Below are 57,671 nucleotides of genomic sequence, written 5' to 3'. Positions count from 1 at the left end.
TGCCGTCGTCGTGCTTGTAGCCCGCGTAGGCGACGATCTGGCCGTTGCGCAGCCGCGCGGCGGGCTTGCCGGGCGCGTCGGGGGCGAAGATCGTGATCGTCGGCTTGATCCGGCCGCCGTTGTGGACGACGCGCTGGTGCTCGAAGCACTCGTCGCGGATGCCCTCGGGCGTCGTGACGTCGCGGCAGTCGCGGACGGTCAGCGAGCGCCAGTACAGCTTGCCGACGCAGCGGGTGTGGTTGTACCAGGCGAGCTTGGCGCCGACGGTCAGCTCGTCCGTCGTGTGCGTGTAGGTGCCGGTGGCCCGGATCTCGGCCGCGACCTCGGCGACCCGCGTGCGGAACGCGTCGTCGTCCATGTCGGTGTAGGCCTTGTACTGCTCGAAGAAGTCACGCACCTCGCGCGGGTCCGGACCGTCGGTGCCGCGCGTCTTGACGACGGGCTCGACGGGGGCCTCGCTGGCGAGGTTGGCCACCCAAGGGCAGCCGTTTGCGGCGGTGTCCATTTGCTCTCCGAGTGGCTTCGTGAAGTTCCGGCGGGCGGCGTGAAGTTCCACACCGCCCCCCGTTACTCGACCATTCCGGATCGGACTTGAGCCCGCGCCCTACGGCCTGGACGTCGCCAGCGTGAACGTCAGCGTCTTGGCGTACGTTCCGGTGCGGAGCGCGTCGCCGGCCTTCACGAGCTGCTTGAAGGTGATGTCCACCCGCTCGTTCGACACCGGCCCCGTCCACTCCGCCTTCGAGATCGCCACGCGCAGCGGCTCCGGGAGCGAGAACGCGCCGTTGGTCAGGTGGCCGGGCTCGGACACCGACAGCGTCGCGTCAGCCGCGCTCGAGACCACCGTCGCGTCCGTGGTGGCCGTGTACTCGCGCTCGACGCCGGGCACGAACGGGTCGAAGGACGCGGGCGCGCCGAGTGCGAGCGAGAGCGTCGCCGGGACCGTTCCGCTCGCGCTGCCGGGCGCCTTGACCTCGGTCCCGCCCGCGGGCTCGGTCTGCGTGTCGTCGGCCCACGCCTTGTCGACGTACCAGGTGCCGCCGACGTTGGAGACCTGGACCGCGGCGTCGTGGTTGCCGGACTTGGTGCGGAAGATCCGCGCGCCGTAGGGCACCTGCGGCTCCTCCCCACCGACCAGCGCCTCGGTCAGCACGCGCCCGTCGCCGGACTTGCCGTCGTCGATCCCGGCGAGCGCGAGCACCGTCGGTGCGATGTCGACGTTGCCGACCGGCACGCCGACCACGTGGCCGGCCTTGACGTCCGGTCCCCATGCCAGCAGCGTGTTGTGCGTCTCCCACGGGCTGAATGAGCCGTGCTCGGACGCGACGCCCGTGACCGGACCTGTCGTGCCGCCGCCCGCGAACGCCGCGCGGCCGGGCACGCCGTAGTTGTTCGGCTTCGAGGACCACGGGAAGGTGACGATGATGTCCGCGCCGCGCACCGGGTTGGACTGGTGGATCAGCTCGAGGCTGAACGTGCCGGCGACCCAGCCGTAGGGCTTGACGGTGCGAATGTCGTGATCCCCGGGCGAGACGGTGTAGACGCCGCCCACGGGCTTCTCCGCGGCCGTGTAGACGGTCGAGGCCCACGGCTGGGACTGCAGGAAGCGCACGATCGCCGCGATCCGGTCCGGGTTGCGGCCCTTGACGTGGATGAGCGCCGGGCCCGTGTTGGAGACGATCGTGTCGTCGGTGCCGGGCGTGCGCAGGCCGGCCTGCTCGAGCGCGGAGGTGACGTTGACGTTGTAGTCGCGCAGCGAGAAGCCGTGGTCGGAGGCGACGAGCACGTTCGTGCGCCGCCCGAGCGCCTGCGCCTTCTCGAGCACGAGCCCGAGCTCCTTGTCGGAGTTGCGGATGCCCGACAGCGCCTGCGGGGAGCCGACGCCGAACGAGTGCTGGCTGCCGTCCGGCTCCGTGATCCAGTTCAGGACGACGTCCGGCGCGCTCGGCGTGAGGATCCCGTCGCGCAGGACGGTCTCCGCGTAGGTCACGAGCTTGTTGTTGGGCGTGCCGCCGTCCCGCGGCGGGGTGCCGAACCGGGCGAGGATGTCCGTGCCGAGTGCCGTCGGGAACGCGAACGGCGTGTTCGCGTCACCCGTGTTGACCATCTGCCCGACGCCGTGCGGGGCCTTCGGGTTCAGCAGCAGCGTCGCGCCCGACGTGCCGGAGCCGAGCGAGAGCAACGTCTTGCCCGCCGCCTGCACGCGCTCCGCGAGCGTCTCCGTGAGGACGATCTTCCCGCCGGTGACCTCGTCGAGCTTGAGCAACTGCGCGGCGTCGCCAGTGCTGAACGAGCCGAGCGGGTTGACCTCGGGCACGAACATCGCGTTGCCGAGGATGCCGCTGTGCTCTGGGTGCGCGCCGGAGCCGATCCCGGTCGCGTTGCCGCGCGTGACCGTCGGGACGATCGAGTGGTTGTTGGTGAACAGCGTCCCCTCCCGACTCAGCCGGTAGAGGTTCGGCGTGTCCGTGGGGTTGATCGAGTCCGGCCGCAGGCCGTCGACCACGAACACGATCGTCAGTGGCTTGGGCGCGGGCGTCTGTGCCCCCGCCGTCGCCACCGGCGCCGCCAAAGCGGCAGCCGTCAGCGCGAGCGCCACCCGGCGCCCGTCGAATCCGCCCAGCATCGGTAAGACCCTCCAGTCTCGGAACCTGTGGGCCGGAAACTACGGGCGGTAGGAGCCGCCCCTGGGAACGAACGGTGAACTCGGCGACGCGTGCTCAGCGGAACACGGGCGGGATGCCGAACGCGATCTCGACGGTGCGCTCGCTCACGGCCTCGTTGCCCAGCTGGTCGGTCGCGATCGTGCGCAGCGTGTAGACGCCGGGCGCCAGGTAGCGCGTCTCGACCGTCCAGTCGCGCGCCTTGTCGCACGACGCCGAGCACGGCTGCGGATCCGGGTCGGTGGAGCCGTCCACGATCGTGCCCCACTCGGCCTCGAGCTCGAAGTCGATCGAGCGCACGCCCGAGCCCGCGTCGTTCGCGTGCGCCGTGAACGTGCGCCAGCCGTCCTCGTCCTCGCCTTCGCCCGTGGCGCCCGGCAGGTGGCCGTCGTCGGGGCTGAGGCTCGGGCCGCTGCGGTCGATGCGCAGGTTCCACGTGCGGGAGAACTCGTTGCCGACGGCGTCCGTGGCCGTGTAGCGGATCGGCACGACGCCCTCGGGCAGGCCGTTCGTGTCCGAGAACACGTAGCCCGCCTGCGGGCAGCGGTTGCGACGGTCACCCGTGCAGCCCGCGTCGTACGTGTACGCGCCGCTCCAGCCCGGGGTGCCCGGCGAGTCCAGCACGAGCTTGCGCAGGCCGAGGCCGCTGTCCGTCCCGCGGGCCTGGAACGCCCGGTAGGACGTCCAGCGCTGGTCGGAGAGGCCGCTGTCCTCCGTCACGGTCGGCGGGCCGACGTCCTCGATCCACACGGTCGCGCTGCCGAGGAAGTTGGTGAACGCGGTGTGCGTGCCGCCGTAGTAGACGGACGTGCCGAAGATCGCCGCGTTGCCGGGCGTGGCCTCCAGCCCCGTGTGGGACTTGGTCGTGTAGTGCAGGGCGCCGTAGGTGCTGAACGGCGACGTGCCGCAGGTGCCGGCGCTCTGACCGACGTCGCACCACGTGCCGTTCTCGTAGCGGCCCAGCGTGTAGCTCCAGACGCCCTGGTAGCTGCGGTCGTCGTTGGAGGGCGCCGCGTAGGTGCCGGTGGTCTGCGGCTCGTGCTTGACGGAGCCGAAGTCGGCGCGGACGATCCGCGACGTGCCGGGCGCGTTGAAGTACCAGTTCGCGTAGTCGCCGGCGTTGAACACCGTGCTGCCGCGGTTGTACGTGTAGAGGCCGTTGCCGAGGTAGGCGGCGCCGTAGAAGTAGCTGAAGCGCTTGCCCGGGTCCGTCCACATCCAGCCCGAGAGGTCCACGGGCACGGCCGCGTTCGCGTACCAGTTGGACGAGTCCTCGAGGATCGTCGGGTCCAGCATCACCGGGTAGCGGACGTCCGCCCCGCGATGGGCGACGTCGACGACGAGCTCGTTGCCCGCGACCGTCAGCGTGCTCGGGACCTTCTGGTCGTCGGCGTCCCAGGCGACCGGCGCGGTGATGTGCGCGAGCTTGGCCCCGTCGGCGGCGACGATCTCGGCGCCGGGCGCGTCGGCAGAGCGCTGCAGGCGCGCGCCCGCGGGCAGCTCGAGCCGCCAGCGGAAGCGCTCCGGGCTCTGCGGCGAGCGCAGCTGCGCACCGAGGTCGACACCCGTCGGGAGCGGCGTGACGATGTGGTCGGTGTCCGGCGCCGTGTCGGTGAAGAAGGCCTTGTCCTGGCGCGTGAGGCCGGCGCTGTCGCTCACACCGACGGGCTGGACCGCGACGTCGATGTCGTCGAGCGTGATGCCCTCGTGGGCACGGTCGCCGACCTCGAGCGCGACGATCGGCGCGAGCGGCGCGAAGCCGTCTCCCCCGGCCCGCAGGCTCAGGTCGACCGGCGCGGGCGTGCCGTCGGCGCCCAGCGTCCGCAGCGGCAGCTGGCTCTCGAGCAGCAGGTCGGCCTCGCCGGGCCGGGCGATCCGGGCCGCGCGGGCACCGAGCCACGCCTCGACGCGCTCGCCGGGCTCCAGGTCCAGCGCCCTGTAGCCGCGCTCGTCGAGCCCCGGGAAGTGGCGCTGGGCGAGCGCGACCGCCTCGCCGCGGGTGAGGTCGGTGTACGCGGTGCGCGACGCGTGGCGGCGCTCACGCGAACCGGGCCGCGCCGAGGCGTGCGTCCGCAGCGCCGGGTCCGTGTGCGGGCTCGGCGGCACCCGCGTGTCCGCGGCGGGCGCACCCTTACCGCCGCCGGGTGGCGAGGCGTGTGCGGGCGCGCCGAACAGCGTCCCCACGGTCAGGGTCATGGCCACCATCGAACGCCACGGGAATCCGCGCATCGCGGGCAATCAACTAGTTGCCGGACCCACGGGCAATCGAACATCCGCCGAACCGCACGCTCCCGAGACCCTGCGAGGTCCCGCTCAAGTGCCCTTCGGCGCGCGCATGCGCTCGGCTTGAGCGACGGTGATCAGCGCACGCGCACCGTCCGCGAAGTCGCCGCGACGAGGGTCCTGGTCGGAAGCGTCCGGACCGACAACGAGCGGTTCCTGCCGCGCACGGCGGCCTTGACGGTCGCCGTGTAGCGGCAGCGCCGGAGCTGGGCGGTGACCGTCTTCACCCGGCGCGAACCGCTGCGCAGGTCGATCCGCACGCGGCCGCTGCAGCCCGTGCCGTCGACCCGTCCGGAGACGGTCCAGCGCACCGAGCCGCGTGGGGCCTTCGCGCGCTTGACCTGCACGGAGACGGTCGCGCGGAGCTGCTTGACCGGCAGGGTGCCGAGCGGCGACGAGGGTGCGTCGGGCACGGGCAGCGGCGTGATGGTGACCGGCGCCGGCTCCTCTGGCCGTGGCGCCGGGCCGGGCGCACGCCGGATCCGCCAGGGCTCGTAGCCGTACTCGAGGCTGTCGGCGGTGAAGAGCAGGAAGTCGTCGGTGGCGACCAGGCCGTACGGGTCAGAGGACTCCGGGCCGGGCCAGAGGTCGCGCGCGAGCTTGGTGCCCGCCGGCGTGCCGTCGGTGCGCCAGAGCTCGCGGCCGGACACCTCATCGCCCGCCGTGAAGAAGACCTGGCCCGCGAACGCGGTGAACTGGTCCGGGAGCGTGTCCCAGTAGGTGCCCTTCAACGAGACGAGCTTGATCGTCCCGGCGGCGGTGCCGTCCGTGCGCCACAGCTCGCTGCCGTCGGCGACCGGGCGGGTGATGAACGCGAACCCACCGGCCTGGTCGACGTACACGTACTGGTTGCCGAACTCGAGCGGCAGCGGCTGCAGGTCACCGCCGCGCAGGTCCGCCGAGTGCCAGCGGCGCCCGAACGCGGCGGTCTCGGCGATGAACACCACGCGGTCGCCGAGGCGCTCGAGGCCGAGCGGGAAGTTCGGGCCGATCGGGGTGACGAGCTGCGCGTTCGCGCCGTCCTCGTCGAGCCGGTACAGCCCCGACTCGTTGTCCTTCGCCTGGCCGGCGGCCAGGTACCCGCCCGGCGCGGGCACGGCGTCGAAGTTCAACCACCGATGGTTGGCGACGGCGGTCTCACCGCCGGTGCGGAAGAAGCCGAACAGCGCGCCGCCGATCAGCAGCGAGCGGCCGTTGCCGGCGACGGCCGTGGCCGGGTAGTCGTACTCGACCCCGAGCGAGCGCGTGCCCGCGGCGCTGCCGTCCGTCCGCCACAGCTCGGCGTCGCAGGGGTAGCAGTTCGGGAGCTGGCCGAAGACGAACGCCGAGCCGACCGGGCCGACGCCCTCGAGCGCGCGGAACGGACCGGCGATCTCACGCGTGCCCGCCGCCGTGCCGTCGCTGCGGTAGAGCCAGTCGTCGCGGCCCTGGAAGTACGTGGTCGCGCCGTCCGAGTAGAGCGTGCGAGGCGCCAGCGGCGCGCCGGTGCGGTCGTGCTCGCGCACGACCGTCGTGCCGGCGGCGGTCCCGTCGGTCACCCACAGCCCCGGGTGCTCGTAGGTCGTGAACAGCACGCGGTCGCCGACGCGCGCCGCGTTGCTCGGGCCCGACCCCTTGGGCAACGTGTTCAGGTCCACGAGCTGGCCCGTGCCCGCCACGGTGCCGTCGGAGCGGTTGAGCTCCACGTCGCCCTGCTCGGTGAACGCGGCGTACAGCAGCCCGTGCGCCGAGCGGACGAACGGATACGTGTACTCGCCCCGGATCACCTCGCCCGGGACGCGCTGCATCCCGGCCGCGTCCGCCAGCCACAGCACGCGCTCACCGTCCGGGTCGGTGCTGTCGTAGGCCCAGAACAGCACGCGCCCCGGGGCGACGGTGGTGATCCGCATCGGCGAGCGCGCCGGGCCGGGCACGCGCGCCACCGACGTGCCGTCGTGGCGCCACAGCCCGTCCGCCCCGGCCCCGCCCGCCCAGAACAGCACGGCGCCGGTCTTGGCAAAGTTCTCGGACCCACTCGCGTGGCTCTCGTTGCCCGCGGGGGCCGGGCCACCGAGCGCGGTCACGCCCTGCTCCGGCGCCCAGCGGTGCACGCCCGCGTCGGTGCCGAAGTAGAGGACGCCGTCGAGCACGCGCATCGGCCCGATCCGGGACGAGGACTCGGCGATCTTCACCGGCGGCCCCGAGCCCGGCGGCACCGCCACGAGCGGATACCGGTGGCCCTCCTGCGTGGTGTACGTGCGGCTCGCGACCAGCGCGTACCCGTCCAGCAGCGCCAGCCCTTCGAAGTCCGCGCCGTTCGGCACGCCGACGGTCCCCTCCCGGGTGCCGTCGGTCTTCAGCAGCGAGCCACCCTGCGTGAAGTACAGCTCGTCACCGGTGGAGCCCGCCAGGCCGAGATACGTCCAGCCGCCGTCCTCGGGCACCACGTCCAGCCGCCGCACGCCGGCCGCGTCCGCGACCCACAGCCGCTGCTCGAGGTTGCCGACGACGAACGCCACGCCGCCCTTGAACGGCAGGAACACCGTCCGGCGCAGCTCGTCTCCGTCGGCCGCCGCGGCCGCGGCCCGCTTGCCCTCCGGCGGCAGCACGAGCAGCTCGCGCGTGCCGGCCGCCGTGCCGTCCGAGCGCCAGATCGAGCTGCCCATGTGCAGGTAGGCGACGCCATCCACGACCTCGTTCGCGTACAGCTTCGCGTACTCGGTCCTGTACGGGAGGTCGGTGACCACCCGCGTGCCGGCGGCCGTGCCGTCGCTGCGCCACAGCCGCGGGCCGTGGACGCCGTCGTCGGCCTCGAACAGCACCGTGCCGTCTCCGAGCGCGGCGGGCGCGGTGGGCAGCGACCCGAAGGTCCGGGAGCCGAGCTTGGCCAGCAGCTCGATGTCGTCTTGCGCGAAGGCGGGCGCGGCCGGGACAACGGCCAGCGCGACCCCGATGAGGAGCGTGGACAGGCGCACGCCGCGGATCTTCCTACAGGCTCACGACGCCTCGCGCCGGTTGCCCCACCCAGTGGGGTTCGCCTGTCTACTCGCCCGGGTTCGCGGTCTCGTCGTCGCCGCGCAGGCCGGCGACCGCGGTGAGCATCAGGACGCCGCCCACGATCGTCCCCACCGTGAGGTGCTCGTCGAAGAACACGACCGCGAGCAGGGCCGCCACGAGCGGCTCGAGCAGGATCAGGATCGTGATGTGGGTCGACGGGAGCGTACGCGCGGAGCGGTAATAGAGCGCGTAGGCCACGCACGAGACGATGATCCCCAGGTGCAGCACGCCGGCCCAGCCCGCCGCGGTGCCGGGCACGCCGGGGCCGCCGTCCGCGAGGGTGAACGGGAGGATCGCCAGGGTGCCGCCGGCGGTGGCGATCGCGGTCAGGTTCAGGGTGCTCATCCCGCGGCTGACCGGGCCGACCGAGAGCGCGTAGGCGGCGTAGGTGATCGCCGACAGCACCGACAGCAAGATGCCGAGGGCGGTGACCGTGTGCGGGCTGTCGAGCATCAGCAGCGCCAGGCCGCTCAGGGCCACGGCGAGCGCGAGCAGCGTGCGCACGTCCGGGCGGTCGCCGAAGATCACGGTCTGGCCGACCGCCGTCAGGATCGGGCCGAGACCGCACGCGATCAGCGTCGGGATCGCGATCCCCGACTCGACGACCGCGGCGAAGTAGGCCAGCTGGGAGAGGCCCGTGACGGCGCCGACGGCGAGCCCGCCGAGCACCAGCGCGCGGGACGGCTTCGCCGCCGCGCGCCCGACGACCAGCGCGATCGCGGCCAGCGGGATCACCGCCGTCAGCAAGCGCCAGAGCGACGTCTGGATCGGGCTGAGCGTGGTGTGCTCGGTGACGAACGCGGCCGCGGGGCCGATCGTGCCCCACAGCAGCGCGGCGAGGCCCATCTCGCGATAGGCCCGCCGGCTGCTGTGGCGGCCGGTGTGTGTCGCTACAGCGGTCAGTCGCGGCTGGAGGTCGTCTCGCGCGAGGCCGAGCCGCCGTTGGCGTGGCCGTTCGTCGAGTCGACGACGTCGTGCTCCTGCGTGAGCTGCTTGTCCAGCGCCTCCACGAGGTGACCCTCGAGGGACACGTTCGGCAGGATCTTGTCGAGCCAGCCGGGCAGCCACCAGGCCTTGTCACCGAGCAGCGTGACCACCGCGGGCGCGATGATCAGGCGCACGAAGAGCACGTCGATCAGGATCGCCAGGCCGAGGCCGAGCCCCATCATCTTCGCGATCACGTCGGGCTGGGTGACGAAGGCGAGGAACACGGCGGCCATGATCAGGCCGGCGAACAGGATGACCTTGCCGATCCGCGACAGGCCGTGGATCACGGACTCCCGCGGCCGGTCGCCCTCGTTGTAGGCCTCGTGCACGCGCGAGAGCAGGAAGACGTTGTAGTCCATGCTCAGGCCGAACAGGATCGCGAACAACATGACCGGGATGAAGGACACGATCGGCACCCCGGAGTCCACCCCGAGCAGGCTCGCCCCGATCCCCTTCTGGAAGACCGCGACGACCACGCCGTAGGCGGCGAGCACGCTGAGCAGGTTGAAGACGGCGCTCACGAGCGGGATCCACAGCGACCGGAAGGCCATGATCAGCAGCAGCACGGACAGGCCGATCACGACCGAGATGAACAGCGGCAGGCGCGAGGCGACCTTGGCCGAGAGGTCCTCGAAGACCGGCACGGCGCCGCCGATGAACACCTTGCCCGCGAGCGGTGTGCCCTGGGTCGCGGCCGGGATCGTCTCCTCGCGCAGGCGCGTGAGCAGCTCGCTCGTCGCCTCGTTCTGCGGCGCCGACGTCGGGATCGCGAAGATCGTCGCCATCTTGCCGTCCTCGGACGGCTGCGCCGGAGCGGCCTGCGCGACGCCGTCGGTGCCGGCGATCGCCTTCTGGACCTTGTCGAGGTCGGCGGTGAAGTTCTGCGCGCCGTCCTGCGTGTCGACGGCGATGATGAACGGGCCGGTGGAGCCCGGGCCGAACGCCTCGCTCAGCCGGTCGTAGGCGACGCGCTGGAGCTTGCCCTCGGGCTGGTTGCCGTCGTCGGGCTGGCCGAGCCGCAGCGACGTGACCGGGAACGCGAAGATCAGCAGCAGCAGGACGCCGACGGCGATCGACAGCCACGGGCGCTTGGTGACGATCTCGCCCCAGCGCTCGAAGAACGTCGAGGCCGCGACGTGCGAGGGCTTCTTCGGCTTCAGCCAGCGGCTGAAGGCGCCGATCATGATCGGCAGCACGGTGAGCGCGGAGACGACGACCGCGCCGACGGCGATCGCGGCGCCGATGCCGAGCTTGCCGATGAACGGGATGCCGATCACGAGCAGGCCCGCGATCGCGAGCATCACGATCAGGCCCGCGGCGACCACCGAGGCACCGGACGTCGCGGCCGACTTGGCGGAGGCGTCACGTGGCGAATCCCCAGCCGCCACCTGCTCTCGATACCGCCCGATGATCAGCAGCGCGTAGTCGATGCCCGCGCCGAGCCCGAGCATCGTCGCGATGATCGCGGCGAAGTCCGGCAGCCCGAGCGGCTTGGCCAGGGCGACGAGCAGGATCTGCCCGAACATCACGCCGATGAGCGCACCGACGAGCGTGGCGACCATCGCCACCCACGACCGGAACAGGACCCACAGCAGGATGATCGCGAGGCCGATGCCGATCAGCTCGCCGACGGGCGCTTCCTGCTCGGAGCCGAAGTCGATCATCACGCCGCGGCCGGACGCCTCGACGCCGTCGCGGTCACCGGTCTCGAGCGCCTCGATCAGCGCCTTGCCCTGCTCGGGCTTGACCTCGGCCTGATCGATCAGGTACCGGACGTCGACGGACGCGAGCTTGCCGTCCGGCGAGATCGTGCCGCCCTCGGCGAACGGGTCGGAGACCTCCTTCTTCTCCGGCAGCGCCTTGACCTTCTCCAGGGTCTCCTGGACGACGGCCTTCTTGTCGGGGTCGGTGATCTTGCCGTCCTCGGTGTGGAAGACGAGCGTCGCCTCCACGCCGGCCAGCGCCGGCTGGTGCGCCTGGAACAGGTCGATCGCCTTCTGGCTCTCCGTGCCCGGAGTCGAGAAGTCGTCGGCCGCCTCACCGCCCGTGCCGGCCGCGATGCCGACCACGACCAGCACGACGAGCGCGCCGACTAAGCCGCGGATCCAGTGATGCGTGAGGGTGCGCGCGATCCGCGCGAGGAGCAGTGACACAGACGCCTCCGAGAGCTACCGGGAGAGTGGGGAGACGCCACAGCCTAACCGTCAAGCGTTGCTGACGGCGGCTCGGTAGCCCTCCGGGTCGGTCGGGCCTTCGGTCGCGACGAGCAGGACGCGGTCGAGCGACACCGCCGCGCGCAGCTCCCCGTCCAGCGCGGAGAGCGCGGCGAACGGCGCCGCGCCGGACTGCCCGATCGTGAGCCCGCGCGCGGCGAGCGCGCGCATCGCGTCCACCACCTGCGCGTCGGACACCGTGACCGTGCCGATGACGCCGGCGCGCAACGTCGGCCACGCCGCCTCGGAGACCTCGGCGCAGTCCAGGCCGGCCATCGCCGTCCCGGGTGTGTCGACGACGGTGGGCACGCCGGCCGCCAGCGAGGCCGTCAGGCAGGCGGCCACGTCGGGCTCGACGGCGATGACGGCCGTGCCGGTCGCCGCGCCGTAGCGCGCCGCGGCCGCGCCCAGCGACCCCACCCCCACCGGCACGAGGAGCGTGTCGAAGCGACCTTCCAGCTCGGCGAACAGCGTCGCGTAGCCGTCGATCACCCAGCGCGCCGGCCCGGCGGACCCGACGTCGGCCAGCTCGAACGCGCCGGGCTGCTCCCCCTCGGCCGCGGCGAGCCGGACGGCGTCCTCGTAGGTGCCGTCGACGACGACCACGTCGGCGCCCTCGGAGGCGATCGCCTCCCGCCGCGCCGCGACCGACCGCGCGGGCAGGAACACGCGTGCGCGGAGGCCACGTCGCGCGGCCACGTGCGCGACCGCCCGCCCGTGGTTGCCGGCGCTCGCCGCCACCAGCCGCTCGATCCCCGGGTCCTCGCGCAGCGCCCGCTCGACCGCCCACGAGACGCCGAGCACCTTGAACGCCGGCAGCCCGAAGCGGTTGGACTCGTCCTTGACGAACACGCCGCCGCCGAGGTCGTGCACCGGCGTCGGCGCGTATCCGGGCAGCGAGCGGTGGAACGCGAGCGCGTCCGCCGACGGCGGCGGCACGTCGCCGGGCGAGTAGGCGGGGTTGAGCATCGCGGGCCACGCTACAGCGAACCCGCAGGTGCGTCGGGAGCTCCAGGCCGGACCGGCCCGCGCCGTCCGGCCTCCGGGTACACGCGCCCCTCCCCCGGATCGATCGGCGTTCCCTGATCACACACGGCTGGAACCTCGGTTCACAGAATCTGTTCAGTGGCTGACATTTCGTCGGTTCGCGATTGACCACCGGCGTCCCGATCCCTTGGCTACCGCGCGCCAATCTCAAGTTGGGGGTCTGATGTCCGCTCGTGCACGCCGTGCCCTGCTGCTCCTCGTCGCCGTGTCGTGTCTCGCGCCACCTGGGGTCGCCGTGGCCGAGTCACCGACCGGGCCCGCCCCGAACGTCGTCGGCGTCGACCTCGACGACCGCATCTCGGTCTCGGTGAACGTCGCCAGCGGCAACCTCTTCCTGAGCCAGCGCGACGACTCGCTGACGACGAGCGACGGCACCGTGTGGGACCAGAGCCGTTACTACAACTCGATGGGCCAGATCGAGCTGAACTTCGCTCCCGGCTGGTCAGGGCGTGAGACGGTGCTGCGCTTCCCGGTCGCGGGCTCCGACAACACGGTCGTCCAGGTCGACGTCGGCGGGTACCAGCGCACGTTCACCAAGTCCGGCAGCACGTTCGTGAACCAGCAGGACGACGGCTACGTGCTCGCCTACACGCCGCCGGGCGGCACAGGGACCTACCAGATCACCCAGCCGGACGGCACCGTGCGCTCGTACTGGTCCAACGGCCCCGAGATCTCCGAGGTCCGCCCCGGTGGTCACCAGGTCACCAACTCCGGGGACTACGGCCTGATCGAGACCACGTGGGAGTACTCGGACGGCCCGGGCATCCACATGTTCTACGGCTGGTACGGCCAGATCAACGGCTACAACGACCTGCACGACCGCGAGCAGCTCCTCGGCGTCGACCACGCGCACCAGAGCACGTTGATCGACGGGCACACCCACGCCGACGGTCGCGTGACGACCTACGAGTACCTCCCCTACTACCAGCCCGCCCCCGGCGCCACGGCCCCCGACGGGCCGTTCATGACGCGCGTCACGACGTCCCTCGGCGTCGACGCCCGCTTCCAGTACGACACCTCGCATCGCGTCACGCAGCTCAAGGTCATCGACCCCGTCGACGCGTCCGAGGACATCTGGGGCTTCGCCTACACCGTCCCCGACGACGAGTGCTCGACGGGCGCCACGGTCAAGACCACCGTCACGTATCCCAACGGCCACACCGAGTACACCTGCTCGAACGCGAGCTTCGACGTGACCGACGCCGACAGCGACGGCCCGATCGACCTCGGCGACGGCGACGACGGGGCCTGCACCACGCCGCTCGACTGCGGCGAAGGTGACCTCTCCCCCGAGGATGTCGCGCTGCCCGAGCCGTCCGCGCGCAACACCACCCCCTCCGGGTTCGGGATCGCCGACGACACCCGGGTGACCGACTTCAACATCTTCACGACGGACGAGTTCAAGGCCCTGGACGTCAAGTACGTGCGGCACATCGTCCCGTGGAACGTCGCGCTGAACCATCACGACGGCCCGAACGACCCGACCGGCGAGCTCGAGGACGCGGCGATCTGGGCCGCCAACGCGCTGGCGTCCAACGACCTGGCGGACGGCACCGTGGTCCCCGGACCCGAGATCCTCTTCTCGTTCGAGAAGTGCCATGAGCTCAAGCCGGCCAACGGCACCCAGTGCGCCAAGCTCGGGAACATCCCCGGGGTGACCGGGCCGGGCAGCTACGTGGACTTGATGAGCTCGTTCTTCACGCAGGTCGGCAACGCGCTGCCCGGCTCGCTGCTCGCCCCGTTGAAGCAGGTCACGCTCTTCACGGCCTGGAACGAGCCGAACCTGGAGCCGACCAGCGATCCGACCTCGGACCGCGGGCAGCCGGTGGCCTCGATCCACCACGTCACGAGCGCGGCCGACGAGACCAACAGCGGCGCGTTCCGCGCCGGCCTGTTCTGGCAGCAGCTGAACGCCATCTGCAAGAACCGCACACCCGGATGCGCGGTCCTCGCGGGCGACTTCGCCGACCTGGGCATGGGGTCGGTGGGGAACCGCGATCCGAACTGGGGCAAGAAGTACCTCGAGCAGTACCGTCTGGGCATGGGTCACAAGCCGAAGACCTGGGCCTGGCACGCGTACGAGGACACCGACCAGCGGGTCACGCCGAAGACCCAGACCGGCGTGTCCCAGCAGGACAAGGAAGCGCGGCGCTGGAAGCGGTATCGGGCGTTCGAGAAGGCGACGCGCATCCCGGGCGACGACCCCACCATCCACATCACCGAGGTCGGAGTCCGGCGTCGGGTGAACGGGAAGGCCCGGCTCGTGGGGAACGTCGATCGCGCCATGCGCTGCCTGCTCGCGGAGCTGCCCGATCTGAGTCTCCGCAACCGGCGCTTCTACTACTACTCGTTCATCGGCAACCCGAACTTCGACGCCGGCCTCGTCGCCTATCCCGACGGGCTCCCGACGCGAACCGCGTACGACCTCTTCAAGGATGCCCGCGAAGGCAACCCGATCACCTGCCCGGTGGCGCCGTAGCGCCATCCCGATGCTGACGGCGGCCCTCGCGGCCGCCGTCGTCTCTCCCGCGCGGGCGGAGGTCGTCGCGCGCGAGCAGGCGGCGACCTCCGTCGCCGCCTGGGGCTCGTACGCGGCGTGGAGCCGCTACGAGGGACGCCGGTTCCGGCTGATCGTGTGGCACGGAGGTCGAGCACGCCACGCCGACGTCGCACCCCGTGGCGCGGCATTCGACGTCGACCTCGGCGTCGACCGCCGCGGCCGCGTCGTCGCGGTCTACTCGCGTTGCGCGCGCTACGACCGTCAGCAGCTGCGCACGGGGCTGCCGATCCACGTGTTCAACGCGCGCTGCGACCTGTACGAGTACGACGTCGCAGCCCGACGCGAGCGGCGACTCGCGCGGCCGAGTCGCCGTGCGCGCTCCGAGTTCCTCCCCGCCATCGACCGAGGCCGGCTGGTGTTCGCGCGCGGGGCCCGCCGCGGTGTCCGGATCCCGGAGCTGGTGTCGGCGACCTTCTCGCCCTACCGCGAGCAGCGGCTGCCGCGCCCGGGCGGCCGGCAGACCGATGTGGCCGACGGCGGCAATCGCGGTCCGACGGCGATCGACGCGACCGACGGGCTCGCCGTCGTCGGGTGGCAGCAGGTCCCGCCGCGGACGCGGTGCGACAGCGAGATCGCCTCGCGCGTCACCTACCAGGTGCTGGCGTACGCCCTCAAGGACAGGGGACGGCGAACGCTCGATGACGATTGCGACAGCGACGGCGAGGTCTTCTACGTGAGCCCGTCGCTGTCCGCGGGCCGCGTGTTCTACGCCTTCAGCCCCGGCGCCGACCCGCTCGTGTTCGGGGTTCGGCGCTTCGACCTCGCCACGGGCGCGCACGCCGACGGTCCCCCGGCACGGCCCCTGATCGTCTCCACGCAAACCGGTGGCGACTGGACGTGGACCGTGCGCGACGTCGTCATCAACCGACGCCATACGTTCGAGGTTGCGCGCGATCCGGCCGCATGATGCGATCATTGGACGCGATGAGCTCCGCCCCCGAAGCGGCCAGTTACCGCCCGCCGAGGTTCGACGTCAACGTCGAGGACGAGGAAGGCGCCGTCGTGCTGCGGCTCAACGGCGAGTTGGACCTGGTGAGCGAGCCGGTCCTGGCCGGTGCGCTGGCCGGGGTCGACGGCCGCCCGCTGCGGATCGACCTGTCCGACCTCGCGTTCATGGACTCCACCGGCCTGCGCGCGCTGCTCACGGCCCTGCGCGAGCAGACCGACTTCAAGCTCCGCGGCCCGCTCCGGCCCGCCGTCGAGCGCCTGTTCGAGCTCACGCAGACCAACCAGATCTTTTCCTTCGAGTAGCTAGAACCCGTCCTCGACGAGCACCGGGCGCTCGGCGATCAGCAGCCGCACGCCCGCCGCGCGGAACTCCTCCGCGGTCAACGGGTCCAGCCCGTCGTCGGTGATCAGCAGGTCCAGCGCCGTCGCGGGCCGGATCGACAGCAGCGAGGCGCGCCCGAACTTCGAGGAGTCCAGCAGGCCGACCGTCGTCGCCGCGGCCGCCGCGGCCGCGTTGAGCGTGTCGGCCAACGCGCTGCGCGAGGTCGTCAGCCCGTGCTCGAGCGTCACCCCCGCGGCCGAGATGAACGCGACCGCGATGTTGAGCTCCTCCAGGAAGTCGACCGTCCAGCGCCCGGTGAGCACGCGCATGTGCTGGTTGAGCTCCCCCGGCGGCACGATCACGTGGATCGAGTCGGCGGTGAGGCCCAGCGCGATCGCGGGCGAGTTCGTGACCAGCGTCAGCTCCGTCGGCGGGCGCAGCTCGAGCACCTGCGCGAGCGCGAGCCCGGTCGAGGACGCGTCGACGAAGATCGTCGAGCCGTCCTCCACCAGCTCCCGCGCGCGCACGGCGATCGCGTCCTTCTCGTGCGCGGCCTCGCGCACGCGCGCGTTCCACGCGGTCTCGATCTGCCGCGGGCGAGCTTCGGGGAGCGAGCGCGCGCCGCCACGCACGCGCTCGAGCAACCCCTCCCCCGACAGCAGCTCCAGGTCACGGTGGACCGTGACCGGCGAGACCGCGTGCTCGGACGCCAGCTCCGCGAGCGACGCCCCGCCGTCTCGCGAGACGCGCTCGAGGATCTTCGCTCGCCTCAGGACCGGAGGGAGCGGGCCTTCGGTCATCGTCTCGCGATCGCCTGCTCGGACTCGGCGTCGAACAGGTGGACGCGCTCCATGTCCACGGCTGCCCGGACCTGCTCGCCGATCGTGTACGAGGCCGTCGGCGGCGCCTTGATGATCACGCGCTGCCCGCCGATCTCGACGTCGACCAGCGTGCGATCGCCGAGCGGCTCGACGGCGTAGACCTTGCCGGCCAGGGACACCGCCTCGTCACGCACGTCGAGCGAGAGATCCTCGCTGCGCACGCCGAACAGCGCCTTGTGGTCGCCCTGGACCCCGAAGCCGGGGTTCGGCAAGGACCAGCCCTCGCCCTCGATCTTCCCGTTGGCCGTGCACTGGAGCAGGTTCATCCGCGGCGAGCCGACGAACGACGCCACCCAGCGGTTGGCCGGCCGGTCGTAGATCTCGGTCGGCTTGCCCACCTGCTGGACCGTGCCCTGGCGCAGCACCGCGACCTGGTCGGCCATCGACATGGCCTCGACCTGGTCGTTGGTGACGTACAGGAACGTGCGGCCGAGCGACCGGTGGATGCGGGTGAGCTCCGTGCGCATCTCCACGCGCAGCTTGAGGTCGAGGTTCGTGAGCGGCTCGTCCATCAGGAACGCCCGCGGGTCGCGCACGAGCGCACGCCCGAGTGCGATCCGCTGCATCTGCCCGCCCGACATCTGCGCCGGATAGCGGTTGAGCAGCTCCTCGATGTGCAGCAGCTCCGCGACCCGCTTGAGCTGCGTGTCGATGTCGGCCTTGGAGAGCTTGCGCGCCCGCAGCGGCGACGTGATGTTCTGCGCCGCCGTCTGCTTCGGGTAGAGCGCGTAGCTCTGGAACACCATCGCGAGGTCGCGCTCGGCGGGGTTGGCCCCCGTCGCGTCGATCCCGTTCAGGAGCACCCGGCCGGTGTCGGGCTTCTCGAGCCCGGCGATAACCCGCAGCGTCGTCGTCTTGCCCGCGCCCGACGGGCCGAGCAGGACGAAGAACGACCCGTCCGGGATGTCCAGCTCCAGGTGCTTGAGCGCCTCGACCTCGCCGAAGGACTTCGAGACGCCTTCCGCCACGATTGCACTGCTCACGGTGCGCTCACCACCTTCTCGCTCGTCGGGTCGTACGCGGGCGGCGCGGCACCCACGTGGCGCACGGCCACGACCTGCTCCTCCTCGAACCGCGCCGTCGCCGGCATCCGCACGTGGAAGAGCCCGGCCTCGCACTCGACGACGAAGATCGTCTCGTCGCCCAGCGCCTCCTTCGACACCACGCGGCCCTTGACGCCCTCGCCGGACTCGCTGACCGTCAGGCCCTCCGGCCGCACGCCCGCGATCACCTTCTGGCCGCGCTGCAGGCCCTCGGGCGCCGTGATCCGCAGATCGCCGGCGGCCGTGAGGTGCCCGTTGGTGACCTCGGCCTCGATCAGGTTCATCGGCGGGGAGCCGATGAAGCGCGCCGCGAACAGCGTCGCCGGCCGGTTGTAGACCTCCATCGGGGCCCCGAGCTGCTCGAGGTTGCCCTTGTTCATGATCGCGATCCGGTCGCCGAGGGCCATCGCCTCGGTCTGATCGTGCGTGACGTAGACCATCGTCGCGCCCAGCCGCTGCTGGAGGTGCTTGACCTCCGCGCGCATGTCCGCGCGCAGCTCGGCGTCCAGGTTGGTCAGCGGCTCGTCCATCAGGAACGCCTTCGGGTGGCGCACCATCGCGCGGCCCAGGGCCACGCGCTGCTGCTCGCCGCCCGAGAGCTTGCTCGGCTTGCGGGTCAGGTACGGCTCGAGCTGGAGCATGCGCGCCGCCTCGGCGACGCGCTCCTCGACCTCGGACTCGGGCCGGTTGGCCGCCCGCAGCGGGAACGCCATGTTCTCCTTGACGCTCAGGTGCGGGTACAGCGCGTAGAACTGGAACACCATCGCGATGTCGCGCTGGGACGGGCGCAGGCCGGAGACGACCTCGTCGCCGATCCGGATCTCGCCCGACGTCTCTTCTTCCAGACCCGCGATGCAGCGCAGCGTGGTCGTCTTGCCGCAGCCCGACGGGCCGAGCATGACGAACAGCTCGCCGTCGTTGATCTCCAGGCTGAGCTCCTCGACCGCGACGGTCCCGTCCGGGAACGCCTTGTGGAGCTTCTTGACGAGGACTTCGGCCATTACCTGCGCACCGCCCCGAGGGTCACGCCCGCAACGAGGTGCTTGCGGACGAGGAAGGCGAACACGAGCACCGGCACCGCGAACGTCATCGCGGACGCGGCCACGAGGCCCCAGTCGATCGTCGTGCCGCCGATCAGGCCCGCGATCGCGGACGGCGCCGTACGCGTGTCCGGATCGGTGATCAGGAAGATCGAGAACACGAACTCGTTCCAGCTGAAGATCAGCGCGAACACCGCCGTGGCGGCGATGCCGGGGATCAGCAGCGGCATCGTGACGCGCCAGAAGGCCTCGAAGCGCGAGAAGCCGTCGAGCATCGCGGCCTCCTCGTACTCGGCCGGGACCTCGTCGATGAAGCCCTTCATCATCCAGATCGTGAACGGCAGGTTGAACGCCGCGTAGACCAGGACGAGCCCCAGCCGCGTGTCCAGCAGCGACAGGTCGCGGAACATCAGGAAGACCGGGATCACCACCACGACGGGCGGCATGAAGCGCGTCGAGAGGATGAAGAACAGCTGGTCCTTCTTGGCCTTGAGCGTGAAGCGCGAGTACGCCCACGCCGCGGGGACGCCGAGCACGGTCGCGATCAGCGTCGAGAAGCCGGCCACGATGACCGAGTTCACGAAGCCCTTGAACACGGGCGAGTCGGAGCTGAACACGTTCTGGAAGTGATCCAGCGTCGGGCTGAAGGAGAACACCTTGGCCGGGACGGCGTAGATGTCCTTCGTCTCCTTGAGCGCCGTCTCGAGCATCCAGATGACGGGGAACAGCATCACGACCATGAAGATCGTGAGCAGCAGGATCTCGACGCCCGAGCCGAACTTGCGCTCGCGCCGGACCGGGGGATCCACGGTCTCTCCCGCGATGCCCTTGTCGGCCAGGCCTTCGGGTTGGATGTGGGTCGCCATCGCCTAGCTCTCCTGAAGCCGGTTGAGGTAGCGCAGGTAGAACTGCGCGGCGATCGTCACCACGACCACCATCAAGATGCCGTAGGCGGACGCCAGGCCGGTGTCAAAGCCGAAGAACGCGACCTTGTAGACGTTGAAGGACAGCGTCTCGGTCGTGCCACCCGGACCGCCACCCGTGAGGATGTAGACCAGGTCGAAGAGGCGGAAGGCCTCGATCGCCCGGAACATGATCGCGATCAGCAGCAGCGGCCAGACCAGCGGGAAGGTGATCCGGCGGAACTTGAACCACTCGGACGCGCGATCGATCTCCGCGGCCTCGTAGAGGTACTTCGGGACGGCCGTCAGGCCCGCGAGGGCGATCAGCATGATGAACGGCGTCCACTGCCAGGTGTCCACGATCACCAGCGAGAACAGCGCGAGTCGCTGCTGCGTGAGCCACTCGACGCGGCCGAGGCCGAGGCTGTCCAGGAACGAGTTCACGACGCCGAACTGCACGTCGAGCATGAACTTCCAGAACAGGCCGACGACGATCGGCGAGAGCATCATCGGGATCAGGAACAGCGTCGTGATCGCGCCGCGGCCCTTGACGCGCCGCGAGATGAGGAAGGCGATGGTGAAGCCGAGGATCGTCTGCAGAGCGACCGCGCCGACGACGAAGACGAGCGTCGTCAGGGCGCGCGCGTGGACGACCGGGGACGTCAGGACCTCGATGTAGTTGTCGAGGCCGATCCAGCCCCAGCCGGAGTCGCGCGTGGCTGAGTAGTCCGTGAACGACAGGCCGAGCAACCACAGCAACGGCCAGATCGAGAGGAACAGCAGCAGCGCCATCGCCGGCGAGATGAAGAGGAAGCTGAGCTTGCGGTCCGTCAGGAACGCGAAGCGCTTCGCGGCGGGGGGCGCCTCCAGGCGCTCCGCCTGGGGCGCGCTCTGGGGAGGTGTCTGAAGCGTGTTGGCCATTGCTTTTTTGAGCTGTACGGCGGCTGGAGGCCGGCCCCGCGCGGGCGGCCGGCCTCCAGGGGTTGTCGCCTACGGCGGCTAGAGACCGCCGCTCTCGTCGAGGATCTTCTGCTCGTCGGCGGCGAGCTTGTCCAGCGCCTCCTCGGGCGGCTGCGTGCCGGAGATGGCCGCGTTGACCTGCGTCGAGTGGACGTTGAGGAGCTTCGCGTACTCGGGCAGGTTCCAGAAGTCCTTCAGCTGGCTGACCGAGTCGGTGAAGACCTTGTTGTAGGGCGTCGCCTCGAGGAAGTCGGGCGAGTTGAGCACGTCGTTGCGCGCCGGGACGCCGCCGAGCTGCGCCCACTTCTTCTGCGCCTCAGGCGTCTGGAACCACTTGATGAAGTTCAGCGCCTCGGCCTGCTTCTCCTCGGGGATGTACTTGGAGACGTGCAGACCCATGCCGCCGAGCGGCTTCTTGTCGGTGACCTGCTTGGGCAGCGGCGCGAAGGCGAGCTTCTCGAGGATCTCTTCCTTGGTCGTGCCGAGCTTGGAGGACGCCGGGTCGGTCAGACCGCCCATGGCGGCGATCCACTGGAAGCCGACGCACACCTGGCCCTGCGAGATGGCGGCGTTGACCTCGTCGATGAACCAGTTGCTCGAGCCCTTGGGCGTGAGCGGGACCATCTGGTTGACGAGGACGTCCATCGCCTTCTTGCCGGCGGCGTCGTTGATGACGCCTTCGATCTTCTTGTCCTTCTGGTTCCACAGCTCGCCGCCGTAGAGCGCGTTCATGACGTTGTACGTCACGGCCGCGGCGTCGCCGGTGCCGGCCTGGTGGAACGCGAGGCCGCTCATGCCCTCGTTCTCGTCCTGGCACTTCTTGGCCGCGGCGATCATGTCCTCCCACGTGGCGGGAGGCGTGTCGCCCATCAGGTCCTTGCGCCAGATCATCGACCACGTGTCGCCGAGCAGCGGCAGGCCGTAGGTCTTGGCGTCCGGATCGGCCACGCCCGTCGTGTTCTGCGGGTACTGGCCGTACGCCGCGAGGAAGTACGGGTCGTACTGCGAGGTGTCGACGTTCTCCTTGACGAAGTCCGTCAGGTCGAGGATCGAGCCGTTGTCGACCGCTTCACCGATGTTCTGGGAATCCAGGATCGGCAGGTCGAAGTTCGTCTTGCGTGCCGCGAACTGCGTGAAGATCGCGTCGTGCCATTGCGGGTTCGGCACGGTGTTGACCTTCACCGTGACGTTCGGGCGCGTCTTCGTGTACTCCTTGCCGAGCTCCTCGAGCGCCGCCGCGGGCGGCCACTCGAACCACAGGAACGTCAGCTCCATCGGCTTGTCCGACAGCGCCGACGTCTTCGCCGGCGCCTTGGACGCGCTTCCCTCTCCACCGTCACCGCCGCCACATGCGGCAAGCGTGACCGCAGCGGCCATCGCCGTCAGCGATGCCGAGACCGCGAGTCTCCCCTTCATTGCTCCTCCTCCACGAGGGTTGGTCCTACTACCTGCTCCGAATAAACGGCGGGCACTGCGAACCTTGCACGAGGCTTGCAAAAACCTACGGACTCTTTGCATTCGTTGTCAACCCCTTTGGCAATTTCTTGCATTGCCTATCACCGTGTCATACAGTCAGACCATGGTTCTTGCGCCAGAGCGGTCCCGCTTTCCCGTGCTCGACCCGGCTGACGGGTCGGTGATCGAGACCGTCCCCGCGGCCATGCCGGAGGACGGATTGGCGGCGGTCGACGCCGCCGCGGCCGCGGCCGCGGACTGGGCCGCGCGCGCCCCGCGCGAGCGTGCCGAGACCCTCCGCCGCGCCTTCGACCGGATGACCGAGCGTCTCGACGACGTGGCGCACCTGATCGTGCGCGAGATGGGCAAGCCGTTCGCCGAGGCGCGTGGCGAGGCGGGCTACGCCGCCGAGTTCCTGCGCTGGTTCTCCGAGGAGGCCGTGCGGGCCAACGGCGACTTCGCGACCGCGCCCGCGGGCACGAACCGGATGCTCGTGCAGCACGCGCCGATCGGCGTCTCGCTGCTGATCACCCCCTGGAACTTCCCGGCCGCGATGGCCACGCGCAAGCTCGGCCCGGCCCTCGCCGCGGGCTGCACGGTCGTGCTCAAGCCCGCCGAGGAGACGCCGCTGACCGCCCTGCTGGTCGCGGAGATCCTGCGCGAGGCGGGCGTCCCCGAGGGCGTCGTGAACGTTGTCACGACCGACGACCCCGGTCCGCTGACCGAGGCCATCCTGGCCGACCCGCGCGTCCGCAAGCTCAGCTTCACGGGCTCGACCGCGGTCGGCCGACACCTGCTCGGCCTCGCGGCGCGGAGCGTGATCAGCACGTCGATGGAGCTCGGCGGCAACGCGCCGTTCCTCGTGCTCGAGGACGCCGACCTGGACATCGCGGTCGCGCAGGCGATGGCGGCGAAGATGCGCAACGGCGGCGAGGCGTGCACCGCCGCGAATCGTTTTCTCGTGCACGAGTCGGTCGCCGAGGCGTTCACCGCTCGGCTGACGAAGGCGATGCAGGCCGTGAAGGTCGCGCCGGGCCTGGAGCCAGGCGCGGAGCTCGGCCCGCTGATCAACGCGGCCGCGCGCGAGAAGGTCGAGCGCCTGGTGGCCGACGCGGTCGCCCGCGGCGCCCGTGTGCGTTGCGGCGGCGAGCGGCTCGAAGGCCCGGGCTTCTTCTACCCGCCGACCGTGCTCGACCGGGTCCAGCCCGGCAGCGAGCTGCTGCGCGAGGAGATCTTCGGACCGGTCGCGCCGGTGATGACGTTCACCGACGAGGACGAGGCGATCCGCCTGGCCAACGACACCGAGTACGGGCTCGTGGCCTTCGTCTGCAGCCGCGATCTGCGGCGGGCGATGGCGGTCGGCGAGGAGATCGAGACCGGCATGGTCGGCCTCAACCGCGGTGTCGTGTCCGATCCCGCCGCGCCGTTCGGCGGCGCCAAGCAGAGCGGGCTCGGGCGCGAAGGCGGACACCACGGGTTGCTCGAGTTCCTCGAGCCCAAGTACTTTGCGTTCGACTGAAACCTTTCAGGTTCTTGCAAGAGCAATCAGGGAGAGAGGAGAGCCACGTGTCGCAGCAGAAGGTCCTGGTCCTCGTCGGTGACGCCGCCGAGGAGCTCGACGCCATGTACCCGATCTACCGGCTGAGGGAGGGCGGCTACGACGCCGTCGTCGCCGGGCTCACGACCCGTGAGGTCCAGCTGGTCATCCACGACTTCGATCCGAACTCGGACGCCTACACGGAGAAGAACGGCCGCAAGCTGCCGGTCGACATCGCGTTCGCCGACGTCGATCCGTCCGAGTACGTCGCGCTCGTCATCCCCGGTGGCCGCGCGCCCGAGTACATCCGCCTGGACGCGGACGTGCGCCGGATCACGGAGTACTTCTTCGAGAAGGACCTGCCGGTCGGCACGATCTGCCACGGCCCGCAGGTGCCCGCCGTCTACGGCCTGCTCAAGGGCCGCAAGACCGCGGCCTTCCCGCCGCTGTGGGGCGACATGGAGAACGCCGGCGCGATCCTCGTCGACGCTCCGGACGTCGTCGACGGGAACATGGTCTCCTGCCGGGGCTGGCCGGACATGCCCGAGTGGTCGCGCGCGTTCATGAACGTGCTCGAGCGCGCCGCCGTCCCCGCCTGATCCGTCCCATGGTCCCTGTGCTGTTGTTGCACGGCTCCGGCCCAGGGTCCACGGGGGCGGCCTGGAACCCGCTCGTCGACGCGCTCGGCGAGCGGTTCCAGGTGCACGCACCCGACCTGCCGGGGTTCGGCGCCGAAGATAAAGGCCCTGGGCCTTTAGGTTGGTCGAGCTGGGTCGAGGGTCTGGTCGATGAGCCGTGCGCGGTGATCGGCAACTCGGCCGGCGGCGCGCTTGCGCTGATGCTGGCGGCGCGCCGGCCCGAGCTCGTGACGAAGGTCGTCGCGGTCGGGACGATGGGCTACCCGATGCCGCTGCCGCCCGCGCTGGACCAGCTGTGGGCGACCGGGCCGACCGAGGCCGAGGCGCGCTCGCTGCTGCGGCTGATCTTCCACGATCCGCCGGGGGAAGAAGCCGTCGCGGCGCGGCTGGAGGCCATGCGCGCCCAGCCGGACTACCGGGAGCTGTTCCCCGCCCCACGCCAGCGCTGGGTCGACGCGCTGTCGCTCACGCCCGGCGAGCTGGCGACGATCGCCGCGCCCGTGCTGCTGATCCACGGCGCGAACGACCACATCGTCCCGCCGACCAGCAGCGTGATCCCGTTGCTGCACACGCTGCCCGACGTCCGGGCACACCTCTTCGGCCGTTGCGGCCACGCGTCACCGCTCGAGCACCCCGCCGAGTTCAACCGCCTCGTCTTGAGCTTCCTGGAGGACTGATGGATCTGTTCGCTGTTCTACGTGCGCCCTCCCAGGTGTTGTTCGGGACCGGGATGGCCGAGGCCGCCGGCCGCGTGGCCGCCACCCACGGCCGCCGCGTGCTGCTGATCACCGACCCCGTGATCGCGGGCACGCCCGGGTTCGGGATCGTCGAGACGGCGCTGCGCGCCGAGGGCCTGGACGTCGCCGTCTGCACCGACGCCGAGGTCGACGTGCCGCCGGCCGCGGTCGACGCCGCGGTCGCGCTCGGCCGCGAGACGCAGCCCGACGTGATCGTCGCCGTCGGCGGCGGCAGCGTGATCGACCTCGCGAAGGTCACCGCGCTGCTGCTTGCGCACGGCGGCGCGCTGTCGGACTACTACGCCGTGAACTCGGTGCCCGGCCCGGTCCTCCCGCTGATCGCGCTGCCCACCACCGCCGGCACGGGCTCGGAGGCCACGCCGGTCGCCGTGATCACCGACGCCGCGACCGCGATGAAGATGGGCGTCGCCAGCTCGCACCTGATCCCACGCCACGCGATCTGCGATCCGCGGTTGACGCTCGGCGCGCCGACGACGGTCACGGCGCACTCGGGCATCGACGCGCTCTCGCACGCGATCGAGGGGTACATGGCCGCGGCCGAGGCGCCAAGCGTGGACCTCGTCCTCAGCCGCCCGCAGATCGGCAAGAACGGGCTCAGCGACACGCTGGCGCTGTCCGCGGCGGGGCACATCGCCGCGAACCTCGAGCGCGTGGTCGCGGAAGGCGACGACCTCCAGGCCCGCGCCGGGATGCTCTACGGCAGCCTCCTCGCGGGGATCGCGTTCGGGAACTCCGGCGTCTCCACCGCGCACGCGCTGCAGTTCGCCGTCGGCGCCGCCACCCACACCTCCCACGGCCTGGGCACCGGCCTGCTGCTGCCCTACGTGATGGAGTTCAACCGCCCCGCCCGGCCCGACGACCTGGCCGCGCTCGCGATCGCGATGGAGAGCCCGGACGGCGACGTCGTCGGCCACGTCCACGCCCTCGGGCAGCGGATCGGCCTCCCGGCCTCGCTGGCCGAGATCGGCATCGAGCGCGAGGACCTGCCGAAGCTGGCGGAGGCCTCGATCGGCTTCCGGCGCCTGATCGACAACAACCCGCGTCCGCTCGGAACGCTGCAGCTGGAGCGGATCCTCGACGCCGCCTGGCACGGCGAGCCGGCCCGGCTGAAGGAAGAAGAAGCGGTCGTCTAATCGGTGAGGTCGTGGAGCGCGCGATCGAGGTGCGCGGTCATGCGCGCCTCGACCTCGTCCACGTCCCCACGCTCGAGCACCGCGAGCAGGTCGCGGTGCTCGGCGCCGAGCTCGGCCGGTGAAGCCCACGACGGCCGCAGCTGCGCGATGCAGAGGCGGATCTCGCCGCTCATCGACAGGTAGAGGCGCTCCAGGCGCGGCGAGCCGACCGAGCGTGCGAGCGCGTGGTGGAAGCCGATGTCGGCGTCCACGACCGCGCTCCACGGCGAGTCGGCCTTCAGGTTCGCGAGCGGCTCGATCGCGGCGTGGACGGCGTCCAGCGGCGCGCCGCGCGTGAGCAGCTCACGGACGACCAGGCACTCGATCGGGATGCGGACGCTGAACAGGTCCAGCACCTCTTCGCGCGTGAGCAGCGGGACGAACGCGCTGCGGTTGCGCTCGCGCTTCAGCAAGCCTTCGTGGCAGAGCGTCTGGATCGCGGCGCGCACCGTCGGCCGCGCGACCCCGAACTCCTTCGTGAGGTCGGCCTCGGGCAGCGGCGCGCCAGGCTCGATCGCGCCGTCGAGGATCTTCTCGCGCAACGACACGACGACTGCCTCGGTCATGGAGATCGGAGTGACGGCGAGACCGCTCATCAGGCGGCCATCAGCGTAGCCGTGAAGGCGGCGCGATACATCCGCGCCCGCACACGAGACTCCGATTCCTCCCCTCTCTCCTCGCGGTGCCAGCGGCGTTCCGCGGCCAGCTGGTCGAACGCGCAGGCCAGGCCGAGATCGCCCGCGAGCTCCGTGACCCGCCTGCGCAGGGCCGCGCCGCGGTCCAGCGGGCTCTCGCCGTTGTGGCGGGCGAGCTCGTAGACCACCGCCTCCACGGCTTCGTTCCAGCGCTCCTCCATGAGAACGCCAACCCTAACTTGTCAGACAGTTAGACACAAGCGAGCAATTTGTGTAGGCTCGCGCCGAATTCGCAGGACCGGGCTACACGGGCCTTTGCACGAGGCGCACGTCCAGTCAGGTAGCGAAGGAGAGAGCTATGGGTCGGTGCCTCACGGCAGCGGTCGCCACGATGGCGGCGCTGCTGGTCGTTCTCGGATGGAGCGGCGTCGCGTACGCGCAAGATCCCGTCGCGGCGGACTTCCAGAAGGTCACGCTCGACGACAACACGCAGAACCCGATGGAGCTGGACGTAGCGCAGGACGGGCGCGTCTTCTACATCGAGCGTGACGGTCGGCTGATGATCTGGAAGCCGAACACGCAGCAGACGGTCACCGCGGGCACGGTGCCCGTCACCACGAGCCAGGAGAACGGCCTCCTCGGCCTGCAGCTGGCGCCGGACTTCGCGTTCAGCAACTGGGTCTACCTCTTCTACTCGCAGCTGCCGGACAGCTCGAACACCCAGGTGGTGGCCCGCTTCAAGGTCAACGGCGACACGCTCGACCTCGCGTCCGAGCAGAAGATCCTGACCTTCCAGCACCAGCGCGGCCAGTGCTGCCACTCGTCCGGGTCGCTGTACTTCGGCCCCGACGGCAGCCTCTACATCTCCACGGGCGACAACACCAACCCGTTCGACTCCAACGGCTTCAACCCGATAGACGAGCGGGCCGGCCGTGAGGCCTGGGACGCGCAGCGCTCCTCGGCCAACACGAACGACCTCAACGGCAAGATCCTGCGGGTCATGCCCAAGGAGATCCCGACGGGCACGCCCGGCGTGGACACCACGTACACGATCCCCGCCGGCAACCTGTTCCCGGAGACCGCCGACGCGGACAACAAGACCCGGCCGGAGATCTTCGGCATGGGCTTCCGCAACCCGTTCCGACTGACGGTCGACCCCGAGACGGGCTGGGTCCTGATGGGCGACTACGGCCCGGACGCCAGCGCCGGCAACGCCAACCGCGGCCCGCAGGGCTCGGTCGAGTTCAACGCGATCACGAGCGCCGGCAACTTCGGCTGGCCCTACTGCATCCGCGACAACACGCCGTACAACGACTACAACTTCGCGACCTCGACTTCCGGCGCCAAGTTCGACTGCGCCAACCCGGTCAACGACTCGCCCAACAACACGGGCCGCACCACGCTCCCGCCCGCGCGCGGCGCGAGCGCCTGGCTGGCGTTCAACGAGACCGACCCGCGCTTCGGCGCGAGCCTCGGCACGGGCGGCGCCCCGATGGGCGGCCCGCGCTACCACTACGACCCGACGCTCGTCTCCTCGCGCAAGTTCCCGGCGTTCTACGACGACAAGTGGTTCATCGCCGAGTGGAACAACGGCTGGATCCGCACCGCCGACCTCAACGCCTCCGGCCAGATGACCGGCGTGCAGGCGTTCGCGCGCGGCACGGGCTACCGGCGGCCGATGGACCTCGACTTCGGTCCCGACGGCGCGCTCTACGTGATCGAGTGGGGCTCGGGCTTCAACGGCAACAACGCCGACTCGGGCGTCTACCGCGTCGACTACCTCAAGGGCGACCAGAACCCGACGGCGAAGGCCACGGCCACGCCGACCGAGGGTCTCGCCCCGCTGACCGTCGCGTTCTCGAGCGCCGGCTCGGCCGACCCCGAGGGCACCGCCCTCACGTACGCGTGGGACTTCGGTGACGGCCAGACCTCGACGCAGGCCAACCCGTCGCACACGTTCGCCGCCAACGGCACCTACCAGGTCAAGCTCACCGTCTCCGACGCGGGCGGCCTCACGGGCGTCTCCAACACCGTCGTGACCGTCGGCAATCGCACGCCGCAGGTCAAGATCGAGTTCCCGGAGAACGGCCAGATCGCGTCCTTCACGGACAAGATCAAGTACAAGATCTCGGTCACCGACCCCGAGGACGGCTCGACCGGCTCGGGCATCTCGTGCAACGACGTGATCGTCAAGGTCCAGCTCGGCCACGACGAGCACGCGCACGGCCTCTCCGACCACGTCGGCTGCGAGGGCACCGTCAACGCGGGCCTGACCTCCGGCCACGGCGCCGAGGCCAACACGTTCACCGTCCTGGGCGTCTCCTACACGGACAAGGGCGGCCCGGGCGGCATCGCGCCGCTGACCGGCCGCGCCGAGGCGATCCTGCAGCCCAAGACCAAGCAGGCCGAGTTCTTCGCCTCCGCGAGCCCCGGCGTGACGACGCAGAACACCGCCGACGTGATCGGCGGCGGCCTCAACGTCACCGGGATCGAGGACGGCGACTGGGTCTCCTACAAGCCGATCAGCCTCAAGGGCATCAACGCCCTGCGGTTCCGGGTCGCAGCCGCCGCCAACGGTGGAGCGATCGAGGTCCGCACGGGCTCGGCGACCGGCCCGCTCGTGGCCGCCACGCCGCAGATCGCCCCGACCGGCGGCAACCAGACCTACAAGACCGTGACGCTGCCGATCCCGGCCACGTCCGGGACGACCGAGCTGTTCCTCGTGTTCCGCAACGCGGGCGCGAGCGGCCAGCTGCTCAACCTCAACCAGATCGAGTTCGTCGGCCAGGGCGCCGCGGCCACCGCGCCGCCGCTCGTGTCCGTCGACGCGATCGCCACGTCCGGCAACGCGCCGATCACGACGGTCTTCGACACGACGGCGTCCGACCCCGACGGGGCCGGCGCGCTGACGTACGCGTGGGACTTCGGTGACGGCACCGCGGCGTCGACGCAGCAGGACCCCGCGCACGTGTACGGCGCGCCCGGCACCTACGTCGCCACGGTCACGGTCACGGACGCCGACGGCGGCGTCACCTACGTGCAGACGCCGGTCACGGTCGGCGCAGCCGTGGGCCAGTGCCCGACCGGGTTCCGCGACGACTTCAACGGCGCGGACCTCGCGAGCGGCTGGACCGTCGTCCGGCGCGACCAGAACCTGACCGTCGGCAACGGCGTGGTGTCGATCCCGACCCAGGCCGGCGACCTCTACACCACGACCAACACGGCCAAGAACATCGTGCTGCGGCCCGCCCCGAGCGGCCCGTTCACGATCGTGGCCAAGGTCAACCACAAGGGCCTCGTGCAGTACCAGCAGGCCGGCGTGATCGTCTACGGCAGCGACGACAACTACGTCAAGCTCGACCGCACGGCCACCAACACGGCCACCGCGACCAACACCGAGAAGTTCGAGTTCATCCAGGAGCAGAACGCCACCGCGCGCAACGCCACGCAGGACTACACGGCGAACCTCGCGTCGACGTTCCCGCAGGACTTCTTCCTGCGGATCAGCTACGACGGCACCAACCTGACCTCCGCGTACTCGACCAACAACGAGACGTGGACGACGGTCGGCCGCGCGTCGACGCCGCTGCCCGCCAACGCGCAGGTCGGCTTCTTCGCGCTCTCGAACGCGGCGACGACCACGGTCACGCCGACGTTCGACTGGTTCACGCTCGACGGCCCGAACGTGCCGCCGGACCCGAACTGCGTGCCCGGGACGGGCGCGAACACGGCGCCGGTGATCGGCTCCGCGACCGCGTCCAAGACGTTCGGCGTCGCCCCGCTGGCCGTCGACTTCACGGGCGCGGCGACCGACGCCGACGGTGACCCGCTCACGTACCTGTGGGACTACGACAACGACGGCACGATCGACGCGCGCGGCGCCACCGCCACGGCGGCGTACGGCGTGAGCTCCACGGCGAAGCTGACCGTGACCGACGGCAAGGGCGGCGTCGCCACCCGCACCGTCGCGATCGAGGTGTTGCCGGCCGACGACCCGGCCGCGAAGCTGCGGGCGCTCGTGTTCTCCAAGACGGCGAACTTCCGCCACGGGAACATCGGCGTCGGCATCACCGCGCTCAAGCAGCTCGGCGCCAGCAAGACCTGGCAGGTCGACGCGACCGAGGACAGCGCGTGGTTCAGCGACGAGATCCTCAGCCACTACGACACGGTGATCTTCCTCTCGACCACCGGTGACGTGCTCACCGACACCCAGCAGGCGGCGTTCGAGCGCTACATCCGCGCGGGCGGCGGCTACGCCGGCATCCACGCCGCCGCGGACACCGAGTACGGCTGGCCGTGGTACGGGCAGCTGGTGGGCGCGTACTTCCGCAACCACCCGAACGGCACGCCTACGGCGACGATCGTCCGCGAGGACAAGACGGACCCGTCCACCGCAGCGATCCCTGATCGGTGGAGTCGCACTGACGAGTGGTACAACTACCAGTCGCCGGTCAACCCCGTGGTCAACGGCGGCGGCACCGACTACAGCCCGCGCGCCAACGCGAACGTGCACGTCCTGCTGACGATGGACGAGTCGACCTACGCCGAGGCGGACGGGACCGATTCCACCGACGACGATCACCCGATCGCCTGGTGCCAGCGCTACGACGGTGGCCGCTCGTGGTACACGGGCCTCGCCCACACCGACGCGTCGTTCACGGACGCGACGATGCTCAGCCACCTGCAGGCCGGCATCGAGATCACGGCCGGCGTCACGCCGTCCGCCGCCTGCGGCAAGGCGCCGCAGGCCAACCAGAACCCGACGGTCGTCGCCACGCGCACGCCCACGGGTGACGTGACCACGGGCACGAGCGTCGAGTTCACGGCCACGGCCTCGGACCCCGACGGCGACGCCCTGACCTACGCCTGGGACTTCGGCGACGGCGCCAACGCGAGCTCGGCCTCCCCGGCGCACGCGTTCGCCACCGCCGGCACCTACGCGGTGAAGGTGACGGTGTCGGACGGCAAGGGCGGCACGGCGACGGCGACGGTCAACGTCGTGGTCACCCAGGCCAACCGCGCCCCGACCGTCACGGCCGCGCGCACCCCGACGGGTGACGTGGCCACGGGCGCGCCGATCGCGTTCAGCGCGACCGGCACCGACCCGGACGGCGACACGCTCACGTACGCGTGGGACTTCGGCGACGGCGGCAGCTCCGCGCTGGCGAACGTCTCGAAGACCTACCTGACCGCGGGCGACTACGCGGCCAAGGTGACCGTCTCCGACGGCAAGGGCGGCACGGCGTCCGCGACGGTGAACGTCAAGGTCACCGGCGCCACCTGCACGGCCGGCTACCGCGACGACTTCAACGGCTCCGCCCTCGGCGCCGGCTGGAGCATCGTCCGTGGCGACGGCACGCATTCGGTCGCGAACGGGCTGCTGAGCATCCCGACGCAGGCCGGCGATCTCTACCAGACCACCAACACCGGCAAGAACCTCGTGCTGCGCCCGGCTCCGTCCGGCGCCTTCACGATCACGACGAAGGTCAACCACAAGGGCCTGGTCCAGTACCAGCAGGCCGGCCTGATCGTCTACGGCAACGACGACAACTACGTGAAGATCGACCGCACGGCCACCAACACGGCCACGGCGACCAACACGGAGAAGTTCGAGTTCATCCAGGAGGTCGCCGCCACCGCGCGCAACGCCTCGCAGGACTACACGGCGAACCTGGCCGCGACGTTCCCGCAGGACTTCTACCTGCGGATCGTCTACAACGGCACGAACCTCGTCGGGTCCTACTCGACGGACGGGACCGCCTGGACGACCGTCGGCCGCGCCTCCACGGCGCTTCCGGCCAACGCCCAGATCGGCGTGTACGCGCTGTCGAACGCGGCCACGACGCAGGTCACGCCGACGTTCGACTGGTTCAGCGTCGAAGGCGCGAACGTGCCGCCGACGTGCACGAACACGAACCCGACGGTGACCGCCGCGCGGACGCCGACCGGGAACGTGCGCGTGGGCGTGCCGGTGGCCTTCACGGCCACGGGCGCGGACGCCGACAACGACAGCCTCACGTACGCGTGGGACTTCGGGGACGGCACCACGTCGACCGAGCAGAACCCGACCAAGACGTTCACCACCGCCGCCACGCGCACCGTCAGGGTGACCGTGTCCGACGGCAAGGGCGGGACCGCTTCCGCGGAGCTGCCGGTGACCGTCCAGGCCAACCGCAACCCGACCATCGGCGCCGCCACCGTGGCCACGCCGCAGGCCGGGATCGCGCCGCTCGCCGTGACCTTCACGGGCGCGGCGACCGACGCCGACGGGCACACCGTCAGCTACAGCTGGGACCTCGACGGCGACGGCACGTTCGAGACCACCACCAAGGACGCGGCGTTCACGTACGCCCAGCCCGGGACCTACTCCCCCGTGCTGCGCGTGACCGACCCGTTCGGCGGCGTGGCGACGCGCACGCTGACCGTCAACGTCCTGCCGGCCGAGCTCGACCCGGCCGCGAAGTTCAAGATCCTCGTCTACTCGCGGACCGCGGGCTTCCGCCACTCCTCGATCGACGAGGGCATCACGGCGATCAAGAAGCTCGGCACGGACAACGGCTTCGCGGTCGACGCGATCGAGGAGCCGTCGCTGTTCACGGACGCGTTCCTGAACCGCTACGACGCCGTGGTCTTCCTCTCGACCACGGGCGACACGCTCCCGGACGTCGCGCAGCAGCAAGCGTTCGAGCGCTACATCCAGTCCGGGCACGGCTACGTCGGCATCCACGCCGCGTCCGACACCGAGTACACGTGGCCCTGGTACGGCCAGCTGGTGGGCGCGTACTTCCGCAACCACCCGAACGGCACGCCGACGGCGACGGTCGTCAACGAGGACCACGACCACGCCTCCACTGCAGGGATTCCTGCGCGCTGGACGCGCGTTGACGAGTGGTACAACTACCAGTCGCCGATCAACCCCGTGGTCAACGGTGGCGGCACGGACTACAGCGCCCGCGGCACCGAGGGCGTCCACGTGCTGCTGACGATGGACGAGTCCACCTACGCCGAGGCCGACGGCTCCGACGGCGTCGACGACGACCACCCGATCGCCTGGTGCCACCGCTACGACGGCGGTCGCGCCTGGTACACGGGCCTGGGTCACACCGAGGCCTCCTACCTGGACCCGGTGTTCCTCGGGCACCTGCTCGGCGGCCTGCAGGTCGCGGTGGGCATCACGAGCGACCCCGCGTGCGGCGTCGTGGAGACCGAGGTCGAGGGCGGGCTCTCCGGCAGCGTGCCGCAGACGCTCGCGCTCACGCTCGACGCGCCGGGCTCGTTCGGCACGTTCGTGCCGGGCGTCGAGAAGGAGTACTCGACGAGCATCAACGCCACGGTCATCTCGACCGCCCAGGGCGCGACGCTGTCCGTCCGGGACCCGAGCTTCACGGCCACCGGCCGGCTCGTGAACCGGACCAGCGCACTCGCCCAGCCGCTGCGGGCCGGCGTCGGTGACGCGTTCGCCCCGCTCAAGGCCGATCGCACGCCGCTGCTGCTGCGCAGCTACGCGGGACCGGTGAGCAACGACAAGACGACGATCGGCTTCAAGCAGTCGATCGGCGCCAATGAGCCGCTGCTGACCGGCGCCTACGGGAAGACCCTGGTCTTCATGTTGGGCACGACCACGCCGTAAACCTGTGTGCGGGCGCGGATCCCGGTATGGGGTCCGCGCCCTACACTGCGCCCCTGTCCTCCCGTCGATAGGTGGTGTATGTCTCACAGCAGCGCTCGGTTTGCCAGGGAGACGAACGAACGTGCCGCCGCGGTGGTCGTCGCCCGTCAGCCGATCCTCGACCATGTCGAGCGGATCGTCGGCTTCGAGCTGCTCACACCTCCCGAGGCGCATCCGCACGAGGCCACCGCGATGATCCTGGCGCAGGCGATCGCCGACATCGGCCTGCACAAGCTCGTCGGTGACCGGCCCGCTCACGTGGACGTCACGCGCGAGTTCCTGCTGCTCGTGAACCCGCTGCCGCTGGACCCCGAGCGCGTCGTGCTCGAGCTGCCCGCCGACGACCACGTCGACGGCGAGCTGCTGACGGTGCTGCGCGAGGTGCGCGCCGCGGGCTTCCGGCTCGCGCTCGACGGCTACCGCGAGGCGACCGCCTCCGACGCGCTGCTCGACCTCGCCGAGAGCGTCAAGATCGACGTGCGCGGCCGCTCCGAGGAGGAGATCGAGGCCGACGTCAACGCCGCGCGCGGGCGCGGGCTGAACGTGATCGCCAACGGCGTGCCGGACCGCCAGGTCTACGGCTTCTGCCGCGGGCTCGGGTTCGACGCCTTCCAGGGCCAGTACTTCGCCGAGCCGGTCGTCGTCCAGGGCACGTCCGTGCCGACCTACCGGCTGCGCGCGCTGTCGATGCTCGCCGCGGGCGAGGCGGCCACGTTCGAGCAGCTCGAGCGCGTCGTCGCCGAGGACCCGGGCCTCTCGCTCAAGCTCGTCAAGCTCGCGAACTCGGCCTTCTACGGCGGCCGCCATCCCGTCGGCACGATCAAGCAGGCGCTGATGGCGCTCGGCACCTCCACCGTCCGCCGGTGGGCGGCGCTGCTCGTGCTCGCCGGCATCAACGACCGCCCGAGCCACCTGCTGGAGACCGGCCTGCTGCGCGCGCGCCTGTGCGAGCTCGTGGCCGCGCGCACCGACGGCGCCGAGGCCGACCGCGGGTTCACCGTCGGGCTCTTCTCGGTCGTGGACGCGCTGCTGGGGCTGCGGATGCCCGACCTGCTGGCCGAGCTGCCGTTCGACGAGCGCACCACGCGCGCGCTCGGCGAGCACGAGGGGCCCGAGGGCAAGGTCCTTGCCGGCGTGCTGGCCTACGAGGCCGGCGAGTTCGAGAAGTGCGTCGCCTCCGGGGTCAGCCTGGTGGACATCGCGCACGCCTACGGCGAGGCCCTGGACTGGACCGACGGGGCCCTGGTCCAACTCAGTAACTAGCGGTCGCCGGGCATGCTCGTTTAATACGTCGCATGTCCCAGCCGCCGCGCAGCGTGAAAATCGGAGACAACGAGCGGGGCGGCTGGTCTTCGGACCGCCCGCGCCGGGCCGGTGAGCCCGAGCGGCCGCCCCGCAAGCAGGACGTCTCCGTCCGCGGGCGGGTGCTCTCCCCCACCGACCGCATGCGCTACAACCCCGGCTCGCTGGTGGTCATCGCGTGCGCCGACCGCGACCTGCGTGACCGCTTCGTCAAGCGCGTGATCGACGAGCAGAGCACGATCTTCTCGCTCGACAAGGTCCGTGCGTTGCTCGTGGGCAAGGTCGCGCCGGACGAGATCGACGCCAAGGCGCAGACGCTGCTGGACGCCGCCCTGGCCAAGCGCTTCGCCGCGGGCGCCTCGGTCGTGGTCCCGCTCGAGGGCCTCGAGCCGGAGGAGCGCGAGCGCTACGTGCGGCTCGCCGCCACGCACCGCCGGGCCCGTCACCTCGTGCTCGTCGAGGCCGGCAAGGACAGCGTGGCCGAGGAGGACCGGGCCGCGATCACCGACCTGCGCAACCGCCTGGACGCCGGCGAGCTCGGCCAGGAGGGCTTCATGACGTCGCTGCGCCTCGGCGGCCGGATCGTCGACGAGCTCAAGAAGATCGTCTTCTCGCCGCCGCCGTCGGACGACTGAACGCCCGGGGCGTGGAGTCAACTCCACGCCCCAGGTGTGTACATCACGTAACTCTCACGTCAACCTCACGACCTGGAGGGTTAGGTCGATTTCGACGGAGGGTTGATGGGACTCAAGTTTCGCGGTCTCGTCGCGGGCGCGTTGACGCTCGCGACGCTGGGCCTTGGGGGCGGCGTCGCGCAGGCGCAGAGCCCGACCGTGACCGTGGGGGCCGACGGCAAGACGGCACCGGTCTTCGATTACACGCAGGCGACCAAGGAACGCGTCTGGATTCCGGTCGCCAACACGGACACCGACAGCGACGGCGTGATCGATCGGATCGCGATCGACATCATCCGCCCGAAGGAATCCGGGCCGGCGGTGAAGGTCCCGGCGATCATCGATCCGAGCCCGTACTACACGTCCAACGGGCGTGGCAACGAGGCGCAGCGGATCATCACCAACGCGAACGGCACGCTGGATCGCTTCCCGCTGTTCTACGACAACTACTTCGTGCCGCGCGGCTACGCGTTCATCGCCGCCCACTCGCTCGGCACCGCGTTCTCGACCGGCTGTGTCAACCACGGCGGCCCGACCGACATCGCCGGCTTCAAGGCCGTCGTCGACTGGCTCAACGGCCGCGTCCCCGGCTACACGTCGATGACCGGCACGACCGCGAGCACGGCCACCTGGCACAACGGCTCCTCGGCCATGATCGGCAAGTCCTACGACGGCACGTTCGCCAACGGCACGGCCGCGACGGGCGTCGACGGGCTCAAGACGATCGTCCCGATCAGCGCCATCTCCGCTTGGTACAACTACTCGCGGACGGCCGGCATCCGCCACAACAACAACTACCCGAGCGGCCTCTCCAGCGGCATCGCCGGCGTGAACGCCGACACGGGTGCCCGCCCGCCGCTCATCCAGACGCCGACCGGTGAAGTCACCCGCCAGACGTTCTGTGGTCCGGTGCGCAACGCGATGGACCAGCTCGACGGTGACGAGCACGGCGACATCAACGAGTACTGGCGCGACCGCGACCACAACAAGGACGCGAACAAGGTCAAGGCGTCGGTCTTCGTCGTCCACGGCTTCCAGGACGACAACGTCCGCATGGACCACGTCGGCCTGTGGTGGGAGGCCCTGAAGGCCAACAACGTCCGCCTGAAGATGTGGCTGCTGCGCGCGGGCCACACCGACCCGTTCGAGCAGCGTCGCGCCGAGTGGGTCGACACGCTGCACCGCTGGTTCGACCAGGAGCTGCAGGGCATCAACAACGGCATCGGCGCCGAGCCGGCCGTGACGATCGAGGACGCCCCGAACGTCTGGAAGAACTACGCCTCGTGGCCGATCCCGGGCACGCAGAACACCGACGTGTTCCTGCGCGCGGGCGCTGACGCCGCGGGCGCCGGCACCCTCGGCGGCATCAGCGGCGGCTCCGCCGACACGCTGACGTTCCAGAACACGGGCGCCAACATCGCCGAGAACACGCTCATGGGCACGCCCGAGGGCCAGCAGACCAACCGCCGCGTGTTCATCTCGCCGGTGCTCACCAAGGACGTCCGCCTCTCCGGCACCGCCGTCCTGAAGCTGCGGGCCGCCCTCGGCACCGAGCAGAGCAACCTGTCGGCGGTCATCGCCGACATCGGCACCTCGACGCAGACCTCGCGCTCGGGTGACGGCGTCACCACGCCGGCCAACGCGCCGCGCACCTGCTGGGGCGCGACGAGCACGGACGCGAACCCGTGCCCGACGCTCGGCTCCACCTGCACCACCACCGGGATCGGCATCGACAACGCGTGCTACGCGGAGGCGACCAAGATCATCAGCGACGTGCCGCAGTGGCGCGTCACGCGCGGCACGCTGGACTCGCGTCAGCGTGAGTCGTACTGGTACGCCGACGCGAAGGCGGTCGTCCCGGGCGCGTTCAACGACTACACGATCCCGCTGCAGCCGACGGAGCACATCTTCAAGGCCGGCAACCGGATCTCGATCATCGTGACCGCGAACCTGTACGGCCAGGGCACGTCGGCCCAGCAGCCCACGCTGCCGTCGGCGGTCAGCGCCGCGCAGCCGATCACGATCGACACGCGCGCGTCGAAGATCTCGCTGCCGATCGTCGGCGGCACGGTCGCGATGACCGAGTCGGGCGCGTTCACCGACCCGACGGCGCCGGTCGGCGGCGTCGTCCCGGCCACGCTGAGCCTCACGCTCGGCGCGCCGGCGACGTTCGCCCCGTTCACGCCGGGCGTCACCAAGGAGTACACGGCGACGAGCGAGGCCAACGTGATCAGCACGGCCGGCAACGCGACGCTGTCGGTCTCCGAGCCCGGTCACCTGACCAACGGCGCGTTCTCGCTCGCCGAGCCGCTGCGCGTCGAGTTCGGCAAGTCCACGTGGGCCGGCCCGACCTCGAACGAGAAGGTGGGCATCACCTTCAAGCAGCTCATCAAGGACAAGGACCCGCTCCGCACGGGGTCCTACAGCAAGACGCTCACCTTCACGTTGAGCACCACTCAGCCGTAGTTCATCGGCGTCTCATTCCCCGGTCGTGCAGGCTTTCTGCACGGCCGGGGCGTGTTGAGCCATCCCCACGCCCAGTGGACAAATCGTCGAGGGCGGATCCGCTTACAACCCCTTAACGTTGCCGACAAGCCGTCAACGGAGGACGGCATAGGGTCTACAGCTGGAGGGCAAATGAGGATTGGGGTGAGAGGGCTCGCCGCAAGCGGATTGACGCTGGCGATGCTCGCACTCGGGGCCGGCGCCGCACAGGCGCAGAGCCCCGTCCTGGAAGACGGCAAGACGAAGGCCGTCTACGACTACAAGTCGGCGATCCGCGAGCGGGTGTTCATTCCCCAGCCCGGCATCGACCAGGACCACAACGGCAAGGACGACTTCATCACCGCCGACATCATCCGGCCGCGCGAAGGCAGCGCGACCAACAAGATGCCGGCCATCGTCGATCCAAGCCCGTACTACACGACGTCGTGCCGCGGCAACGAGGCGCAGTGCATGGCGGATTGGGACAACGACGGCGTCAACGACCGCTGGCCGCTGTTCTACGACAACTACTTCGTGCCGCGCGGCTACGCCTACGTGCTTGCGCAGATGAACGGCACCGCGTACACCGAGGAAGGCTGCCCGATGCACGGCGGCCCCGGTGACATCGCCGGCGAGAAGTCGGTCATCGACTGGCTCAACGGCCGCGTGAAGGCATACGCGCTGAAGGCGGGCACCAACACCACGCCCGACCTGACGAAGGAAGTCGTCGCCGACTGGCACAACGGCTCCTCCGCGATGATCGGCAAGTCCTACGACGGCACGCTGTCCAACGGCGTCGCCGCCACGGGCGTCGAGGGCCTCAAGACGATCGTCCCGATCTCGGCCATCTCCGACTGGTACCTGTACTCGCGTACCGGCGGTATCCGCAACAACACCAACTACCCGGGCGGCAGCCTGAACCCGACGGTCACGACGGGCCCGAGCCCGCCGGTCGGCGTCACGCTCCCGAACCGCCGCGCCACGACCAACCCGGCCAGCCCGGGCCCGTGCGGTGACGAGAACAACGACATCTCCAACGACGCCAACGCCGAGACCGGCGACGGCGACGCGCACGGCGACTACAACGTCTTCTGGAACGACCGCAACTACCTGCTGAACGCCAACAAGGTCAAGGCCGCCGTCTTCGCGACGCACGGCTTCCAGGACGACAACGTCCGCACGGACCACATGTGGCAGTGGTGGAACGCGCTGAAGGCCAACAACGTCCCGCGCAAGCTGTGGCTGCTGCGCGCCGGCCACACGGACCCGTTCGAGTCCAACCGCGCCGAGTGGGTCAAGACGCTGCACCGCTGGTTCGACCACTACCTCTACGGCGTCAACAACGGGATCGAGACCGAGCCCGCGGTGACGATCGAGGACGAGAAGGACACGTGGAAGAACTACGGCGACTGGCCGATCCCCGGCACCCAGAACGTCGACGTCTTCCTGCGCGGCTCTGACGCCGCCGGCGCCGGCACGCTCGGCGGCTCCGCCGGCGGCTCCACCCGTTCGCTGGACTTCACGGGCACCGCGGGCTTCCCCAACGAGACCACGGTCATCAGCACCCCGACCGGCTCGCAGGCCAACCGTCGCGTCTTCCTCTCGAAGACGCTGACCAAGGACGTGCGCATCTCCGGCACGCCGATGATCGACATCGTCGCCAGCGTCCCGGGCACGCAGCAGAACTTCGGCGCGGTCCTCGTGGACTACGGCGCCGGCACCCAGGTCACGCGCAACGGCGAGGGCATCTCCACGCCGAACGCGACGACCGGCCCGCGCACCTGCTGGGGCGACACGAGCGCCGGCGGCCCGGACTGCACCATCGGTCAGCCGTGCACCGCGTCGGTCCGCGAGATCGACACGGCCTGCTACCTCGAGGTCACCAAGCCCACGCAGGACGTCACGCAGTGGCGCGTCACCCGTGGCACGCTGGACTCGTCGAACCGTGAGTCGCTCTGGTACCAGGTCGGCACGAACTCGCCGCTGACGCCGAACACCGCGTACCACTACAAGTTCCCGACGTTCGCCACCGAGCACACGTTCAAGGCCGGTCACCAGATCGGCATCGTGATCGTCGGCAACCTGTTCGGCGGCACCGCCGGCGGCGGCACCTACCCGTCCGCCACGTCCGCCACCGCGGCGCAGGCGATCTCGCTGAACACGCAGGAGTCCAAGGTCTCCCTGCCGGTGCTCGGCGGCTACAGCGCGCTGGCTTCGGCCAGCGGCACCGACGCCGAGACGGTCGCCCCGACGCTGGGCGACGCCCCGGCCGACATCGCGACCGCCACGACGGACGCGTCCGGCACGACGGTCACCTACACGCTGCCGACCGCCACCGACAACGAGGATCCGAACCCGGTCGTCACCTGCGACCCGGCCTCGGGCTCCAAGTTCGCCGTCGGCACCACCACGGTCACCTGCGTGGCCAAGGACGCCAACGGCAACACCTCGGCGCCGAAGACCTTCAAGGTCGTCGTCCGCCAGGACGTGCCGGTCAACGGCACGGTCGGCGGCTCGGTTCCGTCCACGCTGACGCTGACGCTCGGCACCCCGGGCACGTTCGGCGCCTTCACGCCGGGCGTCACCAAGACGTACACCGCCACGACCAAGGCGACCGTGACCTCCACGGCGGGCGACGCGCTCCTGAGCGTGTCCGATCCGTCCGCGGTCGGCACGGGGCACCTGGTCAACGGCACGTTCGTCCTGCCGCAGCCGCTGCAGGGCCGTGCCCGCAACGCCGCCAACACCGGCACGGCGTTCAACAACATCGGCTCCTCGCTGAACCTCCTCGTGTGGAACGGCCCGGTCGCCAATGACGACGTCGACCTCGAGTTCTCGCAGCTCGTGAACTCGAACGATCCGCTGCGTACGGGCACGTACAGCAAGACGCTGACGTTCACGCTGTCGACGACGACTCCGTAGTCGACACCGGCATATTCGCCTGACGAGGGCGCCCTTCGGGGCGCCCTCGCTCGTTCTCATGGAAGTTTCCTAGTGACTTCTCTAAAGTAAGTCCCTGATGAAGGGTAAGGGCGACATGGGTGGGGATAACCCCCGGCGGCATGGCTCTCGACCCCACCTGCGCTTTGGTGGCTCCACGGCTGTAAGCGGATGGAGGCGCGCGTAACTTGCACTGCATGCTCGCCGCCACGACCTTCCGCCCCGCCAGCGGCCTGCGGCTGCCGTTCTCGCGCCGGGCCCGCATCCAGATCGGGCTCTTCCTGCTCGCCTACGCCGTCTACACCGTCGCGCGCTTCTTCACGATCGGCGACCTCGCCGACGCGACGCACAACGCGCACTGGATCGTGGACCTGCAGAACGCGGTCGGCGTCGGCATCGAGTCCTCGGTGCAGCAGGGCCTCGACGGCACGTGGGTGCTGTGGGTGCTCAACCGGCTGTACCTGATCGCGCAGCTCGGCGTGATCCCGGCGGTGCTGATCTTCCTCTACAACCGCTCGTGGGCGATCTACGCGACGCTGCGCAACACGATCCTGGCGACGTGGCTGCTGTCGGTGCCGATCTACGGCCTGTTCCCGGTCGCGCCGCCGCGGCTCGCGGGGATCGGGATCGAGGACACGATCACCTCGCAGACGGGCATGAGCATGACGTCGAACTTCTCGACCAGCTTCTTCAACGAGCTGGCGGCGGTGCCGTCGCTGCACGTCGGGTTCGCCGTGGCCGTCGGCTTCGCGCTCTTCGCCTCGCTCAAGCACCCGGTGCTGCGGGCGATCGCGCTGCTCTGGGGCCCGGTCGTCGCGCTCGCCGTCGTCGCGACCGGCAACCACTTCGTGTTCGACGCGGTGGCCGGGATCGCCGCGGCCGTGGCCGGCTACGGCTTGGCGCTGATGGCGGCGCGGATGCGCGTGAAGCGCCCGACGCCCGCCAGCCTCGGGCCGGCGTTCGCCGAAGCCTGAGTCACGGTCAGGATCAGCGCGAGCGCGGTGCCGACCACGGTCAGCACCGTGCTCGTCCCCACGAAGAACGCGGCGAGCTCGGCCGGCGGCACGTAGGTGCCGGTGACCGGGCCGAAGGTGGCGGCGAGGATCGCGACGCCGGTGCCGACGCTCGCCGGCGAGAACGGCACGAGCCGCCCGCCGCACTGGGCGAACGTGACGAGCAGGACCGCTGCGAGCGTCGCCGGCAGGTGGAACGCGGCGAGGAAGCAGCCGAGCGCGGCGAGCCGGAGCACGCGGCTGGCCAGCTGCCACGGCAGCACGTGGCGCGCGTAGGTGCGTGGGTGCTTGAGCGGCTCGCAACCGGCCTTCATGCGCGTGAAGAAGCGACAGACCCGGGCGCTGCGGCGCGCGAGCAGCCCGGCGCCCACGAGCGTGAGCACGGCGGCCGCGACGTACAGGCCGACGGTGGCGCTCGGCGTGAGGTCCGGGCCGACGCCGATCGCGAGCGCCAGGGCGAGCAGGCCGAGCCCGAGCGTGGCCTCCCCCACCGTCTCGGCGACGAGCGTGCCGGTCAGGAACGCGCGGTTGCCGCGGCCTTCCATCCGGCGGGCGAGCAGCAGCACGCGCACCGCGTCGCCGCCACGCGCGGAGACCACGCCGCCCGCGCCCGCGCCGGCCACCCAGGCGGTGATCACGTCGCGCATCCGCGGCGGCTGGTCGCTCGCGCCATTGACGATCGCGAACCAGCCACACCCGCGCGCGACCTGGTTGGCGAGGTGCAGGACCACGCCCAGCACCAGCCAGCCCGCCGAGACGCCGGCGACGGCTTCGACCAGGCCCGCCACGGCACGCTCCAGAGCGCTGGCCACGTCAGGCATCTAAGGCAAGGGTACCCGCGAACCTAAACGTCCAGGACGTTTAAGTTCGCGCGGTTGTCGATGTGGCGGGATGCCGTTCGTGTAGAGGGTGAAACGATGCCCAAGGAGGCCTTCTCATGACCCAGTACGCGCTCATCGTCCACCAGCCCGACGGCGACCCGCCCGCCGACATCGACTTCGAGGCGATGGGCCGCGAGCTCGGGGCGTTGCGGCAGGAGATGGAGAGCGCCGGCGTGTGGGTGTTCGCCGGCGGTCTCGCCCCCGCGTCCACCGCGACCGTCCTGCAGGCGTCGGGTGGCGAGGTGCTGATGACCGACGGGCCCTACCCCGAGGGCCACGAGCACATCGGCGGGCTGACGGTGATCGAGGCCGAGGACCTCGACGCCGCGCTGGAGTGGGGCCGCAAGTCGGCGCGGATCATCGGCTTGCCGATCGAGGTGCGGCCGTTCCAGGGTTGAGCGTCGAAGATGCCTTTCGCGCCGAGCACGGCCGCGCGGTGGCCGTGCTCGTCGGCGTCTTCGGCGACCTCGACGTCGCCGAGGACGCGGTGGCGGACGCGTTCACCGTCGCCGTGGAGCGTTGGCCGGTCGACGGCGTGCCGCCCAGTCCCGCCGGCTGGATCATCACCACCGCGCGGCGGCGGGCGATCGACCGGCTGCGCCGTGAGGCGTCCCGTGACGACCGCCACGCGCAGGCCGCGCTGCTCGCGGCCCAGCGGGCCGGGCCGCACGAGGAGGTCGGTCCCGTGCGGGACGACCGGCTGCGGCTGATCTTCACCTGCTGCCACCCGTCGCTGGCGATGCCCGCGCGGGTGGCGCTGACCCTGCGCCTGCTCGGCGGCCTCTCGACCGCGGAGATCGCCCGCGCGTTCCTCGTGCCCGAGGCGACGATGGCGCAGCGGCTGGTGCGGGCGAAGGGCAAGATCCGCGACGCGCGCATTCCCTATCGGGTGCCGCGGGAAGCGGATCTGCCCGAGCGGGTCAAGGCGGTGCTGGCCGTCGTCTACCTGATCTTCAACCAGGGCTACGTCGGGCCGCGGGACGAGCTGTGCGACGAGGCGATCCGGCTGGGGCGCGCGCTGGTCAAGCTGATGCCGGACGAGCCCGAGGCCGCGGGGCTGCTCGCCCTGATGCTGCTCGTGTACTCGCGGCGGGAAGCCCGCGCGGGCGGCGTGCTGCTGCGCGACCAGGACCGCGCCCTGTGGGACGCGGCGATGATCATCGAGGGCCAGGCGCTGGTGCGACGGCTGATCGCCCGCAACGCGCCGGGGCCCTACCAGCTGCAGGCCGCGATCAACGCGGTCCACAGCGAGGGCGTGACCGACTGGCCGCAGGTCGTGGCGCTCTACGACCAGCTGCTCCTGTTCACGCCGACCCCGGTGGTCGCGCTGCACCGCGCGGTGGCGGTGGCGGAAGTGTCGGGCGCGGCGGCTGCGCTGGCGCTCGTGGACGAGCTCGAGCTCGAGACCTACCACCTGTTCCACGCGGTGCGCGCGGACCTCCTGCGCCGCCTGGGGCGGCGTGACGAAGCGCGCGACGCCTACGCGGCCGCGCTCCCGTTGACCGAGAGCGAGACCGAGCAGGCGTTGATCCGGCGCCGGATCGCCGAGCTGGCTACTTCTTCGTGACCTTGAACTTCACGGTGCGCGCCTTGCCGCGGTTGCCCGCGGCGTCGACGGGCGTGACGACGGCGGTGTAGGAGCCGGTCGCCAGCTTCTTCTTGGGCATCGACACCTTCGTCGAGCCGGCCTTCACCTTGACCTTGAAGGAGGTCACCTTCTTCTTGCCCTTGCGGTACTCGACGCTGAGCGAGCCGGCCTCGGAGAGATTGATCTTCAGCGAGAGCGCCTTGCCGCGCTTGACCTTCGTGGCGACGGCCTTGGCGGAGCCCAGGACGGGCGCGACCTTGTCGCCGGGGAGCGGCTGGGGCTGCGGCTGCGGCTGGGGCTGGGGCTGCGGGTTCCCGCCACCGCCGTTGCCGCCGCCACCGTTGTCGCCCCCACCGCCGCCGTTCTGGGGCTCCTCGACGACGACCGGCTCGTTCGTGACGACGTCGCTGAGCGGCGTGTAGACCGTGACCGGGTTCGGGAGCTTGTTGGCGATGTTGGAGTCGACGGTGATCTCGACGCGGAAGCGCTTGCCGAGGTCGCCCGGCTTGAGGACGTAGCCCGCGGTCTTGTCGTTGAGCGTCTCGCAGCTGCCGCCGTCGGCCCCGCAACGCTGCCAGCGGCGCTCGAACCGCGTGCCGGAGTAGGCCCAGGTGCCGACGCCGGACAGGAGCGTGTGGCCGACGTAGGCCGTGCCGCCGAGCGTCGGCGCGCTCGTCTGCTTCGGGTTCGGGGCGAAGATCTCGTTCGTCACGCCGGTGCAGTCGAGGGTCTTGGAGCCCGAGGCGTTCGTGCCGGTGACGGCCACGCACAGGCGCTTGCCGACGTTGGCGTCCGTCAGGAAGTACGTGGAGTTGACGGCGCCGTCGATCTTGGTGCAGTCGGCGCCGTTGACGTTGCACTGGAACCACTGGAACGACTGCGAGGTGGCGGCCGGGTTGAACAGCCAGTTCTGGGCCTGCAGGCTCATCCCGGGCTGCGGGAAGGCGGTGTCGGGCGTGACCTTGATCGAGCCCGTGCTCGTCTGGTTGTCACCGGGCAGCGTGCCGGCCTTCGGGCCCGACGACGCGGTCTGGTCGGTGTAGGCGACCGCCAGGCCGCCGGTCGGGAAGTCGTTCTGGGCGATGACCTTCAGGCGGTACTTCTTGCCCATCGCGGGGATCAGGAACTCGGAGTCGGTCGCGCCGTCGATGTCGTCGCAGGTGCCGTCCGTGCAGTCCTGCCACTGGTAGGTGAACTCGATCGTCGGCGTGCCGGTCCACGAGCCGTGCGTCTGGACCTCGAGCGTCTTGCCGGCGGCGGGCGTGACCGCCTTCAGCGTCGGCTTGGTGCCGGTGTAGATCGGCGGGAGCAGCGTCAGCGCGTAGCCGCCGCCGCCCGAGCTGCCGGCGATCAGCGTGCCCGGCGTGTTGATGTAGCTGACGAGGCCCCAGATGATCGGCTTGTCGAGGCCCGCCATCGTCAGGTGACGCCACTTGACCTTGCCCGGGAGCGGGTGCAGGTCGGTCTGGCCCGCCCAGACGCCGTCGTCGGTGCCGGCGTAGATGCGCTTGGTGTCGACGCCGTTGAACTGGGTGATCGCACGGACGGTCGTGCCGCCGAGGATCTTGGTCCAGGTCAGGCCGGCGTTGATCGAGCGAAACAGGCCGTCGGTCGAGCCCGCGTAGTAGATGTTCGGGTACTTGTCGTCGGCCCAGGCGCGCAGCGTCACGCCGGAGATGCCGTCGTTGGAGAGCGTCCAGGTGGAGCCGAAGTCGGTCGAGATGTAGATGCCGCTCTGGGTCGCGGCGTAGACGATCGCGCCGTTGTCCTTGAACGAGCCCATGCTCCAGACCGACTCGGACGCGACCATGCCGTTGCCCGGCGCGGGCTTCTTCCAGGTCGCGCCGCCGTCGGTGGACTTGTAGACGCCGCCGCTGGCGACGCCCGCGAGCATCGGGCTGCCGGGCAGGATGCCGGTGAACACGGCCTGGACGGCCGCGTTGAGCTTCTTCGGGTTCTTCGGGTCGTCCTCCGGGCCCTGCGCCACCGGCTGGAAGCCGCCGCCCGCGTTCTTGAACAGGCCGGCGGACGTGCCGGCGTAGACCGTCGCGCCGCTCGTGAACACGCTGCGGACGTCCTTGGCGCCCGGGATGTTCTCCAGGCCGCTGTTGAACGGGGCCCACGTGATCCCGTTGTTGACCGAGCGCATCACGCCCCCGGCCTCGGTGGCCGCGTACATGGTCGTGGGCGGCGTGCCCGTGGCGTACTCACGGACGAACGAGGCCCCGTTGGACCCGTTCAGGCCCGGGAGCCCGAGCCAGTCCGCGTGGGCGGCGGGAGCGGCGGCGAATGTAAGCAGCGTGGAAACGGCGAGCGTCGTCAGCAGGGGGCGGTGGCGCATGGCCGGGGAAGCTACGGACCGCCCGGAGGCCCCATGTGGCGGTCAGCAGGTGAGCCCTCGGCGCTCAACCGGCGAACGTGGTGCGGAGAACCGTAGTAATCGTCCTTGCGTCCAGCCAAGGTCCCGCCAAGCCCCGCGTGACACCTTGGAGGTCGATATGACTCACATGAGACGCAACTGGGATCTTCTCGTCACCTCCAGCGCCCTGGCCGTCGTGGTCTTCGGCGTCGCCGCGCCTCACGTCAAGCGGCTCGTGTCGACAGCGCGAGCATGAGCTCCGCGACCGTCGCGGGCGCCTTGAGCGACCGCCCGAGCAGCGCCTCCACCCGGCCGAGCCGGTAGCGCAACGTGTTCGGGTGCACGTGCAGCGCGGCCGCGGCCGCGCCGACGTCCTGATCGCGCGCGAAGTACTCCACGAGCGCCGCCAGCACCGGCTCCGGCAAGGGATCGAGCAGCGCGTCCACGCGCGGGCGCACGAGCTCGGGATCGACCTCGGCCAGCAGCAGCGCGGGCAGGTCGAACGCCTCGAACGACGGTAGCCCGCGCTCGAGGGCAAGCACGGCGTCGCGATACGAGCGCGGGACGCCCGCGACGTCTGAGATGGCCCGGCCCCCAAGGTCCCCATGGGTCAGGGCGACCCATCGATCCTTGTGCTGGGTCACGAGGAGCCCCGAAATGGGCTCGTCGGCCACCACGACGCGCGCCGGGAACGTGACGCCGAACGAGGCGGCGCGCGCGGCCAGGCCGCGCGTCTCCGCGCCCGGCGTGAGCTCCAGCAGCTCGTCCAGCAGCGCCGCGCGGACGGCGCGCTCCTGGTCGCGGGCCAGCTCCGCCAGGCGTTCGGTGGCGGCGAGCAGCGGCGCCGCGGCCTGGCCGCCGCTCTCGCCAGCGGGACGCGGCGGCGGGCGGTCACCGCGAGCCAGCCCGCCTCGGCGATCGGCACCGTCACGACGTGCCAGCCGTCCTCCTCGAACTCGCGCTCGGCCACGCGGCGGCGCACGCGCTCGGGATCCGGCGTCGTGCCCGCGGACGGCCCGTCGAGCACGAACGCGCCCGCGTCGAGCATCCGGGCGAGGCGTGAGACCATCGCCGCACGCGGGTCCGGCTCGCGCAGCGCGTCCACGAGGTGGCGCTGGATCGCGGTCAGCCGTTGGTAGCGGTGCAGGTCGCTCGACAGGGACGAGCGCGCGACGAAGCTCGTGATGTCCCGGAACGCGGTCTCCAGCGGCACCGCGAGCACGGGGAACGACCGCGCGCGGGCCTCCTCGACCAGCGCGCGCGGCGGCCGTTGGAACACGAGCCCGAGGCCGATGCCCAACGCGCTGATGCCCGCCTCGTCGAGCTCCGCGATCAACGCGCGCTGCGCCGCGGCACTCCCGCGCAGCCGCAGGCCGGCCGTGAGCATGAGCCAGCGGCGCTCGAGGAACCGCGTCGGCGCCTCGACGTCGATCGAGTGCGCGCCAGCGACTTCCCGCGCGAGGGCGTCGGCGCCCCCGGCCACGAGCTTGAGGCCGAGCTCGTCGGCGGCTAGTAGATCGGCTAAAACGAGCATCGCAGCTTTGTGACTTGCACAATAGTGTCCGCGCGGGTGAGGAGGACACTGCGGCCATGAGCGCAACCCAGATCTCCTCCACCCGCGAGCGCTGGGTCGCGCGCGGCGTCAGCGCCCCCGCGATCGAGGCCGTCGCCGCCAAGGGCGCGACGATCACCGGCGCCGACGGCGTCGAGTACCTGGACTTCGCGGGCGGGATCGGCTGCCAGAACCTCGGCCACAACCCGGAGGCGGTCGTTGAGGCGATCCACGCGCAGGTCGACCAGTACCTGCACCAGTGCTTCATGGTCGCGGCCTACGAGCCCTACGTGGACGTGTGCCGCAAGCTCGGGGAGCTCTCCCCCTGCCGCGGCGAAGACCAGAAGTCCATCCTGCTCAACTCGGGCGCCGAGGCCGTCGAGAACGCCGTCAAGATCGCCCGCGCCGCGACCGGCCGCCCCGCGATCGTCACGTTCGACCGCGGCTTCCACGGCCGCACGCTGCTGACGATGTCCCTGACGAGCAAGGTCAAGCCGTACAAGGCCGGGTTCGGCCCGTTCGCGCCCGAGATCTACCGCACCGCCGCGCCGTACCCGTACGCCGGCATCTCCTCCGACGACGCGATCCAGGCGCTCGAGGACCTCTTCAAGGCCCACGTCGACCCGCAGTCGGTCGCGGCCGTGATCATCGAGCCCGTCCAGGGCGAGGGCGGCTTCATCCCGCTCCCGGACGACTTTCCGCGCCGGCTGCGCGAGATCTGCGACCGCCACGGCATCCTCTGGATCGACGACGAGGTCCAGGCGGGCGTCGGCCGCACCGGCCCGGTGTGGGCGATCGAGCACTACGACGCGCAGCCCGACCTGCTCGTCTCCGGCAAGTCGCTCGGCGGCGGGCTGCCGCTCTCCGCGGTCACCGGCCGCGCGGAGCTGATGGACGCGGTCGGCCCGGGCGGGCTCGGCGGGACGTTCGGCGGCAACCCGGTCTCGTGCGCGGCGGCGAACGTCGTGCTCGACGAGGTCGTCAAGCTGCGGCCCCAGAGCGAGCGACTCGGCAAGCGCATGCGCGCTGCCCTCGAGGCGATCGACAACCCCGTGATCGGCGAGGTCCGCGGGCTCGGCCCGATGCTCGCGCTCGAGCTCACCGACCCCGCCCGAGCAGCGCAAGCGGTGGCCGCTGCCCGCGCCGAAGGCCTGCTGCTGCTCACGTGCGGGCTGAACGGGAATATCATCCGGCTCCTGCCGCCGCTGACCCTCACCGACGACGAGCTGGCCCGCGGTCTGGACATCCTGGAGCGCGCCTTGCGGTGACCCATCCGCTGGACCCCCTATCGGCCGACGAGCTGCGCGCCGCAGCGGACATCCTGCGGCGCGACCACGGGGTCACGGAGCGCTGGCGGCTGGGGTCGATCGACCTGCGCGAGCCGGAGAAGGGTGACCCCGAGCCGCCGCGCGAGGCCGAGGTCATCGGCTGGGACCGCGACAGCGGTGACGCGTACCGCGCGATCGTCGCGCTCGATCACGGGACCGCGACGATGGAGCGGCTCGAAGGCATCCAGCCCAGCCTGCACCCCGACGAGTGGCACGAGTGCGACGCCGCGCTCAAGCAGGACCCGCGGCTGGTCGAGGCGCTGGCCAAGCGCGGTATCACGGACCTGGAGCTCGTCCTCATCGACGTCTGGGGCTACCGCGGGTACCTCGTCCCGGAGCGCTACGCGGGCCGCCGGCTCGGCTGGACGGACACCTGGTTCCGCAGCGCGCCCGGCGCCAACCCGTACGCGAACCCCGTCAACGGGCTGCACTGCATCGTCGACCTGAACACGATGGAGCTGCTGGAGATCGAGGACACGTTCGTCGTCGACCGGCCGCCGGTGATGGGCGAGTACGTGCCCCGCTTCGTGCCGGACATGACGCCACGCACGGACATCAAGCCGGTCGAGATCACGCAGCCCGAGGGCGTCTCGTTCAAGCTCGACGGCCATGCGCTGAGCTGGCAGAAGTGGTCGCTGCGGCTGGGCTTCAACCACCGCGAGGGCCTCGTCCTGCACACGTTGCAGTTCGACCAGCGGCCGATCGCGCACCGGCTCTCGCTCGCCGAGATGGTCGTCCCCTACCGCGACCCGACGCCCGACCACGTGCGCCGCACGGCCTACGACATCGGCGAGTGGGGGCTCGGCTACATGACGCAGTCGCTCGAGCTGGGCTGCGACTGCCTGGGTGAGATCCGCTACCTCGACGCGACGCTGCACGACACCAAGGGCGAGCCGTACACGATTCCCAACGCCGTCTGCATCCACGAGGAGGACGACGGCGTGCTGTGGAAGCACGTGGACCATCAGCACGGCGCGGAGGTCAGACGATCACGCCGGCTCGTGATCAGCATCCACGTCACGGTCGCCAACTACGAGTACCTCGTCTACTGGCGCCTCTATCAGGACGGCTCGATCGAGTGCCACGTGCGCGCGACCGGGATCATGGTCGTCGGCCACCTCCCCGACGGCGAGCCGGCCGTGCACGGCACGATGGTCGACACGCGCACCTACGCGCCGTACCACCAGCACTTCCTGATCGCGCGCCTGGACCTCGACATCGACGGCGCCGAAGGCAACACCGTGCACATGGTCGAGACCTGGCCGGGCGGCTACAGCGAAGCCGACCCCCACGGCCTGGGGATCACCCAGCGCTCGATCCCGCTCGCGACCGAGCAGGAGGGTCGCCAGGACTACTGCTGGGACACGCAGCGCGCGTGGAAGGTCACCGGCGCGACCCGCAACCACATCGGCGAGCCGACGGCGTACAAGCTCGTGCCCGGCGCCGCCCTCCCCCATCTGCTGCCCAACGACTCGCCCGTCCTGCGCGACGCGGGCGCGCTGCGCCACACGCTCTGGGTCACGCCCTACGACCGCGAGGAGCGCTGGCCGTGCGGCCCGTTCCCGAACCAGTCCCGAACGGAGGATGAGGGCCTGCCGACCTGGACGGACGCCGACCGCCCGATCGCGGACGCCGACGTGGTGCTCTGGTACGTGTTCGGCATCCACCACATCACGCGCATGGAGGACTGGCCGATCATGCCCGTGGACACCGTCTCGTTCTGGCTCAAGCCGTTCGGGTTCTTCGACCGCAACCCGGCGCTGGACGTTCCTCCGACCCCGTCGCACTGCGAACACTGACCGCTCGGATAGGTGGGCGCGCCGGACATCCGCCTACCGTAGGTCGCATGAGTCAAGCCAAGGTCGACGAGGCCATCTGGTTCGAGAGCGTCGCGAGCGCGCCCGCCCCGTTCGTGCCGGCGTACACGCCCGCGCCACGCCGCGCGGGCTGGCTGAGCCGCCTCCTCCGCAGCCGTTAGCGCCGCTTCTTCGGCTCGGGCATCGGCTCGAGGTCGTTGACGAAGTCCGCCGTCGCCTCCACGCGGTCCAGCCAGCCCGCGATGACCGCGTCCTCGCGCGGGTCCACGCCCGCCTCGCCCGCGCAGTGCACGTAGGCGTAGAGCGCGATGTCGGCGACGGAGTACTGCTCGCCGGCGATGAACGGGCCGCCGTCCGCCAGGCCACGGGCGAGCGCGCTCAGGGCGCGCCGGCCCTGTGAGAGCCGGTTCGCGTAGATCTGCGGATTGTCGTTGACGAGCCCGCGCAGCGCCATGAAGCGCGCGACCGCGAGGCCCGGCTCGATCTGGTTCTGCTCGAAGAACAGCCACTGGTGCACGCGGGCGCGGGCCAGGCCGGGCTCGGGCAGCAGCGGCGTGCCCTCGGCGAGGTAGAGCAGGATCGCGCCGGACTCGGCCAGGAACTCGCCGTCCTCGATCTCCAGCACGGGCACGAGCTTGGTCGGGTTGCGGCTCAGCTGGCCGGGCCGCTCGCGGTCGAAGATGTCGACGTGCACGCGCTCGTAGTCGTAGCCCAGCTGCGCGAGCGCGAGCCGCGCCTTCAGGCAGTTGGCGGAGGCCGGGTGGTCGTAGAGCCTCATCGCAGCACCCTCCGGAAGAACGAGACGGTCTCGGCGAACGCGCGGTCGGTCGCCTCGGGGTCGAAACGCGGGCCGACGTCGCGCCCGAAGGCGTGCTCGGCGTCGTACTCGTGCCACTCGTACTTCGTGCCCGCCGCGTTCAGGCCGAAGCTGACGGCGTCGCGGCCACGCTGCGGCGTGTGCGGGTCGCGCGTACCGAAGATCACCATCAGCTCGCCCTGGATCTCCCCCGCGCGCTGGAGCGCGTCCGAGGTGTCCTTGCCGAGCTTGCCGTCATGCAGGCCGGTCGGGTACCAGAGCGCGGTGCCCGTCACGCGTGCGTCGAACGCGGCGCGGAAGCCGAGATGGCCGCCGGTGCAGTGGCCGGAGGCGCCGACGGGCTCGCCGCGGGCGCTCAGATGGTCGATCGCCGCCGCGATGTCCTCGTCGAACTCGGCGGTGGTGATCGACTCGGCGTCGGCCTGGCCGCGCGCCTTGCCCGCGTCGTCGAAGCCGAGGACGGTGTCCGGTGGCTCCACGCGGTGGTAGATCTCGGGCACGGCGACATGGAAGCCGTAGCCGGCGAGGCGCACCGCCCACCGCAGCGAGCTCTCCGTCAGCTGGAAGATGTCGGTGTAGAAGACGACGCCCGGCCAGGCGCCTTCGGCTTTGGGAGCGGTGACGAAGGTGCGCATGGAGCGCTCGCCGACGGGGATATCGACGTATTCACGGGTGACGACCACCCGCCCATCGTGCCATGCTGACGCCGCCATGGCTTCCCCCGACCAGCCAACCGCGCCCTATCTCGACGCCGTCGTCGCGTACGGCTTCCGCGGCTCGACCCGCTTCCACGTGCCCGGTCACAAGGCCGGCAACGCCGCCGACCTGGGCGTGCGAACCGCGTTCGGCTGGCAGACGCACCGCCTGGACATCCCGCAGGACATCCACGGCGTGGACCTCGGACCGTCGCCGACGCCGTACGAGCGTGCCGAGCAGCTCGCCGCCGAGGCGTACGGCGCCGCGCGCTCGTGGTTCCTGACCAACGGCGCGACGCAGGGCAACCACGCGCTGTGCCTGGCGTTGGCGCCGTTGAACGCGCCGGTCGTCGTGCAGCGCAACGCCCATGCGTCCGTGGTCGACGGGCTCGTCTTGAGTGGTGGGCTGCCGACGTGGGTCGCGCCCGAGTACGAGCCGGTGCTCGGGATGGCGCACGGCGTCACGCCCGAGTCGGTGCGGGCCGCGCTGGAGGCGACGCCCGAAGCGCGCGCCGTGTTCATCGTCTCCCCCACCTACTACGGGATGGCGGCGGACGTCGCGGGCTGCGCGGAGGTCGCGCACGCGGCGGGCGTGCCGCTGGTGGTCGACCAGTCCTGGGGCCCGCACCTCGGCTTCCACGAGGAGCTGCCGCCGAGCGCGCTCACGCAGGGCGCCGACGCGATGCTCACGTCCGTGCACAAGATCGCCGGGTCCTTGACGCAGTCGGCGCTGCTGCACGTGAGCGACTCGGGGCGCATCGATCCTGAGGCGGTCGCGCGGACGTTGCGGCTCGTGCGCTCCACGTCGCCCTCGTCGCTGCTGATGGCGTCGTTGGACGGTGCGCGGCGCCAGCTCGTGCTGCACGGCGAGGCGCTCTTGAGCGGGACGATCGCGGCCTCGCGGCGCACGTGCGCGGCGATCGACGAGATCCCCGGCTGCCGCGTGGTCGGCGACGAGCAGATCGGCCGGCCCGGCGTGGCGGGCCGCGACCCGCTGCGGATCGTGATCGACGTGCGCGGGACGGGCGCGACGGGCTACGAGATGGCCGCCGCGCTGCGCTCGAACTTCGACACGCAGGTGGAGCTCGCCACGCAGGCGACGATCGTGCTCGTGCTCGGCCTGGACGAGCCGCCGCGCGAGCTCGAGCGCTTCATCCACGATCTGACGTGGATCGCCAAGCGGATGGAGCGGCCGGGCGAGACCGAGGAGGTCACGCTCGCGACCGGGACGTTCGAGAACGAGGTCGTGGTCGCGCCGCGCGAGGCCTTCCTGGGGGCTTCAGAAGTGGTCGCGGTCGACGACTCGATCGGCCGCGTGAGCGCCGAGGCGATCGCGGGCTACCCGCCCGGCATCCCCGTGCTGCTGCCGGGCGAGCGGATCACGGACGACGTGATCGCCTACCTGCGGTCGCTGAAGGCGGTCGGCGCGCGCCTGCACGGCGCGAGCGACCCCGACTTCGCGACCATCCACGTGATGGTCGTTCAGTGATGCTGGTGGACGACCGCGTGGCCCTTGCCGCGTGAGATCAGCCAGCGGTTGACCGGGTAGGCCGCGGCGCCCGCGATCAGCAGCGCGGCCGCCAGCGCGGCCCAGAAGCCGACGTCGGACAGCGTGGCGTCCATCGCGCCGGGGATCAGCAGCATGATCGCGTTGTCGACCAGCTCCATGATCGCGATCGAGATCGTGTCCGAGGCGAGCGCGAGCGGGATGACCGCGGACAGCGCCAGGCCCGAGCGCAGCAGCGGGATGCTCGTGAACGTGTAGCCGAACAGGAACGCGAGGGCGATCGCGAGCACGATCGTCGCGCCGTCGGACCACCCGAAGGCGGTGCCGATGATCATGCCCAGCACTTCACCCACGGCACAGCCGGACAGGCAGTGCACCGTGGCGCTGAACGCCAGGCGGTTCAGGTTCTGGTGCTCATGCTGCATACCCCCTAAGGGTATCAGCGAGCTGGGATCGGCTGCTGATCCCGAGCTTGGTGTAGGCGCGGCCGAGGTGCACCTCGACGGTCTTGGCGGTCACGAACAGCGCTTCGGCGATGTCGCGGTTGCGGTGGCCCTGCGCGGCGAGCTCGGCGACGCGCCGCTCGGATGGCGTCAAGCCCTCGGGGCCGTGCTGGGCGACGCGCTGTGGGCGCGCGCCGGCGATCACGAGCTCGTCGTGGGCGTGCTTCTCGAGGGCCTTCGCGCCGGTCTGCAGCGCCAGCTCGCGCGCCTCGCGCAACGGGTCGCGAGCATCGGCGCGGCGATTGGCGCGGCGCAGGGTCGCGCCGTACGCCGTGAGCGCCTCGGCGAGGATCAGGCGGCTGGGCGAGCGGCGCGCCGCGGCCACCGCCTGTTCGAGCAGTCCGATCTCGGCTTCACGGGCGAGCGCGAGCCGCGCACCGGCGACGAGCACCCGCGCCTCGTGGCCGTGCAGGTCCCGTTCCCGCGCGCGGGTGAGCTGGGCGTCGGCGAGCGCCCGGGCCTCGTCGACCCGGCCGGCCTCGGCGAGCGCCGTGATCATCGTGACGCGCGTGGCGTTGCGGAACGACGCGATCCAGCCGCGGCGGTCCTCGAGCGCGATGTGCGCCTCCAGCTCCGTCAGCGCTTCCCGCGGGCGGCCGCGCTCAAGCAGGATGCGTCCGCGCAGCGCGTTGAAGCCGCAGATCGGCAGCAGCGTGTCCCGTGGTTCCGGCGCAAGGAGCGGGTCGCCGAGCAGGCGCTCGGCCTCGTCGATGTCGCCCGCGTCGAGCAGCGAGGCCGCGAGCGAGGCGCGGACGGAGCGCGTCGCCCCGCCGCCGGAGAGCGCCATCTGGATCTCGATCGCGACCCGGGCCGCTTCCTGTGCCGCCTCCAGGTTGCCGAACTCGTGCTCCCAGCGCGCGCGGGCCATCGCGATCCCGCCCATGCCGACCCGCGAGCCGGTGCGCCGTGCCACATCGGCGAACGTCTCGATCGCTGCGCGCGCCTCGTCGGCGGCCTCGACCGCCATCAGCGCCTCGATCGCGTACAGCGCGGCGGGCTGCTCGGAGCGCTGGGAGAGCGAGCCGTCGGCGAGCGCGGCGGCGGCCAGCTCGCGCACCTCGCTCGCGGACGCACCGACCGCGGCCCGATCGAACGCCCGGTGCGCAAGCACGGCGGGCCGCGCCTGCGCGCTCGCGAGCCGCCGCGTGCGCTCCTGGGCGAGCTCCTCGTCGTAGTTGAGCCCGTCGAACAGGTCGTCCTCGAGCTCCGCGGCCAGCGCGGGATCGGCGCCGCGCACCCGTTCGATGCCGCGGTCCAGCGTGGCGGCCGCCTCGTGCGCCCGGCCACTGATCACGAGCAGCCGCGCGAGCGCCTGTGCGGCCCGCGCCGCGACGACGGGGTCCGCGGACTCGACGGACGCGGCGAGATGCTCACGCGCCGCGGGGTCGCCGGCCCGCGCCTCGGCGAGGCCGAGCAGGAGCAGCAGCCGCGCGGGCGCGCCGTCGCCGCGGGAGGCCTAAGG

The 57,671-nt window shown here is 71.0% G+C and carries 43 protein-coding genes (1 of these 43 running past the window's edge); 20 read left to right on the top strand and 23 right to left on the bottom strand.

The window, feature by feature from the left end; translation table 11 throughout:
- From OJ997_RS00215 to OJ997_RS00185, 7 genes are all read right to left on the bottom strand, one after another.
- Positions 1–505 carry the 5' end (the start) of a nitric oxide synthase oxygenase gene (locus OJ997_RS00215; RefSeq protein WP_270022957.1) on the bottom strand. The gene continues 728 nt to the left of window position 1, outside the view, so only the first 505 of its 1,233 coding nucleotides appear in the window; its start codon is at positions 503–505; its stop codon lies beyond the left edge, outside the window.
- Positions 506–604: 99 nt separating this feature from the next.
- Positions 605–2,626, bottom strand: a complete 2,022-nt coding sequence (locus OJ997_RS00210) for an alkaline phosphatase family protein (protein ID WP_270022956.1) — start codon at positions 2,624–2,626, stop codon at positions 605–607.
- A 94-nt stretch (positions 2,627–2,720) separates the two neighbouring features.
- Positions 2,721–4,859 carry a hypothetical protein gene (locus tag OJ997_RS00205; RefSeq protein ID WP_270022955.1) on the bottom strand — a complete coding sequence of 713 codons (2,139 nt, stop codon included), beginning with the start codon at positions 4,857–4,859 and terminating at the stop codon, positions 2,721–2,723.
- 164 nt (positions 4,860–5,023) lie between these two features.
- On the bottom strand, positions 5,024–7,900 hold the full coding sequence (locus OJ997_RS00200; RefSeq protein ID WP_270022954.1) for an ELWxxDGT repeat protein: 2,877 nt from the start codon (positions 7,898–7,900) through the stop codon (positions 5,024–5,026).
- 67 nt (positions 7,901–7,967) lie between these two features.
- The gene (locus OJ997_RS00195; RefSeq protein WP_270022953.1) at positions 7,968–8,828 is read right to left on the bottom strand and encodes a DMT family transporter; all 861 of its coding nucleotides are present in this window, start codon (positions 8,826–8,828) and stop codon (positions 7,968–7,970) included.
- Positions 8,829–8,881: 53 nt separating this feature from the next.
- Entirely contained in the window at positions 8,882–11,122 is a 2,241-nt protein-coding gene (locus tag OJ997_RS00190) for an MMPL family transporter (RefSeq protein ID WP_270022952.1), read from the bottom strand.
- Positions 11,123–11,173: 51 nt separating this feature from the next.
- Positions 11,174–12,151 (bottom strand): pyridoxal-phosphate dependent enzyme, encoded by a 978-nt coding sequence (locus tag OJ997_RS00185; RefSeq protein WP_270022951.1) that lies wholly within the window; start codon positions 12,149–12,151, stop codon positions 11,174–11,176.
- 241 nt (positions 12,152–12,392) lie between these two features.
- Between OJ997_RS00185 and OJ997_RS00180 the strand changes: the two genes are divergently transcribed.
- From OJ997_RS00180 to OJ997_RS00170, 3 genes are read left to right on the top strand one after another with little or no spacing between them, the layout of a single operon-like run.
- Positions 12,393–14,708 (top strand): hypothetical protein, encoded by a 2,316-nt coding sequence (locus tag OJ997_RS00180; protein ID WP_270022950.1) that lies wholly within the window; start codon positions 12,393–12,395, stop codon positions 14,706–14,708.
- 10 nt (positions 14,709–14,718) lie between these two features.
- Positions 14,719–15,696: a hypothetical protein gene (locus tag OJ997_RS00175; RefSeq protein WP_270022949.1), complete on the top strand. Its 978-nt coding sequence runs from the start codon at positions 14,719–14,721 to the stop codon at positions 15,694–15,696.
- Positions 15,697–15,713: 17 nt separating this feature from the next.
- Entirely contained in the window at positions 15,714–16,040 is a 327-nt protein-coding gene (locus tag OJ997_RS00170) for an STAS domain-containing protein (RefSeq protein WP_270022948.1), read from the top strand.
- Here the strand turns inward: OJ997_RS00170 and OJ997_RS00165 are convergent, their stop codons facing one another.
- The 6 genes from OJ997_RS00165 to OJ997_RS00140 all read right to left on the bottom strand — a co-directional run bounded on the left by OJ997_RS00165 (position 16,041) and on the right by OJ997_RS00140 (position 22,301).
- On the bottom strand, positions 16,041–16,859 hold the full coding sequence (locus tag OJ997_RS00165) for a DeoR/GlpR family DNA-binding transcription regulator (RefSeq protein ID WP_270022947.1): 819 nt from the start codon (positions 16,857–16,859) through the stop codon (positions 16,041–16,043).
- Positions 16,856–17,923 (bottom strand): ABC transporter ATP-binding protein, encoded by a 1,068-nt coding sequence (locus OJ997_RS00160; protein ID WP_270022946.1) that lies wholly within the window; start codon positions 17,921–17,923, stop codon positions 16,856–16,858. The genes OJ997_RS00165 and OJ997_RS00160 overlap by 4 nt, the downstream gene beginning before the upstream one ends.
- On the bottom strand, positions 17,920–18,984 hold the full coding sequence (locus OJ997_RS00155) for an ABC transporter ATP-binding protein (protein ID WP_270022945.1): 1,065 nt from the start codon (positions 18,982–18,984) through the stop codon (positions 17,920–17,922). The genes OJ997_RS00160 and OJ997_RS00155 overlap by 4 nt, the downstream gene beginning before the upstream one ends.
- Positions 18,984–19,889 carry a carbohydrate ABC transporter permease gene (locus OJ997_RS00150; protein WP_270022944.1) on the bottom strand — a complete coding sequence of 302 codons (906 nt, stop codon included), beginning with the start codon at positions 19,887–19,889 and terminating at the stop codon, positions 18,984–18,986. The genes OJ997_RS00155 and OJ997_RS00150 overlap by 1 nt, the downstream gene beginning before the upstream one ends.
- Positions 19,890–19,892: 3 nt before the next feature.
- A complete protein-coding gene (locus OJ997_RS00145) occupies positions 19,893–20,846 on the bottom strand; it encodes a carbohydrate ABC transporter permease (RefSeq protein WP_270022943.1) in 954 nt (317 codons plus the stop codon).
- Between the two features lie 78 nt (positions 20,847–20,924).
- Positions 20,925–22,301: an extracellular solute-binding protein gene (locus OJ997_RS00140; protein ID WP_270022942.1), complete on the bottom strand. Its 1,377-nt coding sequence runs from the start codon at positions 22,299–22,301 to the stop codon at positions 20,925–20,927.
- Between the two features lie 163 nt (positions 22,302–22,464).
- On the opposite strand from OJ997_RS00140, the gene OJ997_RS00135 reads away from it, so the two are divergent.
- Genes OJ997_RS00135 through OJ997_RS00120 form a run of 4 tightly spaced genes read left to right on the top strand, consistent with a single transcriptional unit; the run spans position 22,465 to position 26,406 of the window.
- On the top strand, positions 22,465–23,859 hold the full coding sequence (locus OJ997_RS00135) for an NAD-dependent succinate-semialdehyde dehydrogenase (RefSeq protein WP_270022941.1): 1,395 nt from the start codon (positions 22,465–22,467) through the stop codon (positions 23,857–23,859).
- Between the two features lie 47 nt (positions 23,860–23,906).
- A complete protein-coding gene (locus OJ997_RS00130) occupies positions 23,907–24,476 on the top strand; it encodes a DJ-1/PfpI/YhbO family deglycase/protease (protein ID WP_270022940.1) in 570 nt (189 codons plus the stop codon).
- Positions 24,477–24,493: 17 nt separating this feature from the next.
- Positions 24,494–25,192, top strand: coding sequence for an alpha/beta fold hydrolase (locus OJ997_RS00125; protein WP_270022938.1), 699 nt, complete (start codon positions 24,494–24,496; stop codon positions 25,190–25,192).
- On the top strand, positions 25,192–26,406 hold the full coding sequence (locus OJ997_RS00120; protein ID WP_270022937.1) for an iron-containing alcohol dehydrogenase: 1,215 nt from the start codon (positions 25,192–25,194) through the stop codon (positions 26,404–26,406). The genes OJ997_RS00125 and OJ997_RS00120 overlap by 1 nt, the downstream gene beginning before the upstream one ends.
- Here OJ997_RS00120 and OJ997_RS00115 read toward each other — a convergent pair.
- Both OJ997_RS00115 and OJ997_RS00110 read right to left on the bottom strand, forming a co-directional pair.
- Positions 26,403–27,041, bottom strand: a complete 639-nt coding sequence (locus OJ997_RS00115) for a GntR family transcriptional regulator (RefSeq protein ID WP_270022936.1) — start codon at positions 27,039–27,041, stop codon at positions 26,403–26,405. The two genes, OJ997_RS00120 and OJ997_RS00115, sit on opposite strands and share 4 nt — an antisense overlap.
- The gene (locus OJ997_RS00110; protein WP_270022935.1) at positions 27,041–27,301 is read right to left on the bottom strand and encodes a hypothetical protein; all 261 of its coding nucleotides are present in this window, start codon (positions 27,299–27,301) and stop codon (positions 27,041–27,043) included. The genes OJ997_RS00115 and OJ997_RS00110 overlap by 1 nt, the downstream gene beginning before the upstream one ends.
- A 137-nt stretch (positions 27,302–27,438) precedes the next feature.
- Here OJ997_RS00110 and OJ997_RS00105 point away from each other — a divergent pair, with 137 nt between their 5' ends.
- The 6 genes from OJ997_RS00105 to OJ997_RS00080 all read left to right on the top strand — a co-directional run bounded on the left by OJ997_RS00105 (position 27,439) and on the right by OJ997_RS00080 (position 43,123).
- The gene (locus OJ997_RS00105) at positions 27,439–34,710 is read left to right on the top strand and encodes a ThuA domain-containing protein (protein ID WP_270022934.1); all 7,272 of its coding nucleotides are present in this window, start codon (positions 27,439–27,441) and stop codon (positions 34,708–34,710) included.
- Positions 34,711–34,842: 132 nt separating this feature from the next.
- Complete coding sequence (locus tag OJ997_RS00100) at positions 34,843–36,012, top strand: EAL and HDOD domain-containing protein (RefSeq protein ID WP_270022932.1); 1,170 nt, start codon at positions 34,843–34,845, stop codon at positions 36,010–36,012.
- Positions 36,013–36,044: 32 nt separating this feature from the next.
- The gene (locus OJ997_RS00095) at positions 36,045–36,686 is read left to right on the top strand and encodes a hypothetical protein (RefSeq protein ID WP_270022931.1); all 642 of its coding nucleotides are present in this window, start codon (positions 36,045–36,047) and stop codon (positions 36,684–36,686) included.
- A 105-nt stretch (positions 36,687–36,791) separates the two neighbouring features.
- Positions 36,792–39,191, top strand: a complete 2,400-nt coding sequence (locus OJ997_RS00090; protein WP_270022930.1) for a CocE/NonD family hydrolase — start codon at positions 36,792–36,794, stop codon at positions 39,189–39,191.
- A 219-nt stretch (positions 39,192–39,410) separates the two neighbouring features.
- The gene (locus tag OJ997_RS00085) at positions 39,411–42,131 is read left to right on the top strand and encodes a CocE/NonD family hydrolase (RefSeq protein WP_270022929.1); all 2,721 of its coding nucleotides are present in this window, start codon (positions 39,411–39,413) and stop codon (positions 42,129–42,131) included.
- Positions 42,132–42,346: 215 nt separating this feature from the next.
- Positions 42,347–43,123, top strand: coding sequence for a phosphatase PAP2 family protein (locus OJ997_RS00080; RefSeq protein WP_270022927.1), 777 nt, complete (start codon positions 42,347–42,349; stop codon positions 43,121–43,123).
- Here OJ997_RS00080 and OJ997_RS00075 read toward each other — a convergent pair.
- Positions 43,039–43,983, bottom strand: a complete 945-nt coding sequence (locus tag OJ997_RS00075) for a lysylphosphatidylglycerol synthase domain-containing protein (protein ID WP_270022926.1) — start codon at positions 43,981–43,983, stop codon at positions 43,039–43,041. The two genes, OJ997_RS00080 and OJ997_RS00075, sit on opposite strands and share 85 nt — an antisense overlap.
- A 116-nt stretch (positions 43,984–44,099) precedes the next feature.
- Here OJ997_RS00075 and OJ997_RS00070 point away from each other — a divergent pair, with 116 nt between their 5' ends.
- On the top strand, positions 44,100–44,441 hold the full coding sequence (locus OJ997_RS00070) for a YciI family protein (RefSeq protein ID WP_270022925.1): 342 nt from the start codon (positions 44,100–44,102) through the stop codon (positions 44,439–44,441).
- Positions 44,438–45,610: an RNA polymerase sigma factor gene (locus OJ997_RS00065; RefSeq protein WP_270022924.1), complete on the top strand. Its 1,173-nt coding sequence runs from the start codon at positions 44,438–44,440 to the stop codon at positions 45,608–45,610. Before OJ997_RS00070 ends, OJ997_RS00065 begins: the two co-directional genes overlap by 4 nt.
- On the opposite strand, the gene OJ997_RS00060 is transcribed toward OJ997_RS00065, so the two are convergent.
- From OJ997_RS00060 to OJ997_RS00050, 3 genes are all read right to left on the bottom strand, one after another.
- Entirely contained in the window at positions 45,597–47,972 is a 2,376-nt protein-coding gene (locus tag OJ997_RS00060) for a WD40/YVTN/BNR-like repeat-containing protein (RefSeq protein ID WP_270022922.1), read from the bottom strand. The two genes, OJ997_RS00065 and OJ997_RS00060, sit on opposite strands and share 14 nt — an antisense overlap.
- 242 nt (positions 47,973–48,214) lie before the next feature.
- On the bottom strand, positions 48,215–48,532 hold the full coding sequence (locus tag OJ997_RS37265; protein WP_270022921.1) for a helix-turn-helix domain-containing protein: 318 nt from the start codon (positions 48,530–48,532) through the stop codon (positions 48,215–48,217).
- A gap of 98 nt (positions 48,533–48,630) precedes the next feature.
- Positions 48,631–49,524: a PucR family transcriptional regulator ligand-binding domain-containing protein gene (locus OJ997_RS00050; protein ID WP_270022920.1), complete on the bottom strand. Its 894-nt coding sequence runs from the start codon at positions 49,522–49,524 to the stop codon at positions 48,631–48,633.
- A gap of 56 nt (positions 49,525–49,580) precedes the next feature.
- On the opposite strand from OJ997_RS00050, the gene OJ997_RS00045 reads away from it, so the two are divergent.
- From OJ997_RS00045 to OJ997_RS00035, 3 genes are read left to right on the top strand one after another with little or no spacing between them, the layout of a single operon-like run.
- Positions 49,581–50,810, top strand: coding sequence for an aspartate aminotransferase family protein (locus OJ997_RS00045; RefSeq protein ID WP_270022918.1), 1,230 nt, complete (start codon positions 49,581–49,583; stop codon positions 50,808–50,810).
- Positions 50,807–52,669, top strand: coding sequence for a primary-amine oxidase (locus tag OJ997_RS00040; RefSeq protein ID WP_270022917.1), 1,863 nt, complete (start codon positions 50,807–50,809; stop codon positions 52,667–52,669). Before OJ997_RS00045 ends, OJ997_RS00040 begins: the two co-directional genes overlap by 4 nt.
- Positions 52,670–52,716: 47 nt before the next feature.
- Positions 52,717–52,848, top strand: coding sequence for a hypothetical protein (locus OJ997_RS00035; protein ID WP_270022915.1), 132 nt, complete (start codon positions 52,717–52,719; stop codon positions 52,846–52,848).
- On the opposite strand, the gene OJ997_RS00030 is transcribed toward OJ997_RS00035, so the two are convergent.
- The gene (locus OJ997_RS00030) at positions 52,845–53,465 is read right to left on the bottom strand and encodes a glutathione S-transferase family protein (protein WP_270022913.1); all 621 of its coding nucleotides are present in this window, start codon (positions 53,463–53,465) and stop codon (positions 52,845–52,847) included. The genes OJ997_RS00035 and OJ997_RS00030 overlap by 4 nt on opposite strands.
- Positions 53,462–54,187, bottom strand: coding sequence for a dienelactone hydrolase family protein (locus tag OJ997_RS00025; RefSeq protein ID WP_270022911.1), 726 nt, complete (start codon positions 54,185–54,187; stop codon positions 53,462–53,464). Before OJ997_RS00025 ends, OJ997_RS00030 begins: the two co-directional genes overlap by 4 nt.
- Before the next feature lie 28 nt (positions 54,188–54,215).
- On the opposite strand from OJ997_RS00025, the gene OJ997_RS00020 reads away from it, so the two are divergent.
- Positions 54,216–55,688, top strand: a complete 1,473-nt coding sequence (locus OJ997_RS00020) for an aminotransferase class I/II-fold pyridoxal phosphate-dependent enzyme (protein WP_270022910.1) — start codon at positions 54,216–54,218, stop codon at positions 55,686–55,688.
- Here the strand turns inward: OJ997_RS00020 and OJ997_RS00015 are convergent.
- Entirely contained in the window at positions 55,682–56,131 is a 450-nt protein-coding gene (locus tag OJ997_RS00015) for a DUF4396 domain-containing protein (protein WP_270022909.1), read from the bottom strand. The two genes, OJ997_RS00020 and OJ997_RS00015, sit on opposite strands and share 7 nt — an antisense overlap.
- Positions 56,121–57,503: a LuxR family transcriptional regulator gene (locus OJ997_RS37260; protein ID WP_270022908.1), complete on the bottom strand. Its 1,383-nt coding sequence runs from the start codon at positions 57,501–57,503 to the stop codon at positions 56,121–56,123. The genes OJ997_RS00015 and OJ997_RS37260 overlap by 11 nt, the downstream gene beginning before the upstream one ends.
- On the opposite strand from OJ997_RS37260, the gene OJ997_RS00005 reads away from it, so the two are divergent.
- On the top strand, positions 57,483–57,671 hold a 189-nt coding region (locus OJ997_RS00005), incomplete at its 3' end, for a hypothetical protein (RefSeq protein ID WP_270022907.1). The two genes, OJ997_RS37260 and OJ997_RS00005, sit on opposite strands and share 21 nt — an antisense overlap.

It is taken from the genome of Solirubrobacter phytolaccae (assembly GCF_027587195.1).
GTDB classification, from domain to species: Bacteria; Actinomycetota; Thermoleophilia; order Solirubrobacterales; family Solirubrobacteraceae; genus Solirubrobacter; species Solirubrobacter phytolaccae.
The sequence above is the reverse complement of the archived record's forward strand: the minus strand, read 5'-3'. Positions and strand labels throughout refer to the sequence as shown.

What these genes read in the sequence shown, in the direction of transcription:
- OJ997_RS00150 (WP_270022944.1), bottom strand. Translation starts at nt 19,889, where the DNA reads ATGGCGACCCACATCCAACCCGAAGGCCTGGCCGACAAGGGCATCGCG.
- OJ997_RS00205 (WP_270022955.1), bottom strand. Translation starts at nt 4,859, where the DNA reads ATGACCCTGACCGTGGGGACGCTGTTCGGCGCGCCCGCACACGCCTCG.
- OJ997_RS00180 (WP_270022950.1), top strand. Translation starts at nt 12,393, where the DNA reads ATGTCCGCTCGTGCACGCCGTGCCCTGCTGCTCCTCGTCGCCGTGTCG.
- OJ997_RS00195 (WP_270022953.1), bottom strand. Translation starts at nt 8,828, where the DNA reads ATGGGCCTCGCCGCGCTGCTGTGGGGCACGATCGGCCCCGCGGCCGCG.
- OJ997_RS00145 (WP_270022943.1), bottom strand. Translation starts at nt 20,846, where the DNA reads ATGGCCAACACGCTTCAGACACCTCCCCAGAGCGCGCCCCAGGCGGAG.
- OJ997_RS00165 (WP_270022947.1), bottom strand. Translation starts at nt 16,859, where the DNA reads ATGACCGAAGGCCCGCTCCCTCCGGTCCTGAGGCGAGCGAAGATCCTC.
- OJ997_RS00105 (WP_270022934.1), top strand. Translation starts at nt 27,439, where the DNA reads ATGGGTCGGTGCCTCACGGCAGCGGTCGCCACGATGGCGGCGCTGCTG.
- OJ997_RS00060 (WP_270022922.1), bottom strand. Translation starts at nt 47,972, where the DNA reads ATGCGCCACCGCCCCCTGCTGACGACGCTCGCCGTTTCCACGCTGCTT.
- OJ997_RS00095 (WP_270022931.1), top strand. Translation starts at nt 36,045, where the DNA reads ATGTCCCAGCCGCCGCGCAGCGTGAAAATCGGAGACAACGAGCGGGGC.
- OJ997_RS00035 (WP_270022915.1), top strand. Translation starts at nt 52,717, where the DNA reads ATGAGTCAAGCCAAGGTCGACGAGGCCATCTGGTTCGAGAGCGTCGCG.
- OJ997_RS00075 (WP_270022926.1), bottom strand. Translation starts at nt 43,983, where the DNA reads ATGCCTGACGTGGCCAGCGCTCTGGAGCGTGCCGTGGCGGGCCTGGTC.
- OJ997_RS00140 (WP_270022942.1), bottom strand. Translation starts at nt 22,301, where the DNA reads ATGAAGGGGAGACTCGCGGTCTCGGCATCGCTGACGGCGATGGCCGCT.
- OJ997_RS00030 (WP_270022913.1), bottom strand. Translation starts at nt 53,465, where the DNA reads ATGAGGCTCTACGACCACCCGGCCTCCGCCAACTGCCTGAAGGCGCGG.
- OJ997_RS00110 (WP_270022935.1), bottom strand. Translation starts at nt 27,301, where the DNA reads ATGGAGGAGCGCTGGAACGAAGCCGTGGAGGCGGTGGTCTACGAGCTC.
- OJ997_RS00115 (WP_270022936.1), bottom strand. Translation starts at nt 27,041, where the DNA reads ATGAGCGGTCTCGCCGTCACTCCGATCTCCATGACCGAGGCAGTCGTC.
- OJ997_RS00135 (WP_270022941.1), top strand. Translation starts at nt 22,465, where the DNA reads ATGGTTCTTGCGCCAGAGCGGTCCCGCTTTCCCGTGCTCGACCCGGCT.
- OJ997_RS00045 (WP_270022918.1), top strand. Translation starts at nt 49,581, where the DNA reads ATGAGCGCAACCCAGATCTCCTCCACCCGCGAGCGCTGGGTCGCGCGC.
- OJ997_RS00185 (WP_270022951.1), bottom strand. Translation starts at nt 12,151, where the DNA reads ATGCTCAACCCCGCCTACTCGCCCGGCGACGTGCCGCCGCCGTCGGCG.
- OJ997_RS00070 (WP_270022925.1), top strand. Translation starts at nt 44,100, where the DNA reads ATGACCCAGTACGCGCTCATCGTCCACCAGCCCGACGGCGACCCGCCC.
- OJ997_RS00175 (WP_270022949.1), top strand. Translation starts at nt 14,719, where the DNA reads ATGCTGACGGCGGCCCTCGCGGCCGCCGTCGTCTCTCCCGCGCGGGCG.
- OJ997_RS00080 (WP_270022927.1), top strand. Translation starts at nt 42,347, where the DNA reads ATGCTCGCCGCCACGACCTTCCGCCCCGCCAGCGGCCTGCGGCTGCCG.
- OJ997_RS00155 (WP_270022945.1), bottom strand. Translation starts at nt 18,984, where the DNA reads ATGGCCGAAGTCCTCGTCAAGAAGCTCCACAAGGCGTTCCCGGACGGG.
- OJ997_RS00050 (WP_270022920.1), bottom strand. Translation starts at nt 49,524, where the DNA reads ATGCTCGTTTTAGCCGATCTACTAGCCGCCGACGAGCTCGGCCTCAAG.
- OJ997_RS00170 (WP_270022948.1), top strand. Translation starts at nt 15,714, where the DNA reads ATGAGCTCCGCCCCCGAAGCGGCCAGTTACCGCCCGCCGAGGTTCGAC.
- OJ997_RS00015 (WP_270022909.1), bottom strand. Translation starts at nt 56,131, where the DNA reads ATGCAGCATGAGCACCAGAACCTGAACCGCCTGGCGTTCAGCGCCACG.
- OJ997_RS00090 (WP_270022930.1), top strand. Translation starts at nt 36,792, where the DNA reads ATGGGACTCAAGTTTCGCGGTCTCGTCGCGGGCGCGTTGACGCTCGCG.
- OJ997_RS00085 (WP_270022929.1), top strand. Translation starts at nt 39,411, where the DNA reads ATGCTCGCACTCGGGGCCGGCGCCGCACAGGCGCAGAGCCCCGTCCTG.
- OJ997_RS00210 (WP_270022956.1), bottom strand. Translation starts at nt 2,626, where the DNA reads ATGCTGGGCGGATTCGACGGGCGCCGGGTGGCGCTCGCGCTGACGGCT.
- OJ997_RS00120 (WP_270022937.1), top strand. Translation starts at nt 25,192, where the DNA reads ATGGATCTGTTCGCTGTTCTACGTGCGCCCTCCCAGGTGTTGTTCGGG.
- OJ997_RS00020 (WP_270022910.1), top strand. Translation starts at nt 54,216, where the DNA reads ATGGCTTCCCCCGACCAGCCAACCGCGCCCTATCTCGACGCCGTCGTC.